The sequence below is a fragment of the Streptomyces doebereineriae genome, from assembly GCF_031845645.1.
Classification (GTDB): domain Bacteria; phylum Actinomycetota; class Actinomycetes; order Streptomycetales; family Streptomycetaceae; genus Streptomyces; species Streptomyces canus.
The window spans coordinates 1-56,576 of sequence record NZ_JAVREZ010000017.1; the positions used below are offsets into that span (position 1 = coordinate 1).

Annotated in this window: 50 protein-coding genes, 2 rRNA genes and 2 pseudogenes (1 of these 54 running past the window's edge); 37 read left to right on the top strand and 17 right to left on the bottom strand. The window is 71.0% G+C overall.

Features of this window, described 5'->3' with window-relative positions:
- The 3 genes from RNB18_RS37060 to RNB18_RS37075 form a co-directional block, all read left to right on the top strand.
- Nucleotides 1-85 (top strand): 23S ribosomal RNA (locus RNB18_RS37060); the annotation flags it as partial.
- Nucleotides 86-190: 105 nt separating this feature from the next.
- Nucleotides 191-307, top strand: a 5S ribosomal RNA gene (gene rrf / locus RNB18_RS37065).
- Nucleotides 308-1,311: 1,004 nt separating this feature from the next.
- Entirely contained in the window at nt 1,312-2,106 is a 795-nt protein-coding gene (locus RNB18_RS37075; RefSeq protein WP_079072818.1) for a tetratricopeptide repeat protein, read from the top strand.
- A 62-nt stretch (nt 2,107-2,168) separates the two neighbouring features.
- On the opposite strand, the gene RNB18_RS37080 is transcribed toward RNB18_RS37075, so the two are convergent.
- Nucleotides 2,169-3,461 carry a DUF1015 domain-containing protein gene (locus tag RNB18_RS37080; protein ID WP_311718485.1) on the bottom strand — a complete coding sequence of 431 codons (1,293 nt, stop codon included), beginning with the start codon at nt 3,459-3,461 and terminating at the stop codon, nt 2,169-2,171.
- Between the two features lie 72 nt (nt 3,462-3,533).
- Here RNB18_RS37080 and RNB18_RS37085 point away from each other — a divergent pair, with 72 nt between their 5' ends.
- The 4 genes from RNB18_RS37085 to RNB18_RS37100 all read left to right on the top strand — a co-directional run bounded on the left by RNB18_RS37085 (nt 3,534) and on the right by RNB18_RS37100 (nt 7,597).
- Nucleotides 3,534-4,562, top strand: a complete 1,029-nt coding sequence (locus tag RNB18_RS37085; RefSeq protein WP_311718486.1) for an HAD hydrolase-like protein — start codon at nt 3,534-3,536, stop codon at nt 4,560-4,562.
- Nucleotides 4,563-4,653: 91 nt separating this feature from the next.
- Complete coding sequence (locus RNB18_RS37090; RefSeq protein ID WP_311718487.1) at nt 4,654-5,697, top strand: FecCD family ABC transporter permease; 1,044 nt, start codon at nt 4,654-4,656, stop codon at nt 5,695-5,697.
- Entirely contained in the window at nt 5,694-6,731 is a 1,038-nt protein-coding gene (locus RNB18_RS37095) for a FecCD family ABC transporter permease (RefSeq protein ID WP_311718488.1), read from the top strand. Before RNB18_RS37090 ends, RNB18_RS37095 begins: the two co-directional genes overlap by 4 nt.
- Nucleotides 6,728-7,597, top strand: coding sequence for an ABC transporter ATP-binding protein (locus tag RNB18_RS37100; RefSeq protein WP_311718489.1), 870 nt, complete (start codon nt 6,728-6,730; stop codon nt 7,595-7,597). The genes RNB18_RS37095 and RNB18_RS37100 overlap by 4 nt, the downstream gene beginning before the upstream one ends.
- Here the strand turns inward: RNB18_RS37100 and RNB18_RS37105 are convergent.
- On the bottom strand, nt 7,581-7,928 hold the full coding sequence (locus tag RNB18_RS37105; RefSeq protein ID WP_311718491.1) for an SCP2 sterol-binding domain-containing protein: 348 nt from the start codon (nt 7,926-7,928) through the stop codon (nt 7,581-7,583). The two genes, RNB18_RS37100 and RNB18_RS37105, sit on opposite strands and share 17 nt — an antisense overlap.
- A gap of 42 nt (nt 7,929-7,970) precedes the next feature.
- On the opposite strand from RNB18_RS37105, the gene RNB18_RS37110 reads away from it, so the two are divergent.
- The 5 genes from RNB18_RS37110 (at nt 7,971) to RNB18_RS37130 (ending at nt 13,217) form a co-directional block, all read left to right on the top strand.
- Nucleotides 7,971-8,273 carry a hypothetical protein gene (locus tag RNB18_RS37110; RefSeq protein ID WP_311718492.1) on the top strand — a complete coding sequence of 101 codons (303 nt, stop codon included), beginning with the start codon at nt 7,971-7,973 and terminating at the stop codon, nt 8,271-8,273.
- Between the two features lie 7 nt (nt 8,274-8,280).
- Nucleotides 8,281-9,096: a TlyA family RNA methyltransferase gene (locus tag RNB18_RS37115; protein ID WP_057614517.1), complete on the top strand. Its 816-nt coding sequence runs from the start codon at nt 8,281-8,283 to the stop codon at nt 9,094-9,096.
- On the top strand, nt 9,093-9,998 hold the full coding sequence (locus RNB18_RS37120; protein WP_069761165.1) for an NAD kinase: 906 nt from the start codon (nt 9,093-9,095) through the stop codon (nt 9,996-9,998). Before RNB18_RS37115 ends, RNB18_RS37120 begins: the two co-directional genes overlap by 4 nt.
- A gap of 107 nt (nt 9,999-10,105) precedes the next feature.
- Nucleotides 10,106-11,824 carry a DNA repair protein RecN gene (gene recN, locus RNB18_RS37125; RefSeq protein ID WP_311718682.1) on the top strand — a complete coding sequence of 573 codons (1,719 nt, stop codon included), beginning with the start codon at nt 10,106-10,108 and terminating at the stop codon, nt 11,822-11,824.
- 256 nt (nt 11,825-12,080) lie between these two features.
- On the top strand, nt 12,081-13,217 hold the full coding sequence (locus RNB18_RS37130; RefSeq protein WP_311718493.1) for a glycosyltransferase family 4 protein: 1,137 nt from the start codon (nt 12,081-12,083) through the stop codon (nt 13,215-13,217).
- An 18-nt stretch (nt 13,218-13,235) separates the two neighbouring features.
- Here the strand turns inward: RNB18_RS37130 and RNB18_RS37135 are convergent, their stop codons facing one another.
- On the bottom strand, nt 13,236-14,879 hold the full coding sequence (locus RNB18_RS37135; protein ID WP_311718495.1) for a PucR family transcriptional regulator: 1,644 nt from the start codon (nt 14,877-14,879) through the stop codon (nt 13,236-13,238).
- Nucleotides 14,880-14,934: 55 nt separating this feature from the next.
- Between RNB18_RS37135 and RNB18_RS37140 the strand changes: the two genes are divergently transcribed.
- On the top strand, nt 14,935-15,891 hold the full coding sequence (locus RNB18_RS37140; protein WP_311718496.1) for an LLM class F420-dependent oxidoreductase: 957 nt from the start codon (nt 14,935-14,937) through the stop codon (nt 15,889-15,891).
- On the opposite strand, the gene RNB18_RS37145 is transcribed toward RNB18_RS37140, so the two are convergent.
- Both RNB18_RS37145 and RNB18_RS37150 read right to left on the bottom strand, forming a co-directional pair.
- Nucleotides 15,878-17,260 carry an FAD-binding oxidoreductase gene (locus RNB18_RS37145; protein WP_311718497.1) on the bottom strand — a complete coding sequence of 461 codons (1,383 nt, stop codon included), beginning with the start codon at nt 17,258-17,260 and terminating at the stop codon, nt 15,878-15,880. The genes RNB18_RS37140 and RNB18_RS37145 overlap by 14 nt on opposite strands.
- A gap of 67 nt (nt 17,261-17,327) precedes the next feature.
- Nucleotides 17,328-19,130 carry a glycoside hydrolase family 15 protein gene (locus RNB18_RS37150; protein ID WP_311718683.1) on the bottom strand — a complete coding sequence of 601 codons (1,803 nt, stop codon included), beginning with the start codon at nt 19,128-19,130 and terminating at the stop codon, nt 17,328-17,330.
- A gap of 471 nt (nt 19,131-19,601) precedes the next feature.
- On the opposite strand from RNB18_RS37150, the gene RNB18_RS37155 reads away from it, so the two are divergent.
- The 12 genes from RNB18_RS37155 (at nt 19,602) to RNB18_RS37210 (ending at nt 33,075) form a co-directional block, all read left to right on the top strand.
- The gene (locus RNB18_RS37155) at nt 19,602-21,266 is read left to right on the top strand and encodes a CTP synthase (RefSeq protein ID WP_311718498.1); all 1,665 of its coding nucleotides are present in this window, start codon (nt 19,602-19,604) and stop codon (nt 21,264-21,266) included.
- Between the two features lie 84 nt (nt 21,267-21,350).
- On the top strand, nt 21,351-21,977 hold the full coding sequence (locus RNB18_RS37160; protein WP_311718499.1) for an NUDIX hydrolase: 627 nt from the start codon (nt 21,351-21,353) through the stop codon (nt 21,975-21,977).
- Nucleotides 21,978-22,262: 285 nt separating this feature from the next.
- Complete coding sequence (locus tag RNB18_RS37165) at nt 22,263-24,326, top strand: tetratricopeptide repeat protein (protein ID WP_311718500.1); 2,064 nt, start codon at nt 22,263-22,265, stop codon at nt 24,324-24,326.
- Between the two features lie 144 nt (nt 24,327-24,470).
- On the top strand, nt 24,471-25,586 hold the full coding sequence (ald, locus tag RNB18_RS37170) for an alanine dehydrogenase (RefSeq protein WP_311718501.1): 1,116 nt from the start codon (nt 24,471-24,473) through the stop codon (nt 25,584-25,586).
- Between the two features lie 413 nt (nt 25,587-25,999).
- Nucleotides 26,000-27,127: a ParA family protein gene (locus tag RNB18_RS37175; protein ID WP_266566697.1), complete on the top strand. Its 1,128-nt coding sequence runs from the start codon at nt 26,000-26,002 to the stop codon at nt 27,125-27,127.
- Nucleotides 27,112-27,678: a hypothetical protein gene (locus RNB18_RS37180; protein ID WP_311718502.1), complete on the top strand. Its 567-nt coding sequence runs from the start codon at nt 27,112-27,114 to the stop codon at nt 27,676-27,678. Before RNB18_RS37175 ends, RNB18_RS37180 begins: the two co-directional genes overlap by 16 nt.
- An 18-nt stretch (nt 27,679-27,696) precedes the next feature.
- Nucleotides 27,697-28,689 carry a segregation and condensation protein A gene (locus RNB18_RS37185; protein ID WP_311718503.1) on the top strand — a complete coding sequence of 331 codons (993 nt, stop codon included), beginning with the start codon at nt 27,697-27,699 and terminating at the stop codon, nt 28,687-28,689.
- The gene (scpB, locus tag RNB18_RS37190; RefSeq protein ID WP_057614503.1) at nt 28,686-29,339 is read left to right on the top strand and encodes an SMC-Scp complex subunit ScpB; all 654 of its coding nucleotides are present in this window, start codon (nt 28,686-28,688) and stop codon (nt 29,337-29,339) included. Before RNB18_RS37185 ends, scpB begins: the two co-directional genes overlap by 4 nt.
- Entirely contained in the window at nt 29,339-30,460 is a 1,122-nt protein-coding gene (locus RNB18_RS37195) for a pseudouridine synthase (protein WP_311718504.1), read from the top strand. The genes scpB and RNB18_RS37195 overlap by 1 nt, the downstream gene beginning before the upstream one ends.
- Nucleotides 30,461-30,733: 273 nt before the next feature.
- Nucleotides 30,734-31,267, top strand: a complete 534-nt coding sequence (locus tag RNB18_RS37200) for a TIGR03086 family metal-binding protein (RefSeq protein WP_311718505.1) — start codon at nt 30,734-30,736, stop codon at nt 31,265-31,267.
- A gap of 78 nt (nt 31,268-31,345) precedes the next feature.
- Nucleotides 31,346-32,062: an NUDIX hydrolase gene (locus RNB18_RS37205; RefSeq protein ID WP_311718506.1), complete on the top strand. Its 717-nt coding sequence runs from the start codon at nt 31,346-31,348 to the stop codon at nt 32,060-32,062.
- Complete coding sequence (locus RNB18_RS37210; RefSeq protein ID WP_311718507.1) at nt 32,059-33,075, top strand: ADP-ribosylglycohydrolase family protein; 1,017 nt, start codon at nt 32,059-32,061, stop codon at nt 33,073-33,075. Before RNB18_RS37205 ends, RNB18_RS37210 begins: the two co-directional genes overlap by 4 nt.
- On the opposite strand, the gene RNB18_RS37215 is transcribed toward RNB18_RS37210, so the two are convergent.
- From RNB18_RS37215 to RNB18_RS37225, 3 genes are read right to left on the bottom strand one after another with little or no spacing between them, the layout of a single operon-like run.
- Nucleotides 33,072-33,479, bottom strand: a complete 408-nt coding sequence (locus tag RNB18_RS37215) for a Rieske (2Fe-2S) protein (protein ID WP_311718508.1) — start codon at nt 33,477-33,479, stop codon at nt 33,072-33,074. The two genes, RNB18_RS37210 and RNB18_RS37215, sit on opposite strands and share 4 nt — an antisense overlap.
- The gene (locus tag RNB18_RS37220) at nt 33,476-34,057 is read right to left on the bottom strand and encodes a DUF6529 family protein (protein ID WP_311718509.1); all 582 of its coding nucleotides are present in this window, start codon (nt 34,055-34,057) and stop codon (nt 33,476-33,478) included. Before RNB18_RS37220 ends, RNB18_RS37215 begins: the two co-directional genes overlap by 4 nt.
- Before the next feature lie 10 nt (nt 34,058-34,067).
- Entirely contained in the window at nt 34,068-34,730 is a 663-nt protein-coding gene (locus RNB18_RS37225; RefSeq protein ID WP_311718510.1) for a hypothetical protein, read from the bottom strand.
- A gap of 230 nt (nt 34,731-34,960) precedes the next feature.
- Here RNB18_RS37225 and aroH point away from each other — a divergent pair, with 230 nt between their 5' ends.
- From aroH to der, 5 genes are all read left to right on the top strand, one after another.
- Entirely contained in the window at nt 34,961-35,329 is a 369-nt protein-coding gene (gene aroH, locus RNB18_RS37230) for a chorismate mutase (protein WP_062052069.1), read from the top strand.
- On the top strand, nt 35,326-36,411 hold the full coding sequence (locus RNB18_RS37235; RefSeq protein WP_311718512.1) for a prephenate dehydrogenase: 1,086 nt from the start codon (nt 35,326-35,328) through the stop codon (nt 36,409-36,411). The genes aroH and RNB18_RS37235 overlap by 4 nt, the downstream gene beginning before the upstream one ends.
- A 114-nt stretch (nt 36,412-36,525) precedes the next feature.
- A complete protein-coding gene (gene cmk, locus RNB18_RS37240) occupies nt 36,526-37,212 on the top strand; it encodes a (d)CMP kinase (protein ID WP_280856670.1) in 687 nt (228 codons plus the stop codon).
- On the top strand, nt 37,170-37,871 hold the full coding sequence (locus RNB18_RS37245; RefSeq protein ID WP_394817732.1) for a lysophospholipid acyltransferase family protein: 702 nt from the start codon (nt 37,170-37,172) through the stop codon (nt 37,869-37,871). The genes cmk and RNB18_RS37245 overlap by 43 nt, the downstream gene beginning before the upstream one ends.
- 78 nt (nt 37,872-37,949) lie before the next feature.
- Nucleotides 37,950-39,428, top strand: coding sequence for a ribosome biogenesis GTPase Der (der, locus tag RNB18_RS37250; protein ID WP_311718513.1), 1,479 nt, complete (start codon nt 37,950-37,952; stop codon nt 39,426-39,428).
- Between the two features lie 50 nt (nt 39,429-39,478).
- On the opposite strand, the gene RNB18_RS37255 is transcribed toward der, so the two are convergent.
- Nucleotides 39,479-39,799, bottom strand: a complete 321-nt coding sequence (locus tag RNB18_RS37255) for a hypothetical protein (RefSeq protein WP_057614490.1) — start codon at nt 39,797-39,799, stop codon at nt 39,479-39,481.
- A gap of 61 nt (nt 39,800-39,860) precedes the next feature.
- A complete protein-coding gene (locus RNB18_RS37260) occupies nt 39,861-40,643 on the bottom strand; it encodes a hypothetical protein (protein ID WP_311718514.1) in 783 nt (260 codons plus the stop codon).
- A gap of 400 nt (nt 40,644-41,043) precedes the next feature.
- On the opposite strand from RNB18_RS37260, the gene RNB18_RS37265 reads away from it, so the two are divergent.
- Nucleotides 41,044-41,664 carry a LysM peptidoglycan-binding domain-containing protein gene (locus RNB18_RS37265; RefSeq protein ID WP_311718515.1) on the top strand — a complete coding sequence of 207 codons (621 nt, stop codon included), beginning with the start codon at nt 41,044-41,046 and terminating at the stop codon, nt 41,662-41,664.
- Nucleotides 41,665-41,693: 29 nt separating this feature from the next.
- Here RNB18_RS37265 and RNB18_RS37270 read toward each other — a convergent pair whose 3' ends face one another.
- From RNB18_RS37270 to RNB18_RS37280, 3 genes are read right to left on the bottom strand one after another with little or no spacing between them, the layout of a single operon-like run.
- Complete coding sequence (locus RNB18_RS37270) at nt 41,694-42,353, bottom strand: ABC transporter ATP-binding protein (RefSeq protein ID WP_311718516.1); 660 nt, start codon at nt 42,351-42,353, stop codon at nt 41,694-41,696.
- Nucleotides 42,350-44,992, bottom strand: coding sequence for an ABC transporter permease subunit (locus RNB18_RS37275; RefSeq protein ID WP_311718517.1), 2,643 nt, complete (start codon nt 44,990-44,992; stop codon nt 42,350-42,352). Before RNB18_RS37275 ends, RNB18_RS37270 begins: the two co-directional genes overlap by 4 nt.
- On the bottom strand, nt 44,992-45,468 hold the full coding sequence (locus tag RNB18_RS37280) for a hypothetical protein (protein WP_266526668.1): 477 nt from the start codon (nt 45,466-45,468) through the stop codon (nt 44,992-44,994). The genes RNB18_RS37275 and RNB18_RS37280 overlap by 1 nt, the downstream gene beginning before the upstream one ends.
- Nucleotides 45,469-45,591: 123 nt before the next feature.
- Here RNB18_RS37280 and RNB18_RS37285 point away from each other — a divergent pair, with 123 nt between their 5' ends.
- From RNB18_RS37285 to RNB18_RS37295, 3 genes and pseudogenes are all read left to right on the top strand, one after another.
- Nucleotides 45,592-46,140, top strand: a complete 549-nt coding sequence (locus tag RNB18_RS37285) for a hypothetical protein (protein ID WP_311718518.1) — start codon at nt 45,592-45,594, stop codon at nt 46,138-46,140.
- A complete protein-coding gene (locus tag RNB18_RS37290) occupies nt 46,109-47,404 on the top strand; it encodes an ABC transporter substrate-binding protein (RefSeq protein WP_311718519.1) in 1,296 nt (431 codons plus the stop codon). The genes RNB18_RS37285 and RNB18_RS37290 overlap by 32 nt, the downstream gene beginning before the upstream one ends.
- Nucleotides 47,405-47,447: 43 nt before the next feature.
- Nucleotides 47,448-48,227, top strand: a pseudogene (locus RNB18_RS37295) (hypothetical protein).
- Here RNB18_RS37295 and RNB18_RS37300 read toward each other — a convergent pair.
- A complete protein-coding gene (locus tag RNB18_RS37300) occupies nt 48,216-49,370 on the bottom strand; it encodes an epoxide hydrolase family protein (RefSeq protein ID WP_311718520.1) in 1,155 nt (384 codons plus the stop codon). The pseudogene RNB18_RS37295 and the gene RNB18_RS37300 overlap by 12 nt on opposite strands.
- A gap of 62 nt (nt 49,371-49,432) precedes the next feature.
- Here RNB18_RS37300 and RNB18_RS37305 point away from each other — a divergent pair, with 62 nt between their 5' ends.
- Nucleotides 49,433-50,473: a helix-turn-helix transcriptional regulator gene (locus tag RNB18_RS37305; RefSeq protein ID WP_311718521.1), complete on the top strand. Its 1,041-nt coding sequence runs from the start codon at nt 49,433-49,435 to the stop codon at nt 50,471-50,473.
- Here RNB18_RS37305 and ctaD read toward each other — a convergent pair.
- Nucleotides 50,472-52,043, bottom strand: a pseudogene (ctaD, locus tag RNB18_RS37310) (aa3-type cytochrome oxidase subunit I); the annotation flags it as partial. The gene RNB18_RS37305 and the pseudogene ctaD sit on opposite strands and share 2 nt — an antisense overlap.
- Nucleotides 52,044-52,410: 367 nt before the next feature.
- Between ctaD and RNB18_RS37315 the strand changes: the two are divergent.
- A complete protein-coding gene (locus RNB18_RS37315) occupies nt 52,411-52,626 on the top strand; it encodes an I78 family peptidase inhibitor (RefSeq protein WP_311718522.1) in 216 nt (71 codons plus the stop codon).
- Nucleotides 52,627-52,722: 96 nt separating this feature from the next.
- On the opposite strand, the gene RNB18_RS37320 is transcribed toward RNB18_RS37315, so the two are convergent.
- The gene (locus RNB18_RS37320) at nt 52,723-53,754 is read right to left on the bottom strand and encodes a phosphatase PAP2 family protein (RefSeq protein ID WP_311718523.1); all 1,032 of its coding nucleotides are present in this window, start codon (nt 53,752-53,754) and stop codon (nt 52,723-52,725) included.
- 237 nt (nt 53,755-53,991) lie between these two features.
- Nucleotides 53,992-55,170, bottom strand: coding sequence for a mannosyltransferase family protein (locus RNB18_RS37325; RefSeq protein ID WP_311718524.1), 1,179 nt, complete (start codon nt 55,168-55,170; stop codon nt 53,992-53,994).
- A 263-nt stretch (nt 55,171-55,433) separates the two neighbouring features.
- Here RNB18_RS37325 and RNB18_RS37330 point away from each other — a divergent pair, with 263 nt between their 5' ends.
- Nucleotides 55,434-56,576 carry the 5' portion of an MFS transporter gene (locus RNB18_RS37330; RefSeq protein ID WP_311718525.1) on the top strand. Its footprint extends 459 nt past the window's final position, so 1,143 of the gene's 1,602 nt are visible here — the first part of the coding sequence; the start codon lies at nt 55,434-55,436; the stop codon falls past the right edge of the window.

Sequence of the window (56,576 nt, forward strand, 5' to 3'; positions counted from 1 at the left end):
GTAGACGACTGGGTTGATAGGCCGGATCTGGAAGCCCAGTAATGGGTGGAGGTGACCGGTACTAATAGGCCGAGGGCTTGTCCATATTTGCTCGCGTCCACTGTGTTAGTTCTGAGGCAACGACCGTTGTCGGCTTTGAGCTAGAACGCATAACAGAAAAGTGTGCTTGTTCGCTCGAAACCATTAGGGTTTCGGTGGCCATAGCGTGAGGGAAACGCCCGGTTACATTTCGAACCCGGAAGCTAAGCCTTACAGCGCCGATGGTACTGCAGGGGGGACCCTGTGGGAGAGTAGGACGCCGCCGAACAATATTTGGAGGACCCCTGGTCCCAGCGTTCAGCTGGGACCAGGGGTCCTTTTGTTTTTAGAATGCTTGCAGTACCGAAGACAGGAGTCACCATGTCCACCAACTCTCCCGACGACCGACCGGAGCGCGACCAGCGGCGACGGGACAGTGGTGACCGTGGCGGTTTCCGCCGCGACGACAACCGCGGTGCCGGCGACCGTGGCGGCAATGAGCGCGGCGGCAATCGTGGTGGCGGCTACGGCCGCCGTGATGACAACCGCAGTGGTGGCTATGTCCGGCGGGATGACCGCCGTGACGACCGCCGGAGCGATGACCGCGGCGATCGTGGTGGTTTCCGTCGCGACGACAACCGCAGTGGCGACAGCCGTGGTGGCGACAATCGTGGTGGCGGTTATGGCCGGCGTGACGACCGCGATCGCGGGCCCCGTGGGGACGACCGTGGGCCTCGCCCCGCGTTCCGTCGCGACGACCGGCCGACCGGCCCCCGCCGTGACGACCGCGACCGTGACCGTGGGTTCCGACGCGATGGCGACCGGCCTGCCTTCCGCCGTGACGACCGAGGCGAGCGCGTAGAGCGTCGCGACAACGACCGTGGTGGCTTCCGCCGTGATGACCGCCGGAGCGATGACCGCGGTGATCGTGGTGGCTTCCGTCGCGATGACAACCGCGGCAGCTACGAGCGCCGTGACGATCGGCGGGATGACCGCCGGAGCGATGACCGCGGTGATCGTGGTGGCTTCCGTCGCGACAACGACCGGCGTGACGACAACCGAGGCGACCGTGGTGGTTTCCGGCGGGACGACAACCGGGACGACCGGGGCGGCTTCCGCCGGGACAGTGACCGGCGTGACGACCGTGGCGGGCGCGGTGGACCCCGTAGGGACGACCGTGGTGGGCGGCCCGGCGGGTTCCGTGGGCGGGACGACCGGCGCGGTGGCGACGACCGGCGTGGCGGCGGGCGTTTCCGGGACGAGAGGGAGCGTGATCGTGAGCCGATCAAGCGGCTGCCGATCCCCGAGGACGTCACGGGCGACGAGATCGACAAGGACGTACGGCAGGAGCTCCAGAGCCTGCCGAAGGGGCTCGCGGAGGATGTCGCCAAGAACCTGGTGATGGTCGCCCGGCTCATCGACGAAGACCCCGAGGGTGCCTACGGCTACTCCAAGGTGGCCCTGCGGTTGGCGTCGCGTGTCGCCGCCGTACGAGAGGCGGCCGGGTTCGCGGCGTACGCCAGCCAGAAGTACAGCGAGGCGCTCGCCGAGTTCCGGGCCGCGCGGCGGATGACCGGGAACGTGGAGCTGTGGCCGGTCATGGCCGACTGCGAGCGTGGGCTCGGGCGGCCGGAGAAGGCGCTGGACATGGCAGGGGCGCCCGAGGTGCACAAGCTCGACAAGGCGGGGCAGGTGGAGATGCGGCTCGTCGTCGCCGGTGCCCGGCGTGACATGGGGCAGCTGGACGCGGCCATCGTGACGCTGCAGAGTCCCGAGCTGGCCTCCAACTCGGTGCAGCCGTGGACTGCGCGGCTGCGGTACGCGTACGCCGACGCGCTGCTCGCGGCCGGTCGGGAGAGTGAGGCGCGGGAGTGGTTCGCCAAGGCAGTGGAGTCCGACAAGGACGGCAGCACCGACGCCTCCGACCGACTCGCCGAGATGGACGGGGTCGAGTTCGTCGACGCCTTCGACGAGGCTGAGGAGCAGGCCGACAGCGAGGCCGCCGAGAAGGTCGTAGAAGTCGTAGAAGCGGAAGACGAAGCCGCCGAAGAGGCTGACGACGACGAAGACGGCGACCTCAAGGACTGACACGCGCGGTCAGTGAAGCAGTGAACAAGGGGCGGGACCCCGGGATCCCGCCCCTTCGTGCGTCATACGTCCAGTGCGCGCAGGACCAGCCCCGACGCCGGCTTCGGGCCGAACGACGTCGACTTCCGGGGCATCGTGACGCCCTGGCGGGCGAGGTCGCGTACGACCTCTTCGCGGACCGGGTGCATCAGGACGGCTGTTCCGCCGTCGCGTTCCGCCTTCTCGACCGTGGCGGCCGTGTCGTGGATGTAGGCGATGCGGGCGGGGTCGTCCTCGGGGATGTGCCAGACGTTGGCGAGAAGCGTGGCGTGCAGGACCGTGGCGTCCAGGGTGCGCCAGGCGGTGGGGCGGTCCGTGGGGACCGTGCGGGACAGGAGGTCCGGGTCGGGGCGGTCCACGAGGTGGAAGGCGCCGTCTCCGGCGAGGAGGAAGGCGTTGCCCGCGCAGGCCGAGTCGGCGAGGGCGTCCAGGGCCTCGGCCAGGGGGACGTCGAGGCGCTGTACGCGGAAGAGACCGTCGAGGAGCGCCAGGGACCGGGCCACCGGGACGCCGTGCAGCAGGCGGTGGATGGCGCGGACGCGCAGGGGGTAGCGGGCCGTGTCCACGAGGAGGACCAGGCCGTGGTCCCAGGGGCTGGGGGAGGGGTGCTCCGCGCGTAGACGGCGATAGGTCGCCCAGCGGTGGTGGCCGTCGGCGATGAGGGCCTGGTGCTGGGCCAGGTCCGAGCGGATGCGGGCCACTTCGGCCGGGTCGGTGATCGACCACAGGCGGTGGCTGTAGCCGTCCTCGGTGGTGGTGGCCAGGAGCGGGGGCTGCCCGGCCATACGTTCGATCGCGGTCGTCGTGACGGACTCCGAGCCGTTGCCGCGGTAGGTGAGGAGCAGGGGCTCCAGATTCGCCGAGGTGGCGCGCATCAGGGCCGCGCGGTCGGCGACGACGTGCGGCATGACGTCCTCGTGCGGCAGGACCACGCCCTCCGACGGCTCCGACAGGAGCAGGGTGCCGATGATCCCGCGCTGGAGCAGGCCGGCTCCGTCTCGCTGTTCGTACACGTACAGGCCGGGTTCGGGGTCGGCGGTCAGGATGCCCTCGGAGAGCCAGCCGCGCAGGGTGCGGGCCGCCTGCTCGTTGCGTTCGGCCGGTGTCGTCGCCTGCGGAAGGATCAGCCGGACGATGTTGTACGGGTCGTTGGACTGGAGTTGGTGCAGGCCGTCGGGGCGGACCACGACGTCGTACGGCGGTGATGTCACGGCGGCCAGGCTGCCGACCCGGTCGGGGTCGTAGCGCAGGCCTCGGAACGGGGTGAGTTCCAGGCCTCGGCGCGCCGTTGCTTCCGGGTGACCTGCTGTGTTCATCCCGGCATCGTACGGGTGTCAGTGGCATGGGGGATGATCGGGGGAAAGCCGTCGAACGAGGAGCGATGCGGAATGAGCCAGGGCGTGAGGACGAGGCCCGAGGGCAGTGGGCAGGCCCTGAGTGAGGCGTACGACACCGCGCTGCTCGATCTCGACGGGGTGGTGTACGCGGGCGGGAACGCGATCGCGCATGCCGTCGACTCGCTCGCCACCGCGCGCGAGGGGGGCATGCATCTCGCCTACGTCACCAACAACGCGCTGCGCACGCCCGACACGGTGGCCGAGCACCTCACCGAGCTGGGGATACCGACGGGCGCCGATGACGTCATCACCTCCGCCCAGGCGGTCGCGCGGCTGATCAGCGAGCAGGTCCCGGCCGGTTCCCGGGTGCTCGTGATCGGTGGCGAGGGGCTGCGGGTCGCGCTGCGCGAGCGGGGTCTTGAGCCCGTGGAGTCGGCGGACGACGATCCGGTGGCGGTCGTGCAGGGCTTCGGTGGGCCGGACCTGCCCTGGGGGCGGTTCGCGGAGGCCAGTTATGCCGTTGCACGGGGGGTGCCCTGGTTCGCGTCCAACACCGACCTGACGATTCCGAGCGGGCGCGGGATCGCACCGGGCAACGGAGCCGCGGTGGAGGTCGTGCGGATAGCGACCGGTGCCGAGCCGCAGGTCGCGGGCAAGCCGTTGCCTCCCATGCACCGCGAGACGATCCTGCGGACCGGTGCGAAGCGGCCGTTGGTGGTCGGGGACCGGCTGGACACGGACATCGAGGGCGCGTTCAACGGCGAGGTGGACTCGCTGCTCGTGCTCACCGGCGTCACCGACGGCGCCCAGCTGCTGGCCGCGCCGCCGCAGCACCGGCCGACCTATGTGGACGCCGATCTGCGGGGAATGCTCACCGGGCAGCCCGAGGTCACCGAGGCGGGAGAAGGCTTCCGGTGCGGTGGCTGGAGTGCGAAGGCCGGCGAGGAGCGACTGGAACTCGAGGGTGGCGGCGAGGCCCTGGACGGGCTGCGGGCGCTGTGCGCGGCGGCCTGGACGGCGGCCGGAGACGGTGTGTGCGAGCTGGACGGGGGGAAGGCGCTTGCCAGGCTGGGGTTGTGAGTCGTAGGGGCGGGCACGCGTTCCCGTGAGTCCGGGGACGTTGCGGACCTCGGGATCGTGGCTGCTTGGCAGGGTAGGCTAACCTAACTGCGTGTTGGTCGACAGTCCTCCCGAACAGCGCGCGGAGACCGCCCCCGCGCCCCCAACCCGCCGGGCGATACGAGTCCTTGGGCTCCTCGTGTCCGTCGTGATCCTGGTGCTCGTCGCGATGGCGAGCATCGCGGTCGGGGCGAAAGGGCTGTCCGTGGAACAGGTCTGGCACGGCCTGTTCCAGGACACGGGGACCTATGGGGACGTCGTGGTGGCCGACCGCTTGTCGCGGACCGTCCTCGGCCTGCTGGCCGGTGCCGCGCTCGGTCTGTCCGGGGCGGTGCTGCAGGCGCTCACCCGTAATCCGCTGGCAGACCCGGGGCTGCTCGGCATCAACGCGGGCGCGTCGGCGGCGGTCGTCACCGCGATCACCTTCTTCGGTGTCACCTCGCTCAGCGGCTATGTCTGGTTCGCCTTTCTCGGCGCGGCCGCGGTGGGCGCCCTGGTCTGGTTCCTGGGCGGGAGCCGCGGTGCCACCCCGGTCAGGCTCGCGCTGGCCGGTACGGCGATCAGTGCGGCGCTGTACGGCTATCTCCAGGCCGTGATGATCACCGACGACCAGGCGCTCAACAAGATGCGTTTCTGGACGGTCGGTTCGCTGTCCTCGGCGAACAACTCGACCATCCTGCAGGTGCTGCCGTTCCTCGCGGTCGGCTCGCTCCTCGCTCTCGCGCTGGCCCGGCCGCTCAACGCGATGGAGATGGGCGACGACACCGCCAAGGCGCTCGGCGCCAACCTCAACCGCACCCGGGCGCTGGCCATGCTCTCTGCGACCGTGCTGTGCGGGGCCGCGACCGCCGCCTGCGGACCGATCGTGTTCGTCGGCCTGATGGTGCCGCACATCGTGCGCTCCTTCACCGGCCCCGACCTGCGCTGGATCCTGCCGTACGCGACCATCCTGTCGCCCGTGCTGCTGCTGGGCTCCGACGTCATCGGGCGCCTCGTCGCGCGGCCCGCGGAGCTCCAGGTCGGCATCGTCACCGCTGTCATCGGCGGGCCGGTCTTCATCTTTCTCGTACGACGGCGGAGGACGGCGCAGCTGTGAGGACCAACCGTGCCATCAGGACCCCCGGCGGGCTTTCCCTCCGGCTGGACGTCCGGGCCACCGTCGTCGTCGGCCTGATCCTCCTTGCCGCGCTCACCGCGAGCGTCGTGCTGATCGGCACCGGCGACTTCCCGATCCCCGCCGGGGACGTGCTGAAGACGCTGCTCGGGAACGGCAACGCGGGGCAGGAGTTCATCATCAACGAGCTGCGGCTGCCGCGGGTCCTCGTCGGGCTCCTGGTCGGCGCCTCGCTCGGGCTCGGGGGCGCGCTGTTCCAGGCCATCTCCCGCAATCCGCTGGGCAGTCCGGACGTGCTCGGGCTCAGCCAGGGGGCGACGGCCGGGGCGCTCACGATGATCGTGCTGTTCTCCGGGAGCGCGACCCAGGTCACCCTGGGCGCGCTCGTGGGCGGACTCGTGACCGGGTTCGCCATCTATCTGCTCGCCTGGAAGCAGGGCGTGCACGGGTACCGGCTGGTTCTGGTCGGTATCGGTGTCTCCGCGATCGTCACGGCGGTCAACGGCTATCTGTTGACCCGGTCCACCCTCACCGAGGCGGCCCAGGCGGTCGTCTGGATGACCGGCTCCCTCAGCGGCCGGGACTGGGCGCAGGTCTGGCCGCTGCTGTGGCTGTGCGCCGTCCTCCTCCCGCTCGTCCTCGCCAACGCGCGCGGCCTGAGAATGATGGAGATGGGCGACGACGTGTCGAACGCCCTGGGGGTGCGTGTCGAGCGCGTACGGCTGCTGCTGTTGGTCGCCGCTGTCCTGCTCACCGCCGCCGCCACCGCGGCCGCCGGACCGGTCAGCTTCGTCGCGCTCACCGCTCCGCAGCTGGCCCGCCGCCTCACCCGCTCGCCCGGCCCCAACCTGGTGCCGTCCCTGTGCATGGGCGCCACTCTCCTGGTCACCGCCGACTGGGTCTCGCAGAAGGTCTTCGGCGCGGACCAGCTGCCCGTCGGCGTGGTCACCGGAGTCCTCGGCGGCGTCTATCTGCTGTGGCTCCTGGTCACCGAGCGCAAGGCGGGCCGGATATGAGCGCCGAGACCATCCTCACCAGCGGACTGACCAATCCAAGGAGCACCGTGAACCGCCTGTCCGCCGACACCGTCACCCTCGCCTACGACCAGCGGGTCATCGCCGAGCAGCTGTCCGTGGAGATACCCGACAACTCCTTCACGGTGATCGTCGGCCCCAACGCGTGCGGCAAGTCCACGCTTCTGCGGGCCCTCTCGCGCATGCTCAAGCCCAGCCAGGGCAAGGTGCTGCTCGACGGGCAGGTCATCCAGTCGATGCCGGCGAAGAAGGTCGCCCGCACTCTGGGTCTGCTCCCGCAGTCGTCGATCGCGCCGGACGGGATCACCGTCGCCGACCTGGTCGGCCGCGGCCGCTACCCCCACCAGGGCATCCTGCGCCAGTGGTCCACCGAGGACGAGCGGGTCGTACAGGAGTCCATGCGGCAGACCGGCGTCGCGGAACTCGCCGAGCGGTACGTCGACGAGCTGTCCGGCGGTCAGCGCCAGCGGGTGTGGATCGCGATGGCGCTCGCCCAGCAGACCCCGCTGCTGCTCCTCGACGAGCCGACGACCTACCTCGACATCCAGCACCAGATCGACGTCCTCGACCTCTGCGCCGAGTTGCACGAGGAGCAGGGCCGCACGCTGGTGGCCGTCCTGCACGACCTCAACCACGCCGCCCGGTATGCCACGCATCTCATCGCGCTGAAGAGCGGGAAGATCATCGCCGAGGGGCGCCCGAACGACATCGTCACGGCCGAACTGGTCGAGGAGGTCTTCGGACTGCGCTGCCAGGTGATCGACGACCCGGAGACGGGGACGCCGCTGGTGGTGCCGGCGGCGCGCAAGGCACGCGTGCGCGTGCAGGCCGCTACAGAAGCTTCCTGAGCTGGAACAGGTCCCTGAGGCCTGCCTCCAGCTTCACCCGGCCCGAGCCCCAGGCCTTGGCGAAGTTCAGCTCGCCGTTCACCAGGGCCACCAGGTCGTCACCGGACATGGTGAGCCTGATCTGGGCCTTCTCTTTCGGAGGGCCCTGCAGGGTGTCGTGCACCACGATTCGGCCGCCGGTCATCCGGCCGACGAAGGTGACGTCGAGATCGGTGATATGGCAGCTGACCGAGCGGTCCATGGACGCCGCCGTGGCGGTGTCCCCCTCGGCGTTCTGCATGTTGTCGGAGAGCTTTTCGAGTGCGGCGCGGCACTCCTCGATCGTGGCCATCGCGATCGACGGTACCCCAGCGGTTCGGGGTAGCGTCTGGGCATGAGCGACGCAGTTCCAGAGCCTTCACAAGAGGTCCCGGTCGACCCCGGGTACGACCCGGCTGCCCCCGCCCCTCTGAACGTGCCCCGCACCCCCACCGGCAACGCCGAAGTGGACGCTCAGCTGGAGCGGCTGGGTGACGCCGACCACCTCGCCACGGACGGACACATCGAGGTGTACGAGGATGTACACCTGGGGCTGCGCGACGCGCTCACCGCGCTCGACGCCCGCCCGGGACCTCCGGCGCCCTCACCGTCGTATGACCAGAGGGCGCCCTCACCCTCGTATGGCACTAGGAGCTGAACCGAACGTGGCAGGAGTCGCACGCAACCGTCTGGACGCGGAGCTGGTCCGCCGGAAGCTGGCGCGCTCGCGCGAGCATGCCGGCCAGCTGATCGCGGCCGGGCGGGTCACCGTCGGCAAGACCGTCGCGACCAAGTCCGCCACCCAGGTGGAGACCGCGGCCGCGATCGTGGTGCAGAGCGACGACAGCGATCCCGGCTACGTGTCCCGGGGTGGGCACAAGCTCGCGGGCGCCCTTCAGGTGTTCGTGCCGCGGGGGCTCGTCGTGGAGGGGCGGCGGGCGCTGGACGCCGGGGCCTCCACCGGCGGTTTCACCGATGTGCTGCTGCGGGCGGGGGCGGCGCACGTGGTCGCCGTCGACGTCGGCTACGGACAACTCGCGTGGTCTCTTCAGAGCGATGAACGCGTCACCGTCAAGGACCGTACGAACGTACGCGAGTTGACGCTCGAAGCGATCGATGGGGAACCAGTGGATCTTGTCGTGGGGGATCTGTCCTTCATCCCGCTCGGACTGGTACTGCCCGCCCTGGTGCGGTGCGTGAAGCCGGACGCCGATCTGGTGATGATGGTGAAGCCGCAGTTCGAGGTGGGTAAGGAACGGCTGGGCAGTGGGGGAGTCGTACGCAGTACGCAGCTGCGGGCCGAGGCCGTGCGCGGTGTCGCCGCGAAGGCGGCGGAACTCGGGCTCGGGGTGAACGGGGTCACGGCCAGTCCGTTGCCCGGACCCTCGGGAAATGTCGAATACTTTCTGTGGCTGCGTGCCGGGGCCCCCGCCCTGGACCCGGCCGATGTCGACCGTGCAGTTGCGGAGGGGCCGCGTTGAGCCAGAACCGAGCTCGTACTGTTTTCCTGCTCGCCCACACCGGGCGGCCCGCGGCCATTCGCAGCGCCGAGCTGGTCGTCAAGGGGCTGATGCAGTCGGGGATCGGCGTGCGCGTCCTGGAGTACGAGGCGGCCGACCTGCCGCTGCCGCCCGAGGTGCAGCTCGTCAAGGAGGCGACTCCGCAGTGCCTCGAAGGGTGCGAGTTGCTCATCGTGCTCGGCGGCGACGGAACGCTGCTGCGCGGCGCCGAGTTCGCCCGGGCGTCCGGGGTGCCGATGCTGGGCGTCAACCTGGGCAGTGTCGGGTTCCTCGCGGAGGCGGAGCGGGACGATCTCGACAAGGTCGTCGACCGGGTGGTGACCAAGGCGTACGAGGTCGAGGAGCGGATGACCGTCGATGTCGTCGTTCACCGGAACGGGGACATCGTTCACACGGACTGGGCACTGAACGAGGCGGCCGTGCAGAAGGCCGGCGCGGAGAAGTTGCTCGAGGTCGTGCTGGAGATCGACGGGCGGCCGGTGACGGGCTTCGGGTGTGACGGGATCGTGCTGTCCACGCCCACCGGGTCCACGGCCTACGCGTTCTCCGCGGGTGGGCCGGTGGTGTGGCCCGAGGTGGAGGCGCTGCTGATGGTGCCGATCTCCGCGCACGCGCTGTTCGCGAAGCCGCTGGTGACCTCGCCGAACTCGGTGCTGGCCGTGGAGTTGTTGCCTCACATTCCGCCGGGTGTGTTGTGGTGTGACGGGCGGCGGACGTTCGAGTTGCCGCCGGGGGCGCGGGTCGAGGTGCGGCGGGGGGCTGTGCCGGTGCGGCTTGCTCGGCTGCATCACGCTTCGTTCACGGATCGGTTGGTGGCGAAGTTCGCGTTGCCCGTTTCCGGGTGGCGGGGGGCGCCGCACTAGCCTGCGGTTCCCCGCGGCCCTGAACAGGTCGGTCCACTCGCCCGAGTGACAGGGGGCCTCGCATCTCGTCCTCCCGACCTCGTAAGGTCTTCACCGTGCTGGAAGAGATGCGGATACGGTCGCTCGGAGTCATCGATGACGCCGTCGTCGAGTTGTCGCCCGGGTTCACCGCTGTCACCGGTGAGACGGGTGCGGGCAAGACCATGGTGGTCACCAGCCTGGGGCTGCTGCTCGGTGGGCGGGCTGACGCGGCGCTCGTGCGGATCGGGGCCGAGAAGGCGGTGGTGGAGGGGCGGATCACGGTGTCCGCCGGCGACTCCGTCGTCGTACGGGCCGAGGAGGCCGGGGCGGAGCTCGACGACGGGGCGCTGTTGATCAGCCGTACCGTTTCCGCCGAAGGGCGGTCCCGGGCGCACCTGGGTGGGCGGTCCGTGCCCGTCGGGGTGCTCGCCGAGCTCGCCGACGAGCTGGTCGCCGTGCACGGGCAGACCGATCAGCAGGGGCTGCTCAAGCTGACCCGGCAGCGGCAGGCGCTCGACCGGTACGCGGGTGATGCCGTCGCCGTGCCGCTGGCCAAGTACACCGAGGCCTACCGGCGGCTGCGGGCCGTCTCCGTCGAACTGGACGAGATCGTCACGCGCGCGCGTGAGCGGGCCCAGGAAGCCGACATACTGCGGTACGGGCTCGACGAGATCGCCGGCGTGGAGCCTCGGGCAGGGGAGGACGTCGAGCTGGCCGAGGAGGCCGAGCGACTCGGGCACGCGGAGGCTCTGTCGTCGGCCGCCACGGCCGCTCATGCCGCCCTCGCAGGGAACCCCGAGGACCCCGAGGGCATCGAGGCCGCGACGCTCGTGGCGGGCGCTCAGCGGGCTCTGGAAGCCGTACGGTCGCACGACCCGGCCCTGGCGGCACTCGCCGACCGGATCGGGGAGATCGGGATCCTGCTGGGCGATGTGGCCGGGGAGCTGGCGGGGTACGCCGACGACCTGGACGCCGATCCGCTGCGGCTGTCGGCCGTGGAGGAGCGGCGGGCCGCCCTCACCGCGCTGACGCGGAAGTACGGCGAGGACGTCGCCGCCGTGCTCACGTGGGCCGAGCAGAGTGCCGCGAGGCTCACCGAACTGGACGGCGACGACGAGCGGATCGACGAGCTGACCGCCGAGCGGGACGCGCTCAGGGCCGAACTGGGCGGGCTGGCGCAGGCGCTGACGGATGCGCGTACGGAGGCCGCGGAGAGGTTTGCCGCCGCGGTGACCGCAGAGCTGGCCTCGCTGGCGATGCCCCACGCGCGTGTGTCCTTCGCCATCCGGCAGACCGAGGACCCGGAGGGCGTGGAGGTCGGCGGGCGTGCGGTCGCGTACGGGCCGGCCGGTGTCGACGAGGTCGAGCTGCTGCTCGCCCCGCATCCGGGTGCGCCGGCGCGGCCCATCGCCAAGGGCGCGTCCGGTGGTGAGCTCTCGCGCGTGATGCTGGCCGTCGAGGTCGTGTTCGCGGGGACGGACCCCGTGCCGACCTATCTCTTCGACGAGGTCGACGCCGGGGTCGGCGGCAAGGCGGCGGTCGAGATCGGGCGGCGGCTGGCGCGGCTCGCGAAGACCGCGCAGGTCGTGGTCGTGACCCATCTGCCTCAGGTCGCCGCCTTCGCCGACCGGCAGTTGCTGGTCGAGAAGACGAACGACGGGTCTGTCACCCGGTCCGGTGTGAAGGTCCTGGAGGGCGAGGAACGGGTTCGGGAGCTGTCCCGGATGCTCGCCGGACAGGAGGACTCGGAGACGGCCCGCGCGCATGCGGAGGAGTTGCTGGCCACAGCTCGGGCGGATGCGTGAGGGGTACGTCCCTGGGAATCACCGTCGCTCTGACTCGCGTCGGCATGTCAGAACAGCCGTCCCGTCACTCTTGTGAGTGACCCCGACTCGCCGCACACGCCGTTCCCCCGTTCTCCGCATTCACGGAACACCCGTACGTCCTGGCATCCTTGGCAGAGAAGCCATCACGCGTAGGAAGCGCGCGGTACACCCCCCGCTCGACACCTTCTGTACGTTTCCTCGTGACCGCCCGACCCGAACCAGGAGCCCCGGCCACGTGACCCCCGTGAGCAGCCACTCACCGCACGGCCAGTCTCCGCTGCGCACCGTGCAGGTGCTGGGCGGAGGCAATGCCGGCAGTAGCGCGCATGTGCGCTCCCTGACCTCGGGGCTTGTCGCGCGGGGCGTGCGGGTCACGGTGTGCTCCCCCGTCGAGGCGGATCGGGCCTACGACTTCTCCGGGGCCGGTGCCGAGCATGTGCATGTGCCGCGCAGCAGCGACCCCACCTCCGTGGCGGTGCTGCGGGCGGCATGCGCGGACGCCGATCTGGTGCACGCGCACGGGCTGCACGCCTCGTTCCGCGCGGTGCTGGCGCTCAGTGGCCGGCGCACTCCGCTCGTCGTCACCTGGCACGACCGGGCGTACGCCGAGGGCGCGCGGGCCCATTTCGTGCGCCTTCTCGAACGCCGGGTCGTGAAGGCCGCCTCCGTGGTGCTCGGGTCCACCTCGGCGCTCGTGGACCGGGCGCGCGGGACCGGTGCCCGGGACGCGCGACTCGCCGCCGTCGCCCTGCCCGGGCCTGGCGCAGTCGCCGAGCAGGAGGATCCCGACCGGCTGCGGCCCAAGGTGCGGGCCGAACTCGGGGCCACCGGGCGCCCGTTGCTGATGGCGGTCGGTTCCCTGGACCGGCATCGGGGCTACGAGACGCTGCTGGACGCCACACGCGCGTGGCGCCTTCTCGACCCCGTGCCGCTGGTCGTCATCGCGGGGGAGGGTCCGCTGCGGGCGGTCCTTCAGGGCCGTATCGAGGACGAGGGGCTGCCCGTTCGGCTGATCGGGCTGCGCGACGACATCTCCGAACTGCTCGCCGCCGCCGATCTCGCGCTCCTGCCCAGCCGGTGGGAGGCGCGCTCGCTCCTGGCCCAGGAGGCCTTCCACGCGCGCGTGCCGCTCGTCGCGACCGAGGTCGGCGGCATCCCCGAACTCGTCGGCGACGCGGCCGAACTCGTCCCGTACGGCGACCCTGAGGCCCTCGCCGAGGCCGTCGTACGGCTGCTCGGGGATCCCGAGCGTCGGGAGCTGCTGAAGGAGCGGGGGGCGCGGCAGGCGGCGACCTGGCCGACGGAGGACGAGACCGTCGCGCAAGTGCTGAGTGTCTACGACGAGTTGACCCAGCCCCGGCCGTTCATCTGACAGCCCGCCCGAACCGGGCTAGGGCACGTGCCGGCGTGCCCGTAGCGCCAGGCTCAACGCCAGTACCGTCTGCGGGTCGTCGAGGTCCGTGCCGAGCAACTCCCCGATGCGGGCGAGGCGGTTGTAGAGCGTCTGCCGGTTTAGGTGGAGTTCGCGGGCCGTCTCCGCCTTGCGGCCCGCGTGCGCCAGATAGGTCTGCAGGGTGGGCAGCAGCGGCGGCTTGGAGCGGTCGTCGTGGGTGCGCAGCGGGCCGATGGCGCGGTCCACGAAGGCCGCCAGGTCCGGGTGGTCGCGCAGCCGCCACAGGAGCAGGTCGATGTCGAGGCGGCGGGCGTCGTACCAGGGGCGGTCCGACAGGCCCTGCGCCGCGGTCGCCGTCTCGGCCGCGTGCCGCAGGCCCGCGGAGGCCGCCGCCCAGCTACCGGCGACTCCGACGACCACGACCGGCGGCTGGGCGCCCGGGCGTTGCATCCCGGCCCGCTCCACGCCCGCCCGCAGCGCTGCCGCGACCCGGTCCGCCACCGCCGACCGCTCCGACTCCGAGCGCAGACCGAGCAGGACGAGCACACGCCCCTCGACGGGCCGTACGCCGAGCAGGACGGGCACACCGAGCGAGGCCAGCTCCTCGGAGACCGCCCGGGCCAGCACCGCCCAGCCTCCCCCAGCGGTGGAGAGCGTGTCGCCCAGTCGCATCACCACGGGCAGCAGCGGGCCGGTGCCCGGCCTGAAGCCCAGCACGCGCGCCTGTGCCGGCGCGTCCTGTGAGGTGATGCGGCCCTCGGCGAGGTCGGTCAGGAAGTCGCCGCGTCCGCGTGCCGCGAGCTCCTCCTCCTGGCGGGCCTGCATCAGGACGACGGCCAGGATGCCCGCCGCACGCTCGGCCGCCATGCGGTGCACGGGCGCCAGCGGTGCCCGTACGGGAAGCAGGACCAGCCGCGCCCGTACCGAACCCGCGCCGGGCCCGCCCCCGGGCACGTCCACGAGGACCGAGCCGGACGTCGGTGTGCCCTTGTGCTGGCCGCGCAGCCCTTCCCAGACCTGGAGCGGGTCGGCGCCCTCGGGGCCCTCCCCGGCGGCGTACAGGAGCCGTCCGTCCGTCGTCTCCAGGAAGACCGGGTTGCCGCTGAAGTCGGCCAGGATGCCGAGGGCCTGCGGGACACCGCCGCCGCCCAGCAGGGCCTCCGTGCAGCGGTGGTGCACCTCCTCCGCCCGCTGGAGCAGCGCGTAGTGCCCGTTGACGATCTCGGTGTGGATCTCCTCGGTGACCGCCACGAACGGCACCTCGCGGTGCAGCTGGACGAGCGGAAGCCCGGTCGCGCGGGCGGTGTCGACCAGGGCGGCGGGGAGACGGGTGAAACGCGGGCCCAGCTCGACGACCAGGGCCGCGATGCCGCGCTCGGCCAGGGTCCGGACGAACGCGCGCTGGTCGGCCGGACGGGTGCCGAGACCGTACCCCGTGGTCAGCAGCAGCTCGCCGCCCTTCAGCAGGGAAGCGATGTTCGGGACCTCGCCCGCGTGCACCCAGCGCACGGTCCGGTCCAGCCGGTCCGCGCCCGCGAGAATCTCCGGGAGCCCACTGCGCAGACCGGGCAGCTCCAGCGCGCGCTGCACGGTGATCCCGGCGCCCTGGGTATCGAAACCGCTGTTCGTAGCGCTGTCCATGAGCCGGACGCTACCCGAGGCGTGCCCGGCGCCGCGGCGGGGTAGCGGCCGGTGCATGGACTTCAGCGTGGTTGCCGTGGCACGGGAGGACGACAGTCCGGTCGAGGAGCCGCTCAGGGTGGCGGCGGCCGCCGACCGGCTCGGATACCGGGAGGTGTGGGCCGGGGAAGGGCCGACGTGGGACGCGTTCGTGCTCGCCGCGGCGATCGGGCGGGCCACCGAGCGGGTCGCGCTGACCGCGGGCCCGGTCCCGGTGTCGGTACGTGATCCGTACACCTCGGCCCGGGGCGCCGCCTCGGTGGCGGCACTCGTCGGCCGCCCGGTAGGGGTGGCGCTGGGCACGTCCAGCAAGCGGGTGGTCGAGGGCGTGCACGACCGGCCCCGGGTGCGGCCCGCCGCCGTACTGGAGGAGCAGGCGGCAGCCGTGCGACGGTTTCTGCACGCTTCTCCGGGCGAACCGGTCGTGCCCGGCAGCACCTTCCGCCGGCGTCTGGCGCCGCCCGGCGGGCCGCTGACGGTGGCCGCGTTCGGGCCTCGCGCGATCGCCACGGCCGCCGCGCACGCCGACCGCATGCTGCTGGACGTGGTCTCCCCGGAGCAGGTGCGGGCGTTGCGCGCGCAGCTGGACGCGGCGGCCCGGAAGGCGGGCCGTACGCCGCCCACGCTCGCCGCCTGGCTGCCCGCGGCCGTCGACCCCGACGCGGAGTCGCTCGCGCAGGTGCTGGGCAGCATCGCCGGATACCTGACCGTGCCGGGCTACAGCGAGGTGTTCGCCGAGGCGGGGTTCGGGGAGGCGGTGGAGCTAGCCGCGAGCGGGGCGGACCGGGAGACCCTGGTGCGGGCCCTGCCGACGGCGGCCGCGGGCACGGTCGGACTGGTGGGCGACCTGGACGCCGTACGCGCCCGGGTCGACGCCTATACGGAGGCCGGGCTCGACGAGATCGCCCTGGTGCCGGCCACGGCGGGGGACCCGGGCGGCAAACGCACGCTGACGGCGCTCAGGCCGGACTGATGTTGTGGTTGAAGCGGAACACGTTGTCCGGGTCGTACCGGCGCTTCACCTCGGACAACCGCCGGGTGTTCTCGGTGCCGACACCGGCCGCCACCCGGTCCGCGCCCTCGTCGCCGATGAAGTTGAGGTAGACCGCGCCGGTGCTCCACGGCTGAACCTCGGTGCGTACGTCCCGGACCCACTGGACGCAGCGCTCGTCGTCCGCCGGGTCCTCCCAGATCCCGAAGGGGTGCACGACCCACTGCGCGTCCCGGTACGGCACCGGGAACTCGCGTGGCCCGTCGGCGATCGCCCCACCGAGCGGGAAGAGGACGTGCTGGGTGCCGGTCGGCACCGGCAGGGCGTCCGCGCGGGCGCAGAACGCGTCCACGAATTCGTCGGGCGCGCCGGTGAGGTACTCCGCCGACCAGTAGTTCCGCATCCCCGGCGGATCGTCGATCATGCACTGGACATCGGCGTACGGCATCGCCCCGACGATCTCCGCCACGTGCGGCAGCGCCAGCAGCGGCTCGGCCGTCTTGCGCAGATCCGCCTCCCCGCCGGCGTACGTCAGCAGGGCGCCGCACAGGAGGGTGCCGACCAGGTGCGGCGGAACGAACTCCTCGGGTGGGCCGGTGAGATAGAGCACGCCGCCGGACGCCTCGTCCGGTCCTGCCGCGATCACGTCGCGGAAGGTGCGCGTGACCTCGGGGCCGAACTCCGGGAGGTACAGCAGCAGGGCGATGGAGAACTCGGGCAGTTCGTGCAGCTTCAGCGTCAGCGCGGTGGCGATGCCGAAGTTGCCGCCACCGCCGTGCAGGGCCCAGTACAGGTCCGGGTGGTCGTCGGCGCTCGCGTGGACGCGCTCGCCGTCCGCGGTGACCAGTTCCACACCGAGCAGATTGTCGACGGCAAGTCCGCACCACCGGTCGAGCCAGCCGCTGCCGCCGCCCAGGACGAAACCGCCGACGCCGGTGGTCGAGGCCCGGCCGCCGGTCGTGGCGAGGCCGTGCGGCTGGCAGGCGCGGTCCAGGTCGCTCATCGTGGCGCCGCCGGCGACGCGTACCGCCTCGGCCGCGGGATCGATGGTGACCGCCCGCATGTGGCGCAGGTCGACGACCAGTCCGCCGTCGTTGAGCGCCATGCCCGCCACGCTGTGACCACCGCCGCGCACCGCGATCGGCAGGCCGAGGTCACGGGCGAAGCGGACGGCCCGTACGACGTCGTCCTCGTTCACGCACTGCGCGATCACCGCGGGCCGGCGGTCGATCATCGCGTTGAAGACGGCCCGGGCCTCGTCGTAGCCCGGATCCTCCGGGGCGAACACGTCGCCGGCCAGATCCTCGCGCAGCGCGGAGAGTGCCGCGCCCGCCTTCGACGGGGATGCCATGAGGCGCCCCCTTTCGTGCAGGGGCTGATGGATCCCAGCCTAGGCGGGCCCGGCGCTCAGGTCCTGTTCAGCCGCCGTACGCCCCCGACGCCGTCAGTCGCAGGGCCGTGTCGATGAGCGGAACGTGGCTGAAGGCCTGGGGGAAGTTGCCCACCTGGCGCTTCTGGCGCGGATCCCACTCCTCGGCGAGCAGACCGAGGTCGTTGCGGAGCGAGAGGAGCTTTTCGAAGAGCTTCCTCGCCTCGTCCACGCGGCCGATCATCGCGAGGTCGTCCGCCATCCAGAACGAGCAGGCCAGGAAGGCCCCTTCGTCGCCGGGGAGGCCGTCGACGTTCTCGTCGCCGCTCGAGGTCGGGTAGCGCAGGATGAAGCCGTCCGGCGTGGACAGCTCGCGCTGGATCGCCTCGATGGTGCCGATCACGCGCTTGTCGTCCGGGGGCAGGAAGCCCATCTGCGGGATGAGGAGCAGGCTCGCGTCCAGCTCCTTCGAGCCGTAGGACTGCGTGAAGGTGTTGCGCTCCTTGTCGTAGCCCTTCTCGCACACGTCCCGGTGGATGTCGTCGCGCAGTTCGCGCCACTTCTCCAGCGGACCGTCCGCGTCACCGGACTCGATGAGCTTGATGGTGCGGTCCACGGCGACCCAGGCCATCACCTTGGAGTGCACGAAGTGCCGGCGCGGGCCGCGCACCTCCCAGATGCCCTCGTCCGGCTCGTCCCAGTGCTGCTCCAGGTAGCGGATCAGCTTCAGCTGGAGCAGGGAGGCGTAGTCGTTGCGGGCCAGGCCCGTCATGTGACCGAGATGCAGGGCCTCGGTGACCTCGCCGTACACGTCGAGCTGGAGCTGGTGCGCGGCGCCGTTGCCGACCCGGACCGGGGCGGAGTTCTCGTAACCGGGCAGCCAGTCGAGCTCGGCCTCGCCCAGCTCCCGTTCGCCCGCGATGCCGTACATGATCTGCAGGTTCTCGGGGTCGCCGGCCACTGCCCTGAGGAGCCACTCGCGCCAGGCGCGGGCCTCCTCGCGGTAGCCGGTCCGCAGCAGCGAGGAGAGGGTGATGGCCGCGTCGCGCAGCCAGGTGTAGCGGTAGTCCCAGTTGCGGACGCCGCCGACGTCCTCGGGCAGCGAGGTCGTCGGCGCGGCCACGATGCCGCCGGTCGGGGCGTACGTCAGCGCCTTGAGGGTGATCAGCGAGCGGATGACGGCCTCGCGGTAGGGGCCGTGGTACGTGCAGTGCTCGACCCACTCACGCCAGAAGTCCTCGGTGGCCTCCAGCGACTGCTCCGGCTCCGGCAGCGGGGGTGGCTGCTTGTGCGAGGGCTCCCAGGAGATGGTGAACGCGATCCGGTCACCCGGGGCGACCGTGAAGTCCGAGTATGTCGTCAGGGACTTGCCGTAGGTCTCGCAGTCGGTGTCGAACCACACCGAGTCCGGGCCCGCCACGGCGACCGTGCGCCCCTCGTGCTTGTGGACCCAGGGGACGACACGGCCGTAGGAGAACCGCATGCGCAGGGCCGAGCGCATCGGGACGCGGCCCGAGACGCCTTCCACGATCCGGATGAGCTGCGGGGCGCCGTCACGCGGGGGCATGAAATCGGTCACTCGGACCGTGCCGCGGGGGGTGTCCCACTCGGATTCGAGGATGAGGGAGTCGCCGCGGTAGCTGCGCCGGGCCGCCGTGGGGGGCTCGGCGTCGGCCGCGTGGGCGGGGCCGAGTCGCCAGAATCCGTGTTCCTCGGTGCCCAGCAGGCCGGCGAAGATGGCATGCGAGTCGAAGCGGGGCAGGCACAGCCAGTCCACCGTGCCGTCCCGGCAGACCAGGGCTGCGGTCTGCATGTCTCCGATGAGTGCGTAATCTTCGATGCGCCCGGCCACGTGCAACTCCAGTCGAACGGCCACGTCACCCCCTGCAGGAAAAAGGGGGCTGTCGCTTGGTGCGGTCAAGGGGGTCGTTGTAATGCGTCGTTGAGCGGTGAAGCAAAACAGTCCTGCCGCTGTGAGGCAAAACGACAACTGTTGCTCAACGAACTGACGAGCTCTCGTTGTTCCGGCGCTTACGGGTGGGGGTGGTCCCGAGTTTCCGGCCGGGCTCGGCAGCGAGTGTCCGAGCAGGATACGACGCACGTAGATGATCTGCGTGCCGCTCCGGGCAACGCGGCTGCGCCGAACGGGTGAGCAACGGGTGAGAAACGGGTGGGTTCGTGCGGGTCCGTGTCGGCGTGTGCGCGGAGCGTGGCCGGAAGCCATCTCCCCGAGGCGCTGATACCCTGGTAGCCCGTGGACCGGTGGGCGTCTGACCCCCGAACCGCACCTCAAGATCGCGACCACGGGAGCCCCCTCTTGGCCATGACCGCTGCTTTTCGAAACAGCACAGCCACGACGACCAAGCACATCTTCGTCACTGGGGGTGTCGCCTCCTCGCTCGGCAAGGGTCTGACGGCCTCCAGCCTCGGCATGCTGCTCAAGGCGCGGGGCCTGCGCGTCGTGATGCAGAAGCTCGACCCGTACCTCAACGTCGACCCGGGCACGATGAACCCCTTCCAGCACGGTGAGGTGTTCGTCACCAACGACGGCGCCGAGACCGACCTGGACATCGGCCACTACGAGCGCTTCCTCGACCGTGACCTCGACGGCTCCGCCAACGTCACCACCGGCCAGGTGTACAACACGGTGATCGCCAAGGAGCGGCGCGGTGAGTACCTGGGCGACACCGTGCAGGTCATCCCGCACATCACCAACGAGATCAAGCACCGCATCCGCCGCATGGCGACGGACGAGGTGGACGTCGTGATCACGGAGGTCGGCGGCACGGTCGGCGACATCGAGTCGCTGCCGTTCCTGGAGACGGTCCGCCAGGTGAGGCACGAGGTCGGCCGTGACAACGTCTTCGTCGTCCACATTTCCCTCCTGCCGTACATCGGCCCGTCGGGGGAGCTGAAGACGAAGCCCACCCAGCACTCGGTTGCGGCCCTGCGCAACATCGGTATCCAGCCGGACGCCATCGTGCTGCGGTCCGACCGCGAGGTGCCGACCGCCATCAAGCGCAAGATCTCGCTGATGTGCGACGTCGACGAGGCCGCCGTGGTCGCCTGCCCGGACGCCCGTTCGATCTACGACATCCCGAAGACCGTGCACAGCGAGGGCCTGGACGCCTATGTCGTCCGCAAGCTGGACCTGCCGTTCCGCGACGTGGACTGGACGACCTGGGACGACCTGCTCGACCGCGTCCACAACCCCGACCACGAGATCACCCTCGCCCTGGTCGGCAAGTACATCGACCTGCCGGACGCCTACCTCTCGGTCACCGAGGCCCTGCGCGCCGGCGGCTTCGCCAACAAGGCCCGCGTGAAGATCAAGTGGGTCACCTCCGACGACTGCAAGACCCCGGCCGGCGCCGCGGCGCAGCTCGGTGACGTCGACGGCATCTGTATCCCGGGCGGCTTCGGCGACCGCGGTGTGCTCGGCAAGGTCGGCGCGATCCAGTACGCCCGCGAGAACCGGATCCCGCTGCTCGGTCTCTGCCTGGGCCTGCAGTGCATCGTGATCGAGGCCGCGCGCAACCTCGCCGACATCCCGGACGCCAACTCCACCGAGTTCGACTCGGCCACCGGCCACCCGGTCATCTCCACCATGGCCGAGCAGCTCGACATCGTCGCCGGTGAGGGCGACATGGGCGGCACCATGCGACTCGGCATGTACCCGGCCAAGCTCGCCGAGGGCTCCATCGTCCGTGAGGTGTACGACGGCAAGGAGTACGTCGAGGAGCGGCACCGTCACCGTTACGAGGTGAACAACGCCTACCGTGCCGAGCTCGAGAAGAAGGCGGGCATCCTGTTTTCCGGCACCTCGCCGGACGGCAAGCTCGTCGAGTACGTGGAGTACCCGCGCGAGGTGCACCCCTATCTGGTCGCCACACAGGCCCACCCCGAGCTGCGCTCGCGTCCGACCAGGCCGCACCCGCTCTTCGCCGGCCTGGTGAAGGCCGCGGTCGAGAGGCAGAGTTCCAACTAGCACGACAGTTGTACGGTGGCCGGGGCACCCGCATTCAAAGGCGAGTGCCCCGGCTTCTTTTGCGCACGTGGGGAAGGACAGGGAATGACGATCAAGGATGCCCCGGAGGAGTGGGAGATCCGGGCGACGGAGACCCCCTTCGTGGGCAACAAGACCTCCGTCCGCACGGACGAGGTGGTCATGCCCGACGGGTCGGTGGTCCGCCGCGACTACCAGGTCCACCCGGGATCCGTGGCCGTCCTCGCCCTCGACGACGAGGACCGGGTCCTGCTCATCCGGCAGTACCGGCATCCCGTACGGCAGAAGCTGTGGGAGATCCCCGCGGGACTGCTGGACGTGCCCGGTGAGAATCCGCTGCACGCGGCCCAGCGGGAGCTTTATGAGGAGGCGCACGTCAAGGCGGAGGACTGGCGGGTGCTGACGGATGTCTACACCTCGCCCGGGGGGTGCGACGAGGCGATCCGGATCTTCCTGGCCCGCGGGCTGTCCGAGGCCGAGGAGGAGCGGTTCGCGGTCGAGGACGAGGAGATCGACCTGGAGTACGCGCGCGTGCCGGTGTCCGAGCTGGTGCAGGGGGTGCTTGCCGGGGAGCTGCACAACAACTGCCTGGTGGTGGGGGTGCTTTCGCTCGTCGCCGCGCGGGTCTCCGGCGGGGTGGACGGGTTGCGGGCGGCTGAGGCGGAGTGGGCTGCGCGGCCGTTCGAGGCGTGACGGTTGTTTCGGGTCGCGCCGTTGTCGTAGCGGTCCGTTGCGGGGTGCGGGTTCGTTGTGGCTGATCGCGCCCACGCGGCGGAGCCGCATATCGACACAGCCCCGCGCCCCTTGGCGGCACCGCAGAGCCGTAGTTCCTATGATCCGTTGATCCGATCGGGGGACTCTCCGGTCCTCACCGCCGTGCTCCACCAGGACCGTTGCACAGGGTGAACTAGGCTCTGAAAAGCCCGAACCGGGGTCACCGGCGGGCTTTGCGCGTGCGGTGGGACGGGAGTGTGGCCCGTGACGGATCAGGCGGTGGACGCAGGCGGTGTACGGCTGTCGGGCGAGGGCCGATTCCTGGGGCGGACGCGGGAGTTGAAGGAGCTGCTCGCCGACATCGAGCGGGCGGGACTCGACACGCTGTCCGGCAAGAAGGCACCACGCGCGCGGGTGCTGCTCATCGCCGGGCGCCCCGGATCCGGCCGCACCGCACTCGCCGAGGAACTCGTCCAGGCGGTAGCTGACCGTTACGACGACGGGTTGCTGCGCGCCCGGCTGAGCGAGCCCGACGGCACCCCCGTGCCGGTTGGGAACTCCGCCCGCGAACTGCTCACCGCGCTCGACGTGGCGGCGCCCGCCGGGGCCGCGGAGGACGACCTCACGGCCGTGCTGCGCGAGGCGCTCGCCGACCGTCGCTCGCTGCTCCTGCTCGACGACGCGGTGGCCGCGGAACAGGTGGACGCCCTGCTTCCGGATGCTCCGGAATGCCTGGTCGTGGCCGTTTCAGGAGGTCCGCTGACCGGGATCGCGGACGTTCGCCCGTGCACCCTCGGCGGCCTCGACACCAAGGCCGCGCTGGAGTTGCTGTCCCGGCACACCGGGTCGGTCCGCATCACCGTCGACCCGCGCGCCGCCGAGGGCCTGGTCGAGGAGTGCCAGGGACACCCCGCTGCACTGATGCTGGCGGGAGGCTGGCTCGCCGCCCGACCCAAGGCGGCGGTCGCCGATCTGGCCAAGCATCTGCACACGGAGGGTGACGAAGGGAGTCCCCTCAGCCGGGTCTTCAAACTCGTCTACACGTCCCTTCCCGCCCCGGCCGCCCGGATACTGCGACTGCTCTCGCTGGCCCCGGCGGGCCTCGTCGATCCGCACACCGCCTCCGCGCTCGCCGGCTGCTCGGTGAGCGGCGCCCGCTCCACCCTGGACGACTTCGTCGCCCTCGGTCTGCTGCACGCCGTGGAGTCACCGCTGCCGCAGTACGAGGTCCCCGGCTGCCTGTATCCCCTGCTCAAGGCCCTCGCCGACACCCAGGACCGCCCGGCCGAGCTGCAGCTGGCCCGGGCTCGCATGCTGGAACGGACCGTACGGCTGCTCCAGTCCTCCCGCGCGATCACCGAGACCGACAGCCCCGACGCACGAGAGAAGCTCCAGGGCATGCCGCCCTCGGTGCGCTTCCCGAACCCCAGGGCGGCCGAGGACTGGCTGCGCGTCCGCAGGCCGGCCCTGCTCGCCGCGGCCCGTCACGCGGTCGCCGACGGGGAGCTGGACACTCTGGCCCGGCGCCTGATGTCGCAGCTCGTGCGCGCGATGGTGGCCCACTTCGGCATGAAGGCCGCCGCCCCGGACCTCTACGACATCCACGGCCTCGTCCTCGACGTGGCCGAGCGGCGTGCTCTGCCGCGCGAGAGGGCCGCCGCCCTGCTGAACCTCGCCGACCTGGACGCCCAGACCGGCCGGACCCGCGAGGCACTGGCGCGCTATCGGTCGGCCCTGGACGCCGGACGGGAGGCAAATGACCCGTACGCGACCGGCCGCGCGATGGAATCCGTAGGCGGCGCGCATCTGGAGCTCGGGGACTACGACCGGGCCGCCGACTGGTTCGGCCGGGCCCTGGCCCAGCGGCTGGCCCGGGACGAGCGCGCGGAAGTCGCCCGGCTGTACGGCCGTATCGCCGCCACGCACACCTACGCCGGCCGCTACGGCGAGGCGGTCCGGAACTGGCGGGCGGCGCTCTCCGGGCACCGCAAGAACGGCGATGTGGCCGCACACGCACGGGCGTTGAGCGAACTCGCCCGCGTCCAGGAGTACGCCGGACACCCCGAGGAGTGCCTGCGCACCTGCCAGGAGGCCGTGGAGTGGGCGCGGCGCGCCGAGGACGTCCGGCTGCAGGCCGCGCTCCAGCTGCGGCTCGCCGACACGCTGGACCGTCTCGGCGATCCCGCCGCCGCCCAGCTGCACCGCGGCGCCGCCGAGCGGCTGCTGGGCGAGGAGGAATCCGAGGAAGAACCCGGGTCTCAGCAGGTCGACGAGCCGAAACAAGACGCTGATGCCTGCGAAATCCGTAGTACATCCGCAGAGGATTGATGCAATGAAAGGCTAGACAGCGGGAACACCTTCATTAGACTGGCTCTGCCGCACCTTCTCCTGCGGTGTCTCCTGGTGTGCTCATGCATGCCCGGGTATGTGTTGTATTGCCCCACACACTCTGAGCCAAGGACCGTGATCCACGTGAAGGTCGGCATCCCCCGCGAGGTCAAGAACAACGAGTTCCGGGTGGCCATCACCCCCGCCGGTGTGCACGAGCTGGTGCGCCACGGCCACCAGGTCGTCATCGAGCGGGGCGCCGGCGTCGGCTCCTCCATCCCGGACGAGGAGTACGTCGCCGAGGGCGCCCAGATCCTGGACACCGCCGACGAGGTGTGGGCCACCGCCGACCTGCTGCTGAAGGTCAAGGAGCCCGTCGCCGAGGAGTACCACCGCCTCCGCAAGGACCAGACGCTCTTCACGTACCTGCACCTGGCCGCCTCCAAGGAGTGCACGGACGCGCTGATCGAGTCCGGCACCACGGCGATCGCCTACGAGACCGTCGAGCTGCCCTCGCGTGCGCTCCCGCTGCTCGCCCCGATGTCCGAGGTCGCGGGCCGGCTCGCCCCGCAGGTGGGCGCCTACCACCTCATGCGCTCGGTCGGAGGCCGCGGCGTCCTCCCCGGCGGCGTCCCCGGCACCCAGCCCGCGCGAGCCGTCGTCATCGGCGGCGGGGTCTCCGGCTGGAACGCCACGCAGATCGCCGTCGGGATGGGCTTCCACGTCACGCTGCTCGACCGCGACATCAACAAGCTCCGCGAGGCCGACAAAGTGTTCGGCACCAAGGTCCGGGCGATCATGTCCAACGCCTTCGAGCTGGAGAAGGCCGTCCTGGACGCCGACCTCGTCATCGGCGCCGTCCTCATCCCGGGCGCCAAGGCCCCGAAGCTGGTCACCAACGAGCTCGTCGCGCGGATGAAGCCCGGAAGTGTCCTTGTCGACATCGCGATCGACCAGGGCGGCTGCTTCGAGGACTCGCGTCCGACCACGCACGCCGAGCCGACCTTCCAGGTCCACGACTCGGTCTTCTACTGCGTCGCCAACATGCCCGGCGCGGTGCCCAACACCTCCACCTACGCGCTCACCAACGCGACGCTGCCCTACATCGTCGAACTCGCCGACCGGGGCTGGGTGGAGGCCCTGCGCCGCGACCCGGCGTTGGCCAAGGGGCTCAACACCCATGACGGCAAGGTCGCTTACCGCGAGGTCGCGGAGGCGCACGGCCTGGAGCACGTGGAGCTCGAGACGCTGCTCGGCTAAAGCCGTGACCTGCTCAAATGGCTAAGTCACCTTTTCGTAAAGGCGATACGTCAACAAGGCGCGTCAACGAGGCACATGCGGCCGGACCTTGCCCCACAAGGTCCGGCCGGATGTGTGTATGGTCACTTTGCGACTCTCGGTCAACTCGCGTCGAACGTAACCCTTGAACCGATTCGTACACCGGCGAAACCTGCCGTGCGACTGCCGTACGCCCTTGACAGCGGGATGTTTCATTGCCGACACATCCTGCCGGGTCCGGCGGATTGTGTTGCTGTGAACACCCGACACGCCATAGAGTCGCCAACCGTCGGCATGGTGCCACGCTGACCTTGTCTAGAAGTTTCCTGGTCTCCAAGGAGGTAAGACGACTTGTGAATGAGTCGACATTTTCTCCCGGGGGTGGTCAACCAGGAATGCCTGCCGGGGCCCAGAGCCCCGCGGGGTTCGAGGCTGTCGGCTCCGTCGCGGTGCGCACCTTCGCAGCCCGTCAGAGTCCGCAGACCGTGCGGACAGCACACCAGAGCATGGATGGCCATCACGTGAACGCCATGGCCGGCGACGGAAGTGGCGCGCCCCACAACCACTTCGCCGACTACGACGAACTGCCCGAGGGGCACTTCTACGACCCCGACGCCGAGTACGAGCCCGATCCGGAGTACGCGGCCACGCTCGCGCCCGATGCGGCCCGCCAGCGCCGTGAGCGCGTCGGCCCGACCGGGCGCCCGCTGCCGTACTTCCCGATCCCGGGCCCGCTGACCGACCACGGCCCCGCGAAGATCATCGCGATGTGCAACCAGAAGGGCGGCGTGGGCAAGACGACGTCGACCATCAACCTGGGTGCCGCGCTCGCGGAGTACGGCCGGCGTGTGCTGCTCGTGGACTTCGACCCGCAGGGCGCGCTGTCGGTGGGTCTCGGTGTCAACCCGATGGAGCTCGACCTCACGGTCTACAACCTGCTCATGGAGCGGGGCATGGCGGCCGACGAGGTCCTGCTGAAGACCGCGGTCCCCAACATGGACCTGCTGCCGAGCAATATCGACTTGTCGGCGGCGGAGGTCCAGCTGGTCTCCGAGGTCGCCCGCGAGTCGACATTGCAGCGTGCCCTGAAGCCGCTCATGGCCGACTACGACTACATCGTGATCGACTGTCAGCCCTCGCTCGGCCTCCTCACGGTCAACGCCCTGACGGCCGCGCACAAGGTGATAGTCCCTCTGGAGTGCGAGTTCTTCGCCCTGCGTGGTGTCGCACTGCTGACGGAGACCATCGAGAAGGTCCAGGAGCGGCTCAACCCGGACCTGGAGCTCGACGGGATCCTCGCCACGATGTACGACTCGCGCACCGTGCACAGCCGTGAGGTGCTCGCGCGCGTCGTCGAAGCGTTCGACGACCACGTCTACCACACGGTCATCGGGCGCACGGTCCGCTTCCCGGAGACCACGGTCGCCGGTGAGCCGATCACCACCTACGCCTCCAACTCCGTCGGTGCCGCCGCCTATCGCCAGCTCGCCAGGGAGGTGCTCGCCCGGTGTCACGCCGAGTGAGTCTGCCGGGGGCCGACGAACTGTTCCGTACGACAGGGGGGATGGCGCTCCAGGCGTCCACTCCCCGGCGGGGGACCAACGGCGAGGCCCGGGTACCGGCTCCCGCGGGGGAGTCGGACGGGGCGGCGGCCGAGGACGCGCCGCAGTCCGTGCCCGCGCAGGGCGGAGACGGCGACGGCGCGGAGCACGTAGCGGCCGACGCCGAGGCGGGTGAGTCCCGCAGCCGGGCCGCCACCGCCGAGCGCTCCGGGCCACGTCAGGAGGCGCAGGAAGGTTCTGCCCAGGCCTCCGGTGGTCAGCAGCGCGGCAAGCGCGGGCGCTCCCCCTCACGGCGGCCCAGCGGGCGGGAACGGCACGACGAGAAGATCACCGTGTACGTGTCCGCCGAGGAGCTCATGGATCTGGAGCACGCGCGTCTGGTGCTCCGGGGTGAGCACGGGCTCGCGGTGGACCGCGGCCGGATCGTGCGGGAGGCGGTCGCCGTGGTGCTGGCGGATCTGGAGTCCCGTGGGGACGCGAGCATTCTCGTCCGCCGGCTGCGTGGGCGGTAGCGGTAGCCTGCGGGGGCTATGACCTCGAACGACGTTCCCGTGCCCGGCGGCTCCGCCGGCCGTCGGCGCGCGCTCGGCCGGGGGCCGGGAGCTGAACCGGTCGCCTCACCGGTCGAGGCGGAGAGCGAACTGGCCGAGGCGGAGAGCGAGCCGGTCGCCGAGGCCGAGGCTCCGGCCGGGACCGGCGAGCGGGAAGAGGCCTCCGACGGTGTCTTCAAAGTTCGGCTGGCCAACTTCGAGGGGCCCTTCGATCTGCTGCTTCAGCTGATCTCGAAGCACAAGCTCGATGTCACCGAGGTGGCGCTCTCCAAGGTCACCGACGAGTTCATGACGTACATCCGCGCCATGGGACCGGACTGGGATCTCGACGAGACGACCGAGTTCCTCGTCGTCGCCGCCACTCTCCTCGACCTCAAGGCGGCTCGGCTGCTGCCGGCCGCGCAGGTGGAGGACGAGGCCGACCTGGCACTCCTCGAAGCGCGGGACCTGCTCTTCGCACGGCTTCTGCAGTACCGCGCGTACAAACAGATCGCCGACATCTTCAACCGGCGTCTCGACGAGGAGGCCCGGCGTTACCCCCGTACCGTCGGCCTCGAACCGCACCACGCCGAGCTGCTGCCCGAGGTCGTCATCAGCATCGGGGCGGAGGGATTCGCGAAGCTCGCCGTGAAGGCGATGCAGCCGAAGCCCAAGCCGCAGGTGTACGTCGATCACATCCACGCGCCGCTGGTGAGCGTCCAGGAGCAGGCGGGGATCGTGGTCGCGCGGCTCAGGGAGCTCGGCGAGGCCAGCTTCCGTCTGCTGGTGGAGGATGCCGACGGCACCCTGACCGTCGTGGCGCGCTTTCTGGCGCTGCTGGAGCTGTATCGGGAGAAGGCCGTGGCGCTGGACCAGGAGACCGCGCTGGGGGAGCTGATGGTGCGGTGGACCGGCGGCGCGGGGGAGGCCGAGCCGGTGGTGACCGACGAGTTCGACCGACCGCCGGAGCCGCTCAAGGAGGACAAGGCGTGAGCGAGGAGACCACCGAGGTGCCGGCGGGGCCGCCGGGCGTCGCCGACCTCGATCTGAAGCCGGCGCTGGAAGCCGTCCTGATGGTCGTGGACGAGCCCGCGACCGAGGAGCACCTGTCGAAGATCCTGGAGCGGCCCAAGCGGCAGATCGCGAAGGCGCTCAGAGAGCTGGCCGACGACTACACCGTGCAGCGGCGCGGTTTCGAGTTGCGGTACGTCGCCGGCGGCTGGCGTTTCTACACCCGCGCCGAGTACGCCCCGGCGGTGGAGCGGTTCGTCCTGGACGGCCAGCAGGCCCGGCTCACCCAGGCGGCGTTGGAGACGCTGGCGGTGGTCGCGTACCGCCAGCCGGTCAGCCGCAGCCGGGTCTCCGCGGTGCGCGGAGTGAACTGTGACGGTGTGATGCGCACCCTGCTCCAGCGGGGTCTGGTAGCGGAGGCGGGCACGGAACCCGAAACAGGTGCGATCCTGTACGTGACGACGAACTACTTTCTGGAGCGGATGGGCCTGCGCGGTCTGGACGAGCTCCCGGAGCTCGCGCCCTTCCTCCCGGAGGCGGAGGCGATCGAGGCCGAGACCCAGGAAGCCGTACCGTCGTTCGATCCGGACGCCCCGGATTCCGAGGACGCAGACGACAAGACGGAACTTTGATGCGAAGCAGCAGCGGCAGGAACAGCAGCGGAAACAACGGCGGGAGCCGTGGTGGCAACAGCGGCGGCCGCGGCGGGAGCAGCGGTGGCCGCGGTAACTACCGCGGTGCCGGGAACGACCGCGACGACAAGCAGGGGGGCCGGCCGAAGAGTCCCCGTCCCGAGGAACGTCGCTACGACGTGGGCCCCGGCGCCACCCACGAGGGACCGAAGTCCGGGCGCGGTGCCTCCGCGCGCGGCGGTGCCAAGGGTCGGCCGAAGCAGGGCCAGAGCACCGGGCGCGGCCGTTCGGTGCCGGCGACCTCCCGCGAGTACGAGGCGCGGGCCGAGGAGCGCAACCGTGAGCGGTACGCGGGCAAGAAGGACGTGAAGCCGCCGAAGACCTTCCCGGGCGCCGAGCAGGAGGGCGAGCGGCTGCAGAAGATCCTCGCGCGCGCGGGCTACGGCTCGCGCCGGGCCTGCGAGGAGCTCATCGAGCAGGCGCGGGTCGAGGTCAACGGCGAGATCGTCCTGGAGCAGGGCAAGCGGGTCGACCCGGAGAAGGACGAGGTCAGGGTCGACGGCCTGACGGTGGCGACGCAGTCGTACCAGTTCTTCTCGCTCAACAAGCCCGCCGGTGTCGTCTCGACGATGGAGGACAACGAGGGCCGGCAGTGCCTCGGGGACTACGTCACCAACCGTGAGACGCGGCTCTTCCACGTGGGGCGGCTCGACACCGAGACCGAGGGCGTCATCCTGCTCACCAACCACGGCGAGCTGGCCCACCGGCTGACCCACCCCAAGTACGGCGTGAAGAAGGTCTACCTCGCGCACATCGTGGGCCCGATCCCGCGCGACCTGGGCAAGCAGCTCAAGGACGGCATCCAGCTGGAGGACGGGTACGCGAAGGCGGACCACTTCAGGGTCGTCGAGCAGACCGGCAAGAACTACCTCGTCGAGGTCACCCTCCACGAGGGCCGCAAGCACATCGTCCGCCGCATGCTCGCCGAGGCGGGCTTCCCGGTCGACAAGCTGGTGCGGGTCGCCTTCGGCCCCATCACCCTGGGCGACCAGAAGTCGGGCTGGCTGCGGCGGCTGTCCAACACCGAGGTCGGCATGCTGATGAAGGAAGTCGACCTGTAGTCCCCACGGACACACACGCGCGTGCGGCCGGTTCCGGAAGTCTCCGGGGCCGGCCGATGCGTTTTCGCCCTCCCCGCGGTCTGTATCCGTGACGGAGGGAGCGGGGATGGACGGAGTGGGCATGGACACGAGGACCGGGATCCGTGACGAGGCATGTCAGACAGTGCTGGAGGGCCCTGTGCGGCCTTCGCGGCCCGGTGGGCCCCCGCGGGCCAAGGAGACGGCTGTGGGGCCGCTGAGGGGCGGCTGCGGCGGCCTGACGGAGGCGCTGTCATGAGCGCGGGGGAGCTGCTGGAGCGCTCGCTCGCCTACTCGCTGGGCAGCGTGGCGGGGACGAAGGCCGTGAGCCTCGGCAGGGCCACGCCGTGTGCCGAGTGGAATCTGGAGGAGTTGCTCGGCCATCTCGACGACTCCCTGGACGCGCTGTACGAGGGGCTGACCGGCGGGCGGATCGGGCTGCTCCCGCACGCCGATCGGGTCTGCGGCTTCCGCACGCGCGCGTGTGCCGTGCTCGGCGCCTGGGCCGCCGGTCCGCCGGAGGACGTGCTGGTGGGTGAACGGCCGCTGGACGTACGGGTGATGGCCGCCGTCGGCGCCGTCGAGATCACCGTGCACGGGTGGGACGTGGCCCGGGCCTGCGGACGTCAGTGGCCCATTCCGGAGGGCCTGGCGGCCGAACTGCTGTCCGTCGCCCAGTGCGTGGTGGGGGAGGAGGACCGGGGCGTGCGATTCGCCGAACCGGTCGCCGTGCCGGCCCGCGCGCGGCCTGAGGCACGGCTTCTCGCCTTCCTGGGGCGGCGCCTCTAGGGGCTTGTGGAACACGCTCGCGCTCTTTATAGTCGTTAGGACTATTAGTCATCCTGACCATAAAGGGGGCGAGCGCGAGTGGACTACGACAAGTACGCGCACGAACCCTTCGCCGTCACCGTCGACCTCGCCGTCCTCACCGTCGCGGAAGGCGCCCTGCACGCGCTGCTCGTCGAGCGGGGGCAGGAGCCGTACGCCGGACACTGGGCGCTGCCCGGCGGGTTCGTGCACCCGGACGAGTCCGCGGAGACGGCGGCCCGGCGCGAACTCGCCGAGGAGACCGGGCTGTCGGACGTCTCCGGGCTGCATCTGGAGCAGCTGCGGACCTACAGCGAGCCCGACCGCGACCCCCGGATGCGGGTCGTCTCCGTCGCGTTCGCCGCGCTGCTCCCCGACCCGCCCGAGCCGCATGGCGGCAGCGACGCGGCCGAGGCCCGCTGGGTGCCGTACGACAAGGCGGGGCAGCTCGCCTTCGACCACGACCGCATCCTGGCCGACGCCCATGAACTCGTGGGGGCCAAGCTCGAGTACACGTGCCTCGCCACCGCCTTCTGCCCGCCCGAGTTCACTCTCGGCGAGCTCCAGCAGGTGTACGAGACCGTGTGGGGCACCGCCCTCGACCGGCCCAACTTCCGCCGCAAGGTGCTCGCCACGCCCGGCTTCGTCGAGGCCGTCCCGGGCGCCGCACGTCTGACCGGCGGCCGCGGCAAACCGGCCGCGCTCTACCGCGCGGGACCGGCCACCGCCCTGCACCCCCCTCTCCTCCGACCGTCCCCGGAAGGACGCCCCGCATGACCACGATCCTGACGAAACGCGCCGCCACCGGAACACTCGTCGGCCTCGCCCTCGGGGACGCCCTCGGCTTCCCGACCGAGTTCAACGACGTGCGGTCGATCCTCGCCAAGTGCGGGCCGTGGCGGGAGATGGAGCTGTGCACACCGGCCGTCGTCAGCGACGACACCCAGATGACGCTCGCGGTGGGCAGGGGGCTGCGCGCGGCGATGGACCGGGGTGTGCTCGGGCCCGAGATGGCAGAACCGGTCCGGCGGGAGTTCATCGCGTGGAACCGCTCCCCGGAGAACAACCGCGCCCCCGGCAACACCTGTCTCAGGGCCTGCGACCTGCTGGAGCGCACCGATCTGCCCTGGCAGCACGCCAGCCAGATCGGCTCCAAGGGCTGCGGTGCCAACATGCGCGTCGCGCCCGTCGGACTCGTCCCCGGCCTCAGTGACGAACAGCGCGCGGGCGCCGCCCAGTTGCAGTCCGCGCTCACCCACGGGCACCCGACCGCGCTCGCCGCGTCCGACCTCACCGCGCGTGCCGTACGGCTGCTCCTGCAGGGAGCCGAGCCGGGTGAACTGGTCGGGCTGCTGCGGTCGTACGCCCTGGTGAACCGGGGGCAGTACCACGAGCGTTGGCTCGGCGACCTGTGGACTCGCAGCCACGATGCGACGCCCGGGCAGTTCATGGCCCGTGGCTGGGACGAGTGCCTGGCGGTCCTCGACCGGCTCGACGACGCCGTGCGCACCGCCTCGCCCGAGGAGGACCCGTGTCTGGCCACCGGGGCGGGCTGGATCGCCGAAGAAGCCCTGGCGACCGGGCTGTTGTGCTTCCTGCAGTTCCCCGACGAGCCGCTGACGGCCCTGCGGCGGGCCGCGTGCAGTTCCGGCGACTCCGACTCGATCGCCTGCCTGACGGGCGCCTTCGCAGGCGCCCACCTGGGGGCGGACGCCTGGCCGGTCGAGTGGGCCGACCGGATCGAGTACGGCAGCGAGCTGGTGACGCTCGGGGCGCTCTGGGACGCCTAGGCGAGCTGAATCGAGTCCCCGCTGACCTTGATCTGCTTCTCGGGCAGCGGCTTGTTGGCCGGCGGGTTGGCCACCGAGCCGTCCGTGATGTTGAACTTGCTGCCGTGGCAGGGGCAGTTGATGGTGCCGTCGGACACGCTGGTCACCTGGCAGCCCTGGTGGGTGCAGATGTCCGAGAAGGCCTTGAACTCGCCCTCCTTCGGCTGGGTGACGACGACCTTCTCGTCCTTGAAGATCTTCCCGCCGCCGACCGGGATCTCACTGGTCTTCGCCAGTTCGGTGCCGGCCTCCACCGAACTGGACCCGGAGTCGCTGTTCTCATTGCCGTACTCGCCGCAGCCGACGGTCAGCGTGGCCGCGCCCGTCGTGAGGAGGATCGTGCGCCGCGTCGGGCTGTGCGTCATGTCGTGACTCCGAAGGTGCGGAAGAACCAGAGGGCCGAGGTCAGCCAGAGGACCGTGAGCGCGGTGAAGACGAGCCCGCCCACGATCGGCAGCAGCCAGCCGGGAAGTCGCTCCGAGCGGAGCAGCAGCATCTTGGCACTGAACACACCGAAGAAGAAGCAACCCAGGAGGGAGTGCCACAGAACGCGTGATTCGTACGACTGGAAACCCAGCGCGTACAGACAGTGCACCGCCACCGGCACCGCGACCAGGAAAGCCACCCGGCCGGACCAGCGGTGCAGGGTGGCGGACCAGCTCGGGCCCGGGAGTTTGCCGTACACCATCAGGGCCGAGACGAGCTGCACGAGCGCGAAGAAGAACGCGACCGTCGCGAGCCACGACTTCACCGCGCCCGTGCTGCTGAAGCCGGCGAGGTTGAAGGCCGTCCCCGTCGGGTCGTGGACCTTGCCGTACACGCCCAGGGCGACCGCCACCGCGGCGGCCACGAGGGCGGGGATGAGATAGCGGGCCGGGCCGGGGCGGCGCTCGGGTTCGGGCGGGGGCCAGCTCTGGGTGGCCGCGTTCGGGTCGACGGTCATGATCGGCTCCTCAGGGGGTTACCGGACGGGCCGTGAGCTGCTGTCCGTCGACCGTCACCGCACCGGTCTTCGGGTCGATCCTCGGCGCCGGGGAGGGCTTGCCGTCGCGCTTGAGAATGCCGACCTGCTCGCCGTCCGGAAGGACGATCCAGCCGCCTTCGATCTTCGCGCCGGCCACCGTGCTGTTCGCCCGGTAGAGCCCGGACGACTTCTTCGCCCTGCCGATGGTGAAGGCGTAGCTCCCGCTGCCGACGTTGGCCGTGCCGCGGATCTCCTTGGTCCCCTTCACCTTGCCGTCCAGGCTCGCGCCGCCCTTGCCGGTGAGCCGCAGGCTGCCGTCGTCCTTCACGTCACCCTGCAGCCATGACTCGATGTTGTGGCCGTCGCAGACGTACGCGATCGCCTTGTCGTCGCGCACGGTGATCGCGACCGCGGAGGAGTCGTCGTCGGTACGGCCCGTGTAGACGCCCTCGGGCACGGCGGTCCGTGACGGGGACGGGCTGGGCGGCGCGGACGTCCGTGCCGGTGCGGTGCTCGCTGACGCCTTGGTGCTGGGCGACGGCTTCACGTACGACGCCGTGGGCTTCTCCCCCGTCGTGGCGTTGAGCGAGAGCATGAACAGGCCGACCAGCAATCCCGCGAGCAGTGTCAGCAACGGTCCGGAACGCTTCATGTAAGGGGCCTCCCCCGAGGCGAGTTTCCTGCCATCAGAGCGGACCCGGAGCCCCGAGTCCAGAGGCGCACAGGTGTGTTTTCACCCCAAGTAGCGGAACTGGGACATTCGGGTGACATTGGCACGGTCCGGGAAGCCATCTCAGGGTGCGGGCGCCGCGCACCCGCCCCGCACGGGCTGACTAGGCTGGACGGACACGAGCCGAACGCACATCAGCAAGGAGCAACGCCGTGGCGGTACGAGCGGTCCGGGGCGCCGTCCAACTCGAAAAGGACGAGGCCGGCCACATGGACGAGCAGGTCGGGGCGCTGCTCACCGCCATCATGGAGCGGAACGAGCTGACCGCGGACGACCTGATCAGCATCTGGTTCACGGCCACGCCCGACCTGCACAGCGACTTCCCCGCGGCCGCGGCCCGCAAGCTCGGCACCGGCTTCGCCGACGTACCGCTGATCTGCGCCCAGGAACTCGACATCGAGGGCGCCATGCCCCGCGTCGTCCGTGTTCTCGCGCACATAGAGTCCGACCGGCCCCGCGCCGACATCGCGCACGTCTACCTCGGCGCCGCGGCCGCCCTGCGCAAGGACATCGCGCAGTGAGGACCGCACTCGTCGTCGGGACCGGGCTGATCGGGACGTCCGCCGCGCTGGCGCTGGCGGGGCGGGGTGTCACCGTCCACCTCGTCGACCACGATCCCGAGCAGGCCCGCACGGCCGCCGCGCTCGGAGCGGGTACGGACGAGGCCCCCGAGGGGCCCGTCGACCTCGCGATCGTCGCCGCGCCGCCCGCGCATGTGGCCGGGGTGCTCGCCGACGCGATGCGGCGCGGGGTGGCTCGCGGGTACATCGACGTGGCCAGCGTGAAGGGCGGGCCGCGGCGGGAGCTGGAGGCGCTGGGGCTCGACCTCTCCCCGTACATCGGTACGCATCCGATGTCCGGGCGGGAGAAGTCCGGACCGCTGGCCGCCTCCGGGGATCTCTTCGAGGGGCGGCCCTGGGTGCTGACCCCCACCCGGGACACCGACACCGAGGTGCTGAACCTCGCACTGGAGCTGGTCTCGCACTGTCGTGCGGTGCCGGTGGTCATGGACGCCGACGCCCACGACCGTGCTGTGGCGCTTGTCTCGCACATGCCTCATCTGGTGTCCAGCATGGTCGCCGCGCGGCTCGAGCACGCCGAGGAGGCCGCCGTACGCCTGTGTGGGCAGGGGATTCGGGATGTGACCCGGATCGCCGCGTCGGATCCCGGGATGTGGATCGACATCCTCTCCGCGAATCCGGGGCCGGTGGCCGATCTGCTCACCGATGTCGCCGGGGACCTGGAGGAGACGGTGCGGGCGCTGCGGGCGTTGCAGTCCGCGGACGAGGCGAAGCGGCTCGAGGGCACGTCCGGGATCGAGCACATGCTGCGGCGGGGGAATGCCGGGCAGGTCCGGGTGCCCGGGAAACACGGGTCCGCGCCTCGGGTGTACGAGGTCGTGGCCGTGCTCATCGACGACCAGCCGGGGCAACTGGCCCGGATCTTCGCGGACGCCGGGCGGGCGGGCGTCAATATCGAGGATGTGCGGATCGAGCATGCGACAGGGCAGCAGGCGGGGCTGGTGCAGCTGATGGTCGAGCCGTCGGCGGCGCCGGTGCTGGCGGCGTCGTTGCGGGAGCGGGGCTGGGCCATCCGGCAGTAGGGCCGGCCTTGAGACGAGGGCGTCCGGACGAGTGACGCGCACCCAGTAACCTTGTGCGGGGCACAGTCGCGTCCCCACACCACTCGCCAGACCGCACCCGAAAGGTGTCCCCCCGTGGAAAACGGCGCCGCCCAGCCCGTGATTGTCGCCATAGACGGCCCCTCCGGCACGGGCAAGTCGAGCACCTCGAAGGCTGTCGCCGCGCAGCTGGGTCTGAGCTACCTGGACACCGGCGCCCAGTATCGGGCGATCACCTGGTGGATGGTGACCAACGGGATCGACATCGACGACCCGTCCGCGATCGCCGCCGTGGCGGGCAAGGCGGAGATCGTCTCCGGCACCGACCCGGAGAACCCGACGATCACGGTGGACGGGACCGATGTGGCCGGTCCGATCCGGACCCAGGAGGTCACCTCCAAGGTCAGCGCGGTGAGCGCGGTGCCCGAGGTGCGGGCCCGGATCACCGAGCTGCAGCGGTCGCTGGCGACCTCGGCCGAGAAGGGCATGGTCGTCGAGGGGCGGGACATCGGTACGACCGTGCTGCCCGACGCCGACCTCAAGGTCTTCCTCACCGCTTCGCCCGAGGCCCGCGCCGCGCGCCGCAGCGGGGAACTCAAGGGTGCCGACGTCAACGCCACCCGTGAGGCCCTGATCAAGCGGGACGCGGCCGACTCCAGCCGGAAGACCTCGCCGCTCGCCAAGGCGGACGACGCGGTCGAGGTGGACACCACCGAGCTGACCCTCGCGCAGGTCATCGAGTGTGTCGTCACCCTCGTCGAGGAGAAGCGGGCCGGGAAGTGAGTGCGGACTCTTCCGGCACGGTTCCTTCGCTGAAGGGTGCCGAGGTCGGGCGGCGGATCGGCGTCGGGCTGATGTACGGGCTGTGGAAGCCGCGTGTGCTCGGCGCCTGGAGGATGCCCGCGACCGGGCCCGCGATCCTCGCCGTCAATCACTCCCACAACATCGACGGCCCGATGGTCATGGGCGTGTCACCCCGGCCGACGCACTTCCTGATCAAGAAGGAGGCGTTCATCGGCCCGCTGGATCCCTTCCTGACGGCCATCGGACAGCTCAAGGTGGATCGCTCGGTGGCCGACCGCGGGGCGATCACGCAAGCACTCGATGTCCTCAAGGCCGGCGGGGTGCTCGGTATCTTCCCGGAGGGCACCCGGGGCGAGGGCGACTTCGCCTCCCTGCGGGCCGGACTCGCGTACTTCGCCGTGCGCGGCGGGGCACCGGTCGTTCCGGTCGCCGTGCTGGGAAGCTCCGAGACGCCGGGACGGTTGATAAAGGGGCTGCCTCCGCTGCGCAGCCGCGTCGACGTCGTCTTCGGCGACCCCTTCGAGGCGGGCGACGGCAGCGGACGGCGTACGCGCAAGGCGCTCGACGAGGCGACCGAGCGCATCCAGAAGCAGCTCAGCGCCCACCTGGAAAACGCCAGGCGCCTGACCGGGCGCTAGGCGACACTGAGTAGTGGATCAATCCGGCGGAACAACCGGGGGTCCACCGATCACCACGATGAACGAGGTACGGACTTCATGAACGACCACATCCACTCCGAGGGCTCTTCCGAAGAGCACGACCACGGAGCGCTTGGCGATGCCGAGTACGCGGAGTTCATGGAGCTCGCCGCGGAAGAGGGCTTCGACCTCGAGGACGTCGAGGGTGCCATCGAGGCGGCCGGGCACGGTCCGCTGCCCGTGCTCGCCGTCGTCGGCCGCCCCAATGTCGGCAAGTCGACTCTGGTGAACCGCATCATCGGGCGCCGCGAGGCCGTCGTCGAGGACAAGCCCGGCGTCACCCGTGACCGTGTCACCTACGAGGCCGAGTGGGCGGGGCGCCGCTTCAAGGTCGTCGACACCGGCGGTTGGGAGCAGGACGTCCTCGGCATCGACGCCTCCGTGGCCGCGCAGGCCGAGTACGCGATCGAGGCCGCCGACGCCGTCGTGTTCGTCGTCGACGCCAAGGTCGGCGCGACCGACACCGACGAAGCGGTCGTACGACTGCTGCGCAAGGCCGGTAAGCCCGTGGTGCTGTGCGCCAACAAGGTCGACGGGCCGAGCGGCGAGGCCGACGCCTCCTACCTCTGGTCCCTCGGGCTCGGTGAGCCGCACCCGGTCTCGGCGCTGCACGGCCGGGGCACCGGCGACATGCTCGACTCCGTTCTGGAGGCGCTGCCGGAGGCGCCCGAGCAGAGCTTCGGCACCGCGATCGGCGGGCCGCGCCGCATCGCCCTGATCGGCCGCCCGAACGTCGGCAAGTCCTCGCTGCTGAACAAGGTGGCCGGCGAGGAGCGGGTCGTCGTCAACGAGATGGCCGGCACCACCCGTGACCCGGTCGACGAACTCATCGAGCTCGGCGGCGTCACCTGGAAGTTCGTCGACACCGCCGGTATCCGCAAGCGGGTCCACCTCCAGCAGGGCGCCGACTACTACGCCTCGCTGCGCACCGCCGCCGCCGTCGAGAAGGCCGAGGTGGCGGTCATCCTGATCGACGGCTCCGAGTCCATCTCGGTCCAGGACCAGCGGATCGTCACCATGGCCGTCGACGCGGGCCGCGCGATCGTCCTCGCCTACAACAAGTGGGACACCCTCGATGAGGAGCGCCGCTACTACCTGGAGCGGGAGATCGAGACCGAGCTCGGTCAGGTCGCCTGGGCGCCGCGTGTCAACGTCTCGGCGCGCACCGGCCGCCACATGGAGAAGCTGGTCCCCGCGATCGAGACGGCTCTGGCGGGCTGGGAGACGCGTGTCCCGACCGGCCGCCTCAACGCCTTCCTCGGCGAGCTGGTGGCCGCCCACCCGCACCCGATCCGGGGCGGCAAGCAGCCGCGCATCCTCTTCGGCACCCAGGCCGGCACCAAGCCGCCGCGGTTCGTGCTCTTCGCCTCCGGGTTCATCGAGGCGGGCTACCGGCGTTTCATCGAGCGCCGGCTGCGTGAGGAGTTCAGCTTCGAGGGCACTCCGATCCACATCTCGGTGCGGGTGCGCGAGAAGCGCGGCGCGAAGAAGAAGTGACGTACGCATGAGGAAGGGCGGCCCCCATCGGGGCCGCCCTTCCTCATGCGTCAGATCCCTCTGCGCGGGGGTGGCAGCGCCGCCGGGACGTGGCGCATCCCGGTGTGCTGCTGCCCGATGTGTCCCACCCGCTGCCACTGCGACTGCTGGCGGGCGCTGAAGGCACCCGTGCTGTAGGCGCTGTACGAGCTGCTGAACGAGCCCGAGGCGTGCGGGGTGTTCCCGAACGCGGTGAAGCCCAGCTCCTCCTCGCCGCTGCGGTCACCCGGCAGCGTCCGGAAGGTCTTGACGTACTCGGAGTAGAGCGCGTCGTAGATCGGCGTGGCCGATGGTCCGCCGGGAAACCGGCGCGGAGCGTCGTATGGGTGCACGTATGTCCAAACGACACCGGGACCTCGGGGATGCGGCCCGGCGTGATCCTTCAGCCGGTTGTCAGGTCCCGGCGAGAGGCATCGCGGCCGCGACCAGCTTGCCGTTCGCCGCCGCCTTGTCGAGCGCGTCCCGCAGCAGGTCCTCCCGGGGCTGGCGACCGATGGAGCCCACCGGGGCCGCGAACATCAGCACCTGCTGGTGCTTGTTGGCGGCGGCCCGCCAGGTTTCGGTGACCTGGAGCGGCTGGTGCGCCTGCCACCAGGCCACCGGCTGTCCGCCGTTCGGGGACGGCTGGAGCACCGCGTGCAGCTGGCCCACCGCCAGCAGTACCGACCACCCGTGCAGAACGGACGGCACCGCCTCGATCGCCGTCAGCGGCATGAACCCCTGCTCGATCAGCAGCGGCAGGAAGTCGTCGCCGAGCCCCGTCGCGCCCGGCCGCACGATCGGCCCGGTCGGCTCCACGACCAGTGCCGGGTGCAGCTCCCCGGCGATCAGGATCAGCCCGCTGGTCACCCCGAGCACCGCCTGCTCGGGTACGACCTTGTCCGGGTCCAGGTCGACGGTGTCGCCGGTGATGGACTTCACCGCGCCCCGGAGCTGCTCCTCGGTCACCTGGACGACCTGTGAGGGCAGGCAGCCGGCGTGGGCGAAGGCCAGGACGGCGGTCTCGTCGCCGATGAACAGGACGGTGCTGGTGCGCTCCTGTGCGGAGTCGCCCTGGGTGCGGCAGGAGGTGCAGTCGTAGCTGCCGGGGGCGTTCTCTCCGGCGAGCAGCCGGTCGGCTTCTTCGTCGCCGATCTCGGCGCGAACCTCGTCGCTGACGTCGAGCATGCGCGGCACGGGTGACTCCCTCGGGAAGCGGTGCCCGGGTGGGTCCCGGGCTCATGAAGAAGACAACGGGCGATCTGTGGCGGGAGTCACGCCCCAGGGCGAACGGAATCGAACCATCCATCGCGCAGGGTCACCTCGGGTGCGGAATCGGGCACTCAGTGTCAAGTCGTTTGAAACCCAAGGAAGTTGGTTGCGTGAAGTGGGTCACAGATCGACTGGGCGACTGGTCGACAAATCAGGAAATCAGCGAATTAAGTGGGTGGCCGAAAATTGCCGATACCTGCGGTAACGGCCAACCGGCCTGGAATGACAAGGCGTTGGTTGCCGACGCCTCCACAGGCTCTCTACATTCCTCCGCCGTGTGCAACGAGCACCACTCGGGACCCCGAGTCCTTCGAGAGGGAAATACATGTCCGAATGTGCTGATACCACGCGCGACAACGCTCGTAAGACCCGAACCACCGCGGCCCTCGCCGGGGCCGCCCTGCTCGCCCCGCTCGGACTGCTGGCCGCGGCCGGCAACTCCGCGGCGGCGGACGGCGGAGTATGGGACCGCATCGCCCAGTGCGAGAGCGGCGGGAACTGGCACATCAACACCGGGAACGGCTACTACGGAGGACTCCAGTTCTCCGGCGGGACCTGGCGCGCGTACGGCGGTACGGCCTACGCGCCCACCGCCGACCAGGCCACCGAGGCGCAGCAGATCGCGGTGGCCACCAAGGTGCAGCGCGCCCAGGGGTGGGGCGCCTGGCCGACCTGTTCGGCACGCGCCGGGGCGTACGGCAGCGCGCCCGCCGCCTCGTCCGAGACCAAGGCCGCTCCTTCCAAGCCGGCGAAGACGCCGGCCCGTTCGGAGAGCCACACCAACCGCGGCGCGTCCCGTGGCGACTACACCGTCCGCTCGGGCGACACGCTCAGCAAGGTCGCCGCCCGGCACGGGACCACCTGGCAGAAGGTCTACGCCGCCAACAAGGCCGTCATCGGCGCCGATCCGGACCTGATCGTGCCCGGGCAGCGCCTTGAGATCTGAGAGTTCCCCCATGGGCGCGAACGGGGCGGTCAGCCCTGTTCGCGCCGCAGCTCCGCCGCCTCTCCGCTGAACACGACCACACCGCGCCGCAGTTCGTACACGATCGCCGTCCGGCCGTGCAGTGCGGGTGGGAGCCGTTGTTCGGCCACGACCACGCACGCGTCCAGTGCGGCCAGGAGTTCGTACGTGCGGGCCGCGACCGTGGGGGACATGCCTTGCGCGGGTTCGTCGACGAGGACCACGCGAGCGCGTGCCAGGAGAGCTCGGGAGATCGCGAGCATGCGTTGTTCGCCGCCGGAGAGGGTGCCGGCGCGGCGGGCGAGCAGGCGGGCGAGCTGCGGGTAGGCGTCCAGGGCCAGGTCGTGCGTGGGGGCGGCCAGTTCGAGGTTCTCGCGGACCGTGAGGGAGCCGAACACCGACCGGCGTTCGGGGACCAGGCACAGACCGCGGCGGGCCCGCTCGTACGCCGGTACGCGGGTCACGTCGGTGCCGTCCCACACCACGCTGCCGTCGGTGAGCGGCACTGTTCCGGCCAGGGCGCGCAGAGTCGTCGTACGGCCGGAGCCGTTGCGGCCCAGCAGGACGGTCAGCCCGGGGCCCGGGGCGGTGAGAGTGATGCCGTGCAGGGCCTCGAGCGGGCCGTAGCGCACGCGCGCGTGGCGTAGGGAGATGGCCGTGACGGCTGTCATACGGCGGTCTCCCGGGCGTCGAGTGTGTCCAGCACGTGGGCCGGAGGCCCGGAGACGATGATGCGGCCCGCCGTCATGACGTGCACGACGTCCGCGAGGTCGGCGACCAGGTCGAGGTCGTGTTCGACGACGAGCAGGGCGGTGCCGTCCGCTGCGAGGGCTTTGAGGATGCGGGCCAGGGCGGTCACCTCGGCGGTGTCGAGGCCGGCGGCGGGTTCGTCGAGGAGGAGGACGCTCGGGGTGCCGGCGAGGGCCCTGGCCAGTTCCACCCGACGGAGGGTGCCGGTGGGGAGGTCGGCCGCGGGGGCGTCGCGCAGGGGGCCGTCCAGGGCGAACAGTCTCAGGGCGCGGTCCACTGCGGCCGGGTCTGCCGTCCGGCCCTGCTCGGCGCCGACTCGGACGTTCTCGGCCACGGTCAACGTGGGGAAGACCGCGAGTTGTTGGAAGGTGCGGGCGATGCCCAGGCGGGTGCGGGCGTGGGCGGGGAGGCGCGTGATGTCGCGGTCGCCGTAGCGGACTCGGCCCCGGGAGGGGCGGAGCGTTCCTGCCAGGCAGTGGAAGAGGGTGGTCTTTCCGGCGCCGTTGGGGCCGATGATCGCGGTGATTCTGCCGGGTGGGACGGTGAGGTCGACTCCGTCGAGGGCGGTGAAGCCGTCGTAGCGGGCCTGGAGGTTGTGCGTGGTGAGGATCGGGGGTGGATCGCCGTCGGCGGCGTGCGGCGTGGGCGGTTGGCTCCGGCGCGGCGTGCCGGGTCGGGCGCTGTCGGGATCCGCCGTCGGGGGTGCCGCAGTCCCTTGCGCCCGTTGCAGTCGTCCCCGTGCCTGGAGGCCCGTCGCCGTCAGCCTTGCCCTCCGCCGTGGCCGCAGTCTCCGCACCGCCTCGTAGGGCCCCCCGGGGAAACGCCCCACCAGCACCGCGAGTACCCCGACCAGTGCCGCCGCCACCCCTCCCCGTGCCCCCGCGTCCAGGCCGACCAGGAGGGCCGCCGCGGTCAGGGCGCCCAGGGTGCTGTCGGCGCCCAGGACGACCACGGCCGCGAACCAGAGGAGGCCGCGGACCGGGTCGTAGGCGGTGGGGTCGAAGGCGCGCAGGCCCATGCCGAGCATTCCGCCGCCCAGGGCGGCCAGGGCGGCGCCCGCCACGAAGGCGAGGAGCTTCAGGGCGGGGACCTGGACGCCCGCCGCCGAGGCCCCTGACTCGTGGTCGCGCATGGCGGCCAGCGCCCTGCCCGTACGGCCTCTGCGCAACGCGTGGGTCGCCAGGAGGGCGAGCGTCAGCAGGGCCAACTCCAGGACGTAGTACGCGCGGTCGCCCTCGAAGCCCGCCGGGCGGTCCAGGGACAGACCGGACGTGGCGTACGGCTGGGCGAAGACGAAGCGGCTCACGCCGACGCCGACCGCGAAGGTCGCGAGGGCCAGCGCGAGCCCCCGGCGGGTGATCGCCGGCCAGCCGGTCAGCAGGCCCAGGGGGGCCACCAGGACCACCGCCAGCGCCAGCGCCGCCAGTTCCGGCAGCCGGGGAAGGCCCGGGAAGCGGCCCGCCGCCAGCAGGGCGGTGAACAGGGCGCCCAGGCCCGCGTAGGCCGCTTGCCCGAGAGAGATCTGGCCGCTCCGGCCCGTCACGACCACCAGGGAGAGCAGCACTACGCCCAGCGCCGGGACCTGGACCGAGGTGTGCAGGTCCGAGCCCGCGAAACCCAGCGGGATCAGGAAGAGGATCACCGCGACGATCCATGCGCCCTGAGGCGTCGGCACGCGCGCGGTGGCCGTCCGGGGGAGCGCGTCCCGGGTGCCGATGCGGGGGAGTGCCAGGCACGCGACGAGGAGGGCCACGACGAACAGGTTCGCCCCCACCGCCTGGAGCAACGGTTCGCCCCGGCCCGAGGGGTGCAGTCGGGTCAGCTGGCTCTGGGCCACCCCGACGCCCAGCGCCACCACCACGGCCACCGGCAGGCTGCGCATCCGCGCGGCCACCGCCACCGCCACCACCTCCATGACGAGCAGGGGCAGCCCGTACGGGTCCAGGCGGACGAAGGGGGCCAGCAGAACGCCCGTCAGGCCCGCGGTGAACGCCCCGAACGCCCAGCCGGCCGCCGCCACCCGGTCGGCGTCGATCCCGCCGAGCACGGCCAGCCCGCGGTCGTCCACGACGGCCCGCAGCTCCCGTCCGAAGCACGTCCAGCGGATCACCGCGCCCACGCCGGCCGCCAGGATCAGAACGACCGCCAGCTGCCCCCAGGGATCCGCGGACACCAGCTCCGGAGCGTCGTCCTGTGCCCCCTGGCCCCACAGCAGCGCGGCCCCGCCCACCAGCAGCACGAAGACGCCGATGGAGGCCACCAGGGTCTGTGCCGGATCGCCGCCCAGGACGGACAGGGGCCGGAAGACGAAACGCTCCAGCACCACGCCCATCACCGGCGCCAGGATCAGCAGGGTCACCACCGCGCCGGCCCACAGCGGCCAGCCCCACTCCACCACGCACTGCCGCAGCACGTACGCGCACACCATCGCGATCGCCCCGTGCGCGAAGTTCAGCACCCCGGTCGCGCGGTACGTCACGATCAGGCCGACTCCGGTGAGCGCGGCCGCGCTGCCGACCGACAACCCGGCGAGGGTGAGGTCGTAGGTCAGCGACGACATCAGTCGGTTTCCTCGACGGGCTCGCAGATCGGACAGGGGCCCAGCTCTCCGCTCGCCAGGAGCTTCGCGTCCACCGGGACCGACTCGACCTTCCCGGCGACCAGCGGGCAGTCCGCGCGGTGCCAGAGCGTGCCGCCGGGCACCATCAGCAGGTCCCCGCTCACCGCCAGAGGCGCGCCGGCCGCCGTGCCGGACTCCTCGGCCTCAGCGGGCTCCGCGGCGACCAGGAGGCCGTACAGCTCCTCCACACGCGCGGCGGCGAGCGCGCCCCGGCCGTGGGTGAGGAGCACCGCCCCGGCGACGATCAGCGCGGCGCCGGGCACCGTGCAGGAGGCGAGGTAGGGCAGCTGCCGCTCGGCGTAACGCTCGCCCGAGACGCCGTACCAGCCGAGGACGCACAGCACCGCACCCGCGGCGAGCGCGGCCCAGCCGGCCCACAGAACGGGGTGCACGGTCCGCAGTCGGGCTGTCCGCATCTCTGGCTCCCACATGTCGCGTGCCTGTCCATGTAAGCCAATCGCTTGCACTATGCCTTCTGGAAGCTGACCCTGAAAGCACCGGGCGCACTTGGCCCGGACCGACACCCGGTGGTGAGCCAGATGGTTCTCGGGAGCGACCGCACGTGGGGGAACGGCAGCCGGGGGCTGATGGCGGTGGGGTTCGTCCTCACCGTGGCCCTCACGGCGTGCAGCGACGACAGCGGCGGCGGCAGCGAGAGCCCGCCGCCGACGCCTTCCGTGGAGCGGACCACACCTTCGGCGGCCCCGTCGCCGAGCGGACCCGCCGACGCGGCCGCCGCGCAGCGGGAGATCAAGGCGAACTGGGAGAAGTTCTTCGACCCGAAGACCTCCGCCAAGGAAAAACAGGCCGTCCTGGAGAACGGCGACGAGATGGGCCCGGTGCTCCAGGCCTTCAGCGGTGACCAGCGCGGCGGACAGGTGCAGGCGAAGGTCACGGAGATCGGGTTCACCAAGCCGACCGCGGCCGACGTGAAGTACACCCTGCTGCTGAACGGCGCCACTGCCCTGCCGGACGCCTCCGGAACGGCGGTCGAACAGGACGGCACCTGGAAGGTGTCGGTCAACACGCTGTGCGCGCTGGTCCAGTTGAGCGGTAATGCCACGGCGTCGGCTCTTCCGGGGTGCTGAGGCCGCCCTCGCGGTCCTGCTGCTCACCATGGGCACGGCGTGCGGCAGCCGGCTGCCGGAGAGCGACTTCGAGCACCGGGAGCGGGCGACCCCCGCCCAGGAAAACACCCCGATCCGGGTCGGCATCATCACCAGCGCCACCAGCCCGGTCGGCGGCAGCGCCTTCACCGGCCCGCGCGACGGCGCCAAGGCGTACTTCGAGCGCCTCAACGCGCGCGGGGGCGTCGACGGCCGCCGGATCGAGGTGCGCGAGTGTGACGACGGCGGCAGCGGGGTCGGCAACAACACCTGTGTGCACCGGCTGATCGACGAGGACAAGGTGGTCGCCCTGGTCGCGACCACCGCCCTCGACTACGCCGGCGCCTCCCGCGTCTCCCACGCGCGCGTGCCCGACATCGGAGGCCAGCCCATCGGCGCCGCCTACGACACCTGGCCGCACCTCTACGGCATCTACGGCAGCCTCGCGCCCCGGCGCGGCACCACCGGCTGGGGCGGAAAGCAGTACGGCGGCACCGAGGTCTACCGCTATTTCAAGCGCGAGCACGGGGCCCGTACGGCGGCCGTCGTGTCGTACAACCAGGCCGCGTCCGCCGCCTACGCCCGGCTCGTCGAGCAGGGGCTGAGGGCCGAGGGGTACAAGGTCGTCAGCGAGCAGGTCGACTTCGCGCTGCCCAACTTCCGTGCCGTGGCGGCCGACCTGAAGGAGCAGGGCGCCGACCTGGTCTTCGACGCCGTCGACAGCCATGGCAACGCTCAGCTGTGCGAGGCGATGGACGCGGCCGGCGTCGAGGTCACCGCCAAGGTCACCAACGTGCAGAACTGGACCTCCACCGTCCCGGACGACTACAAGGACGCCCCGCGCTGCCGCAACGCCCTGTGGGCGACCGGATCCAGCCGCAACTACGAGGACACGGACCATGCGGCCGTACGGGAGTTCAGGGAGGCCACGAAGAGCCTCAAGACGCACTCGCAGTGGCAGCTGGAGGGCTGGGCGGCCGCGATGTGGTTCACGGACGCCGCGACATCATGCGCTGCCGCACAAGGCGTCACGCGCGCGTGTGTCGACGCCTACATGAACCGCAGCCGGGACCACACGGCGGACGGCCTCCTCGTCCCCGTCGCCTTCGAGCGCCTCGCCGAGCCGCCGAAGTCCCGCCGGACCTGCCTGTCGGTGGCCCGCTGGGAGGACGGACGGGGCTGGGTCTCCCAGGGCGACATGGACGACACCTGCTTCGACGTTCCGCAATTGCCCTATCGACAATGAGTCACCGGCCGCACGCAACCAAAGGGCGCCCACCGGACGGGGCGTGTCACTGCGCGCCGACTCCGCGGGCGGACTGACCTTCGACGTCACCGCCGGCGGGGCGAGCGGTACAGCCCATCTGGTACTGCGCCGACGCGACGGACAAGGGGAGGTCGGTCTGCCGCTGGCCCCGACCGCCGACGGAAGGCTGCGAGCCGCCCTGCCCAGCACCGTCGCCCTGCCCGAGGGCCGCTGGGACGCCTACGCGCGCGTGGCCGACGACGAGCCCCTGCGCCTCGCGCCCGGTGCCACCGACCTGCGCGCGCTCACCGCCTGCACCCCGAGCGGCTCCCGCGGCCAGGTCGCCGTCCGCATCCCCTAGTCCCCCACTCTCGGCTTCGCTCGAGCGGGGGGACCCCCATCGCGGCAGGGCAACCTCACCGTCCGCAGCTGGCTGCGCGCCGAGGGCGCCGGACTGACCGTACGGGGGCGGCTCTACGGCACCTGCTTCGCCCCCGGCGCCTACGCCGAGGTGCGCCCCCGGCACTCCCCGGGTCCCGCACTCCGCAGCGACGTCGGCGCCGACGAGGCCCGGTTCGGCTTCTCGGTGACGTACGCGGCCCTCGGGCCCGGAGTCTGGGACCTGTGGCTGCGGCCGCACGGCGAGAGCGGGCCGCGGGTGCGGATCGCGCGGCTGCTCGACGACGTCGCCGACAAGAAGCCCGTGTTCACCTATCCACGCGCACGCGTGCAGACGGAGTACGGCCCGTTGGAGGCCGGGCCGTACTACACGCGGGACAACGACCTCTCGGTGTCCGTCACGGCATGCCCTTCACCGCAGTGAGCCGAAGAACTCCCTGACGTCACCGGCCAGCAGCTCGGGGGCCTCCAGGGCCGCGAAGTGGCCGCCGCGGTCGAACTCCGTCCAGCGGACGAGGGTGTTGACCTGCTCGGCCCAGCGGCGGATCGCCACGTCCTCGCCGAAGTTGGCCACCGCGGTCGGCACTCCGGAGGCCGCCGTCGGGAACCAGTCCGGCACATGACTGTTCTCGTAGTACATGCGGGCCGCGGAACCGGCCGTGCCGGTCAGCCAGTACAGCATCACGTTGGTGAGCAGGGTGTCCCGGTCGATCGCGTCCTCCGGCAGCGTGGCCGAGGAGTGCGTCCACGCCTGGAACTTCTCCATGATCCACGCCAGTTGGCCGACGGGTGAGTCGGTGAGGGCGTAGGAGAGGGTCTGCGGACGGGTCGACTGCAGGACGTTGTAGCCGAAGCCGTCCGTGGTGAACCCGGCGATGCTCGCGAGGCTTTGCCGCTCGCGGTCGGTCAGCCCCTGCTGCGCCTCCTCGTCGACCGGGCCGAGCGGGATGAACCCGACCGAGGCGGCGTTCACATGGACACCGACCACGGACTCGGGAGCGACCCGGGCGAGTGCGGGGGAGATCAGCGCGCCCAGGTCGCCGCCCTGGGCGCCGTAGCGCTCGTAGCCGAGCCTGCGCATCAGCTCCGCCCATACGCGGGCGACCCGCTTGACGTTCCAGCCCTTGTCGCGCGTCGGCCCGGAGAAGCCGAAGCCGGGGATGGACGGGATCACCAGATGGAAGTCCTCGCTCAGCGAGCCGATCACACCGAGGAACTCGACGATCGAACCCGGCCAGCCGTGCGTCAGGATCAGCGGGAGCGCGTCCGGCCGGGACGAGCGGACGTGCAGGAAGTGCACCTGGGCGCCGTCGATCCCGGTGACGAACTGCGGGAGCTCGTTGAGGGCGGCCTCGTGCTTGCGCCAGTCGTAGGCACCGCGCCAGTACGCGGCGAGATCGCGGAGATACGGCAGTGAGGCGCCGTACTCCCAGCCGGCGTCCGGCAGCTCGTCCGGCCAGCGGGTGAGGTCCAGGCGGGTGTGCAGGTCGTCGAGCTGCGCCTGAGGGATGTCGATCCGGAAGGGGCGGATCTCACGGGTCTCTGCGGTCGCGCTGTTGTCTGCCATGAGTCCAAGCTAGGAAGGCTTGCGGACAACAACTGTCCGCAATGGCTGGCAGACTCGGATTCATGTTGGAGACCTCGGCACGACTCCTGCGCCTGCTCTCACTCCTGCAGGCCCACCGCGAATGGTCCGGCGCCGACCTGGCCGACCGTCTCGGCGTCACCTCGCGTACCGTGCGCCGGGACGTGGACCGGCTGCGTGAGCTGGGCTACCCGGTCAACGCCAGCCCGGGCACCGGCGGCGGCTACCAGCTGGGCGCGGGTGCCGAGCTGCCGCCGCTGCTCCTGGACGACGACGAGGCCGTCGCGGTCGCCGTCGGCCTGCGCACCGCCGCGGGGCAGGGCATCGAGGGGATCGGCGAGACCTCCGTACGGGCCCTCGCCAAGCTGGAGCAGGTCCTGCCGAGCCGGCTGCGCCGCCGGGTGGGCGCCCTGAACGCCTTCACCGTGCCCATGCTGCGCGGCCCCCAGCCCTCCGCCGTCGACCCGGGCGTCCTCACCGAGCTCGCCAACCTCTGCCGGGACGCCGAGCGGCTGCGCTTCGAGTACAGCGACCACGGCGGCGCCTCCAGCCGCCGTACCGTCGAACCGCACCGCCTGGTGTGCAGCGAGCGGCGCTGGTATCTGGTCGCCTGGGACGTCGACCGCGACGACTGGCGGACCTTCCGGGCCGACCGGATCACCCCCAGACCGCCGCACGGCCCACGGTTCGCTCCGCGCACCCCGCCCGCCGAGGATCTCGCCGCGTACGTCTCGCGAGGCGTCTCCACGCGCGTGTACGCCTCACACGCGGTCGTGCGGCTGCTGGTGCCCAAGGAACGGGCCGCCGAGCGGATCTCGCCGAGTGCCGGGGTACTGGAGGCGGAGGGGCCCGACAGCTGCCTCCTGCACACCGGGGCCTCGAGTCTCGACGTGATGGTGATCCACGTGATGATGACGGGCTTCGAGTTCGAGGTGCTGGAGCCGGCCGAGCTGACCGAGGCGATCAGGACGGCTCACGACCGGCTTGCTCGCTCTTTGGCTCGGGCTGCGGAGTCTGGGCCGCGTATTGCGGATGGTGCAGATCGAACGCCGGGGACTCGGAGCGGATCCGGGGCAGTGTCGTGAAGTTGTGCCGCGGGGGCGGGCAGGAGGTGGCCCACTCCAGGGAACGGCCGTAGCCCCAGGGGTCGTCGGTCTCCACCTTCACGCCGTACTTGGCGGTCTTCCAGACGTTGTAGAGGAACGGCAGCGTCGAGGCGCCCAGCAGGAACGCCCCGATCGTCGAGATCGTGTTGAGCGCGGTGAAGCCGTCCGCGGCGAGATAGTCCGCGTACCGGCGGGGCATGCCCTCCGCGCCCAGCCAGTGCTGCACGAGGAACGTGGTGTGGAAGCCGACGAACAGCGTCCAGAACTGGATCTTGCCGAGCCGCTCGTCGAGCATCTTCCCGGTGAACTTCGGCCACCAGAAGTGCAGCCCGCCGAAGATCGCGAAGACGACCGTGCCGAACACGACGTAGTGGAAGTGCGCCACGACGAAGTAGGTGTCCGACACATGGAAGTCCAGCGGTGGCGAGGCCAGCAGCACTCCGGTCAGGCCACCGAACAGGAACGTCACCAGGAAGCCCGTCGCCCACAGCATCGGTGTCTCGAAGGACAGGGAGCCCTTGATCATCGTCCCGGTCCAGTTGAAGAACTTCACGCCCGTCGGGACGGCGATCAGGAAGCTCATGAAGGAGAAGAACGGCAGCAGCACCGCTCCGGTGACGAACATGTGGTGCGCCCACACCACGATCGACAGACCGGTGATCGACATCGTCGCCGCGACCAGCGTCAGATAGCCGAACATCGGTTTGCGGCTGAAGACCGGGATGATCTCCGTGATGATGCCGAAGAACGGCAGCGCGATGATGTACACCTCGGGATGCCCGAAGAACCAGAACATGTGCTGCCACAGCAACGCTCCGCCGTTGCCCGCCTCGAAGACCTGCGAGCCGAAGCGCCGGTCCGCCTCCAGGACCAGCAGTGCGGCCGCCAGCACCGGGAACGCCATCAGGATCAGGATCGACGTGAACAGCGTGTTCCAGGTGAAGATCGGCATCCGGAACATGGTCATGCCGGGCGCGCGCATCCCGATGATCGTGGTGATGAAGTTGACCGCGCCGAGGATCGTGCCGAAGCCGGCCAGCGCGAGGCCCATGATCCACAGGTCGGGGCCGATGCCGGGGGAGTGCGCGGAGTTGTTCAGCGGAGCGTAGGCGAACCAGCCGAAGGCGGCCGGACCGGACGGCACGAGCAGCGAACCCAGCACGATCAGGCCACCGAACAGGAAGAACCAGTAGGACAGCATGTTCAGCCGCGGGAAGGCCACGTCCGGGGCGCCGATCTGCAGCGGCATCAGCTCGTTGGCGAAGCCCGCGAAGCTCGGGGTCGCGAACAGCAGCAGCATGATCGTGCCGTGCATCGTGAACAACTGGTTGTACTGCTGGTTGTCCATGATCTGCAGTCCCGGCCGGGCGAGTTCGGCCCGCATCAGCAGGGCCATGACGCCGCCGACCAGGAAGAACACGAACGACGTGATCAGATAGAGGTGACCGATCTTCTTGTGGTCGGTGGTGGTCAACCAGTCGACGACCACTCGCCCGTGCCCCTTGGTCCGCACGGGTCGTGCCGTCGCGTGCACGGTCTGCGTCCCCATCGCTCGCCCCTTCGCTCGGCTCACGCCATGATGCTCGCGCGGTCGTGCGCGGCGACAGAGGGCGTAAGGGGGTTCTGTGCCGGAACCGTGTATTTCCTATGCGGTGTCAGCTTCCGTGGCCCTGTCCGGAATCGGGTGGGCAAAGGGGCCCGGACCGGTTCTCGGACAAGCCTTCTCACGGCTCATTCCGAGAAGTCGTACGACACGCGGGAATTGCGTTCGAATACCCGCGGAAGGGCGAGGGAAACGCCCGTTCGTGTGACGCAGCGCGAGGGAAACGCGTGTCGTGGTCCTGTGACAGAAGCGTGACAGGAGGCGTGCGGGATCCGGACTTCCGCGGCCGCCGGGCAGGGCCTAGCGTGGCGGTATGGCACCCATTCCGACACCGCCCGCCGAACCCCAGGACAGCCCGGACACCTACGTCGGCCTCGACTCCGCCTCCGCCGAGCGGACCGCGCGTGAGCGGGGCTGGTCGACGGTCAGGTCACTGCCGCCGGGGGCGATCATCACGATGGAGTACCGCGCGGGCCGGCTGAACTTCGAGGTGAAGGACGGCCGCGTGGCGCGGGCCTGGAAGGGCTGAACCGCGTGACACGGGCCCCGGTTCCCTTGCGTGGAACCGGGGCCCGCGTCATGCGCGGGGTGGTTGTGCGTACCGGCCCCGTGTGTCCGAGGGGGATCAGCCGCCGGTCACCGGCCGGGTGGCCGGGGAGGGTGTGCCGCGCACGATCCGGTCCGACTGCGGCGGGCGGCGGCTGCCCGCCGGGGTGACCGGGGTGCGCTCCGAGCGGGTGGTGTGCGGGCCCGGGGCCAGGTAGACGGGTGACCTGGGGGCACGCGCCGGTGTGGTGGCCTCGCGGGCCGCCGTCTCGTTCTGTGGGGCCGTGAGCGGCTTGAGGCGGGCGGGCGCGGGCGCCGTGACGGGGGTGACCGGGGCGGGGGTCCGCGCGCCGCCGCGGGCCCGCCAGCGGTCGCGCAGGTCGAAGACGTAGGTCTCGGCGCGGGCGATCAGCGGCTCGAACCAGGGCAGCGCGAGCAGGATCAGCAGACCGGCGACCCAGCCCAGCATGACGTCGCTCAGCCAGTGCGTACCGAGGTAGACGGTGGCCATGCCGACGCCCAGCGAGGTCACCGCGGAGACGGCGGAGAGCCAGCGGCGGGCCCTCGGGGTGGAGGCCAGATACGCCAGGATCCCCCAGGTCACCACGGCGTTGGCGGTGTGGCCGCTGGGAAATATATCGCCGCCCAGGCCCATCTCGTTCGAGCCGATGACGGTCGCGTAGTGCGGTCCGAGTCTTCCCATGCCGTACTTGGCGGCGCCGACCGTGATGTTCAGCAGCAGCAGCGAGGCACCCAGGGTCAGCAGCGGGCGCACGGTGTGCTGCCGCCAGGAACGCCAGCCCAACCAGGCCGCGACCATCACCGCGGTCGGGCCGCGCTGGCCCAGCACCACGTAGTAGTCGACGAACCAGTGGATGGACGCCCACTGCTGGTACGGCCGGAAGAACATGACCTGCCAGTCGAGGCGGACCAGCCACGAGGTGGTCACCACGAGCCACACGATCGCCAGGTAGAAGGCCAGGGCGGCGATCACCAGGACGGTCCGGTGCCGGCTCGCCTTGGGCACGCTGAGGTGGGCCGGTCGTTCCGGCTCACGGTCCAGCCTGGCGAACACCCGGTCCAGACGGGTGAGGTTTCGTTCGGTACGCACCCAATCGACGTTACAGCGAGTGAGCTCTGTTCCCTGTCGAATCAGCGGCTTTGTGATGACGATGTGATGTGGGATTCCTCTCAGAGGTGGGTTTATTTCCAGGGATTCCGCAAAGGCGGGCGGCTGTGCCCTTCAATTCCTTTGATCATTCCGGGTCGGGTTTATTGACCCTTATGAATTAGTTCACCGAATCATGGTGCGGAATTCTCCGGACGCTCATGGACCCTCCGGAGTCGATCATGGCGGACCGGAGCCGTTCAGCCAGAAGGCGCCGTACAGGGCGGACGCGGCGGCGATCACCGCCACGATCCCGGCTGACCTGCGGGTCCTCGCGCGCGCGAGGACCCGGGCGAGGGGGAGCAGCAGGGGGAAGGCGGGCAGCAGCAGGCGCGGTTTCGAGCCGAAGTAGCTCGACGCGCACAGGGCGAGCGCCGTGACGACCCCGGCGTACACCAGCAGGGGCAGCGGCTGGCCCTGCCGTACACAGGTGACGTAGAGCCACACGACCAGCCCCACCCCGACGATCAGTCCCACGCCGGCGAGGGCCGACGGGAACGACGTGAACTTGTCGCCGACGAAGCGGGCGAAGGCGTATCCGCCGTCGAATCCGTTGCGCCACCCCGCCTGCACGTCGAGATAGCCGAGCGGCCCTCCGCCGGTGCGGTGACCGACCCACAGGACGTAGGCGGCGGCACCGAGGGGGGCGAGGGCCATGCCCGCGGCCTGCGCGGCTGTGGTCGCCCCGGCCGGTGCGACCCGCTCCGACCCGGACGCGGCGCGGTCACGTCGGTCCCGCAGGAAGGCGGCGATCCCCGCCGCCCACACCGCCGCTACCACCGCGAGGCCCACCGGACGCGTCAGACCGGCCAGGGAGGCCAGCAACCCCGCGGTCAGCCAGCGGCCGGTCAGGAGGGCGTAGAGCGACCAGGCGGCCAGTGCGGTGAACAGGGACTCGCTGTACGCCATCGACTGGACGATCCCGACGGGCAGGACGGCCCACAGCAGGACCGCGCAGACGCCGGCCCGGCGGCCGTACACGTGCTCCGTCACCGCGAAGACGCCCCAGGCCGCGAACAGAGAGGCGAGCAAGGAGACCACGAAGCCCGCGTCGGCGTACGACAGCGGCGTCACCACGGACACCAGCCGCTCCAGCCAGGGCAGGAGCGGGAAGAACGCCAGGTTCGAGTGCACGTCGCCGTTCGGCAGCCGCACCTCGTAGCCGTAACCGAGTTCGGCGACCCTCGTGTACCAGAGGGCATCCCAGCGGGCCGTCAGCAGGGTGTACGCGCTCTTGTCGCGCGCCGCGCTCCACAGGGCCAGGGTGATGAGGCCCAGGGCGCGTACGGCCGCATAGCCGAGCAGAGCCGGGGCGGCTCTGCGCAGGGCCGGTTCGGTGCGCGTTCCAAGATCGGTCACGGGCCCGATTATCGACCGCGCGCCGAACCGGCACGCCCGCCCGGGGCGTGGGACCGGATGAGAACGTGGTGTACGCCACACGTGTTCCGCGTGAAGTCTGAGAGGTCCGCCACTGGGCGGACGCGCGAACTCGCGTACGCTGACGTGTCACCCGCTGTTCGTTGCGCGGGCCGGAGACACACCGCTCCTCTCCGGCCGAGATCATGGGGAGTCCCCACCCCATGTGCCCGCCGAACGCCAGGGAACATCTGGGAGGTACGTACATGTCCGGGACGACCACGGCCGCCGCAGCGCTGCGCCGTCGGGCGGCCGGGGCCGGTGCAAACCGCTGGGTCGTCCTCGTCGTCCTCTGCGTCAGCCTGCTCCTGGTCGCCCTCGACGCGACCGTGCTGCACGTGGCGGTGCCCGCTGTCACCGAGGACCTCAAGCCCGGCGCGATACAGCTGCTCTGGATCGTCGATGTCTATCCCCTTGTCTGCGCCTCGCTGCTGATCCTCTTCGGCACGCTCGGCGACCGCGTGGGCCGCAGAAGGGTCCTCCTCCTCGGCTACGGCCTCTTCGGCGTCGCCTCCGGTGTCGCGGCCCTCGCGGACACCGCCCAGGTGCTGATCCTCGCGCGGGCGCTGCTCGGCGTCGGCGGCGCGATGATCATGCCCGCCACCCTCTCGATCCTTCGCCAGGTCTTCCCCGACCGGCGCGAGCGGGCGCTCGCGATCGGCATCTGGAGCGCGGTCGCCGCCGTCGGCGCGGCCGTCGGACCACTGCTCGGCGGCTTCCTCCTGGAGCACTTCTGGTGGGGGTCGGTCTTCCTCGTCAACATCCCGCTGATGCTGGTCAGCCTGCCGGTGGGCCGCATGCTGCTGCCCGAGTCGAAGGGCGCCGCGAAGGGTCCCTGGGACGTCGTCGGCGCGCTGACGGCCGCCGCCGGGCTGTTCGCTCTCGTCCTCGGCGTGAAGCAGCTCGGCGCCGGCGAGCTCGACGCGTTCACGGCGATACCGCTGGCCGTGGGCGCGGTACTGCTCGTCGTGTTCGTACGGCGGCAGCGGCGGCTCACGCATCCCCTGGTGGACCTGCGGATGTTCGCGCGCCCGGCGTTCAGCACCTCGGTCGGCTGCATCGTCCTGGCGATGCTCGCCCTCGTCGGGCTCGAACTGATCGCGGCGCAGTATCTCCAACTGGTCCTGGACCTGTCCCCGCTGGAGACCGGTCTGCGGCTGCTGCCGCTGACGATCGCCGCGATGGCGGCGGGGCTGGCCGGAGCGCGTCTGCTGCGGAGGTTCGGGCCGCGCCGGATGGTCAGTGCAGGGTTCTGCCTCACGGCCGTGGCCGTACTGCTGCTGACCGCGATGGGCGACGCGGACAACACGGGCCTGCTGCTGGTCGGGTTCGTCCTGCTCGGGTTCGGT

What these genes read in the sequence shown, in the direction of transcription:
- RNB18_RS37305 (WP_311718521.1), top strand. Translation starts at nt 49,433, where the DNA reads ATGTTGGAGACCTCGGCACGACTCCTGCGCCTGCTCTCACTCCTGCAG.
- RNB18_RS37215 (WP_311718508.1), bottom strand. Translation starts at nt 33,479, where the DNA reads ATGACGCACAGCCCGACGCGGCGCACGATCCTCCTCACGACGGGCGCG.
- RNB18_RS37155 (WP_311718498.1), top strand. Translation starts at nt 19,602, where the DNA reads ATGACCGCTGCTTTTCGAAACAGCACAGCCACGACGACCAAGCACATC.
- RNB18_RS37315 (WP_311718522.1), top strand. Translation starts at nt 52,411, where the DNA reads ATGGCACCCATTCCGACACCGCCCGCCGAACCCCAGGACAGCCCGGAC.
- RNB18_RS37270 (WP_311718516.1), bottom strand. Translation starts at nt 42,353, where the DNA reads ATGACAGCCGTCACGGCCATCTCCCTACGCCACGCGCGCGTGCGCTAC.
- RNB18_RS37135 (WP_311718495.1), bottom strand. Translation starts at nt 14,879, where the DNA reads ATGGACAGCGCTACGAACAGCGGTTTCGATACCCAGGGCGCCGGGATC.
- RNB18_RS37175 (WP_266566697.1), top strand. Translation starts at nt 26,000, where the DNA reads ATGCCTGCCGGGGCCCAGAGCCCCGCGGGGTTCGAGGCTGTCGGCTCC.
- RNB18_RS37195 (WP_311718504.1), top strand. Translation starts at nt 29,339, where the DNA reads ATGCGAAGCAGCAGCGGCAGGAACAGCAGCGGAAACAACGGCGGGAGC.
- RNB18_RS37105 (WP_311718491.1), bottom strand. Translation starts at nt 7,928, where the DNA reads ATGGCCACGATCGAGGAGTGCCGCGCCGCACTCGAAAAGCTCTCCGAC.
- RNB18_RS37200 (WP_311718505.1), top strand. Translation starts at nt 30,734, where the DNA reads ATGAGCGCGGGGGAGCTGCTGGAGCGCTCGCTCGCCTACTCGCTGGGC.
- recN (WP_311718682.1), top strand. Translation starts at nt 10,106, where the DNA reads ATGCGGATACGGTCGCTCGGAGTCATCGATGACGCCGTCGTCGAGTTG.
- RNB18_RS37140 (WP_311718496.1), top strand. Translation starts at nt 14,935, where the DNA reads ATGGACTTCAGCGTGGTTGCCGTGGCACGGGAGGACGACAGTCCGGTC.
- RNB18_RS37100 (WP_311718489.1), top strand. Translation starts at nt 6,728, where the DNA reads ATGAGCGCCGAGACCATCCTCACCAGCGGACTGACCAATCCAAGGAGC.
- RNB18_RS37085 (WP_311718486.1), top strand. Translation starts at nt 3,534, where the DNA reads ATGAGCCAGGGCGTGAGGACGAGGCCCGAGGGCAGTGGGCAGGCCCTG.
- RNB18_RS37080 (WP_311718485.1), bottom strand. Translation starts at nt 3,461, where the DNA reads ATGAACACAGCAGGTCACCCGGAAGCAACGGCGCGCCGAGGCCTGGAA.
- RNB18_RS37285 (WP_311718518.1), top strand. Translation starts at nt 45,592, where the DNA reads ATGGTTCTCGGGAGCGACCGCACGTGGGGGAACGGCAGCCGGGGGCTG.
- RNB18_RS37290 (WP_311718519.1), top strand. Translation starts at nt 46,109, where the DNA reads ATGCCACGGCGTCGGCTCTTCCGGGGTGCTGAGGCCGCCCTCGCGGTC.
- RNB18_RS37145 (WP_311718497.1), bottom strand. Translation starts at nt 17,260, where the DNA reads ATGGCATCCCCGTCGAAGGCGGGCGCGGCACTCTCCGCGCTGCGCGAG.
- RNB18_RS37210 (WP_311718507.1), top strand. Translation starts at nt 32,059, where the DNA reads ATGACCACGATCCTGACGAAACGCGCCGCCACCGGAACACTCGTCGGC.
- RNB18_RS37265 (WP_311718515.1), top strand. Translation starts at nt 41,044, where the DNA reads ATGTCCGAATGTGCTGATACCACGCGCGACAACGCTCGTAAGACCCGA.
- RNB18_RS37160 (WP_311718499.1), top strand. Translation starts at nt 21,351, where the DNA reads ATGACGATCAAGGATGCCCCGGAGGAGTGGGAGATCCGGGCGACGGAG.
- RNB18_RS37300 (WP_311718520.1), bottom strand. Translation starts at nt 49,370, where the DNA reads ATGGCAGACAACAGCGCGACCGCAGAGACCCGTGAGATCCGCCCCTTC.
- RNB18_RS37275 (WP_311718517.1), bottom strand. Translation starts at nt 44,992, where the DNA reads ATGTCGTCGCTGACCTACGACCTCACCCTCGCCGGGTTGTCGGTCGGC.
- RNB18_RS37110 (WP_311718492.1), top strand. Translation starts at nt 7,971, where the DNA reads ATGAGCGACGCAGTTCCAGAGCCTTCACAAGAGGTCCCGGTCGACCCC.
- RNB18_RS37220 (WP_311718509.1), bottom strand. Translation starts at nt 34,057, where the DNA reads ATGACCGTCGACCCGAACGCGGCCACCCAGAGCTGGCCCCCGCCCGAA.
- der (WP_311718513.1), top strand. Translation starts at nt 37,950, where the DNA reads ATGAACGACCACATCCACTCCGAGGGCTCTTCCGAAGAGCACGACCAC.
- RNB18_RS37280 (WP_266526668.1), bottom strand. Translation starts at nt 45,468, where the DNA reads ATGCGGACAGCCCGACTGCGGACCGTGCACCCCGTTCTGTGGGCCGGC.
- RNB18_RS37225 (WP_311718510.1), bottom strand. Translation starts at nt 34,730, where the DNA reads ATGAAGCGTTCCGGACCGTTGCTGACACTGCTCGCGGGATTGCTGGTC.
- RNB18_RS37185 (WP_311718503.1), top strand. Translation starts at nt 27,697, where the DNA reads ATGACCTCGAACGACGTTCCCGTGCCCGGCGGCTCCGCCGGCCGTCGG.